Annotated in this window: 55 protein-coding genes (2 of these 55 running past the window's edge); 18 read left to right on the top strand and 37 right to left on the bottom strand. The window is 45.2% G+C overall.

The window, feature by feature from the left end; genetic code table 11:
- Positions 1–430, bottom strand: partial view of an N-acetyl-gamma-glutamyl-phosphate reductase gene (gene argC / locus FNC98_RS01035; RefSeq protein WP_143579518.1) — the start only. It extends 623 nt beyond the left edge of the window; the window shows 430 of its 1,053 coding nt (coding positions 1–430); its start codon is at positions 428–430; its stop codon lies off the left edge, out of view.
- Positions 431–802: 372 nt separating this feature from the next.
- On the opposite strand from argC, the gene argE reads away from it, so the two are divergent.
- Positions 803–1,951: an acetylornithine deacetylase gene (gene argE / locus FNC98_RS01030; RefSeq protein ID WP_143579517.1), complete on the top strand. Its 1,149-nt coding sequence runs from the start codon at positions 803–805 to the stop codon at positions 1,949–1,951.
- A 170-nt stretch (positions 1,952–2,121) separates the two neighbouring features.
- On the opposite strand, the gene metF is transcribed toward argE, so the two are convergent.
- From metF to metB, 3 genes are read right to left on the bottom strand one after another with little or no spacing between them, the layout of a single operon-like run.
- Positions 2,122–3,006: a methylenetetrahydrofolate reductase gene (gene metF, locus FNC98_RS01025; RefSeq protein WP_143579516.1), complete on the bottom strand. Its 885-nt coding sequence runs from the start codon at positions 3,004–3,006 to the stop codon at positions 2,122–2,124.
- Positions 3,006–5,501, bottom strand: a complete 2,496-nt coding sequence (metL, locus tag FNC98_RS01020; protein ID WP_143579515.1) for a bifunctional aspartate kinase/homoserine dehydrogenase II — start codon at positions 5,499–5,501, stop codon at positions 3,006–3,008. The genes metF and metL overlap by 1 nt, the downstream gene beginning before the upstream one ends.
- A gap of 7 nt (positions 5,502–5,508) precedes the next feature.
- A complete protein-coding gene (metB, locus tag FNC98_RS01015) occupies positions 5,509–6,675 on the bottom strand; it encodes a cystathionine gamma-synthase (protein ID WP_143579514.1) in 1,167 nt (388 codons plus the stop codon).
- 173 nt (positions 6,676–6,848) lie between these two features.
- Here metB and metJ point away from each other — a divergent pair, with 173 nt between their 5' ends.
- Entirely contained in the window at positions 6,849–7,136 is a 288-nt protein-coding gene (gene metJ / locus FNC98_RS01010) for a met regulon transcriptional regulator MetJ (protein WP_143579513.1), read from the top strand.
- A gap of 107 nt (positions 7,137–7,243) precedes the next feature.
- Here metJ and FNC98_RS01005 read toward each other — a convergent pair whose 3' ends face one another.
- The 15 genes from FNC98_RS01005 to FNC98_RS00935 form a co-directional block, all read right to left on the bottom strand.
- Positions 7,244–8,494: a malic enzyme-like NAD(P)-binding protein gene (locus tag FNC98_RS01005; RefSeq protein WP_143579512.1), complete on the bottom strand. Its 1,251-nt coding sequence runs from the start codon at positions 8,492–8,494 to the stop codon at positions 7,244–7,246.
- A 382-nt stretch (positions 8,495–8,876) separates the two neighbouring features.
- Entirely contained in the window at positions 8,877–9,332 is a 456-nt protein-coding gene (locus FNC98_RS01000) for a macro domain-containing protein (RefSeq protein ID WP_143579511.1), read from the bottom strand.
- A gap of 21 nt (positions 9,333–9,353) precedes the next feature.
- On the bottom strand, positions 9,354–9,794 hold the full coding sequence (locus FNC98_RS00995; RefSeq protein ID WP_143579510.1) for an NADAR family protein: 441 nt from the start codon (positions 9,792–9,794) through the stop codon (positions 9,354–9,356).
- Positions 9,795–9,819: 25 nt separating this feature from the next.
- Entirely contained in the window at positions 9,820–10,233 is a 414-nt protein-coding gene (locus FNC98_RS00990) for a hypothetical protein (RefSeq protein WP_143579509.1), read from the bottom strand.
- Positions 10,234–10,452: 219 nt separating this feature from the next.
- A complete protein-coding gene (locus FNC98_RS00985; protein ID WP_143579508.1) occupies positions 10,453–11,748 on the bottom strand; it encodes an adenylosuccinate synthase in 1,296 nt (431 codons plus the stop codon).
- A gap of 185 nt (positions 11,749–11,933) precedes the next feature.
- Complete coding sequence (locus FNC98_RS00980) at positions 11,934–12,122, bottom strand: DUF2065 domain-containing protein (RefSeq protein WP_143579507.1); 189 nt, start codon at positions 12,120–12,122, stop codon at positions 11,934–11,936.
- A gap of 69 nt (positions 12,123–12,191) precedes the next feature.
- Entirely contained in the window at positions 12,192–13,070 is an 879-nt protein-coding gene (gene hflC, locus FNC98_RS00975; protein ID WP_143579506.1) for a protease modulator HflC, read from the bottom strand.
- Positions 13,071–13,072: 2 nt separating this feature from the next.
- On the bottom strand, positions 13,073–14,221 hold the full coding sequence (gene hflK / locus FNC98_RS00970; RefSeq protein ID WP_143579505.1) for an FtsH protease activity modulator HflK: 1,149 nt from the start codon (positions 14,219–14,221) through the stop codon (positions 13,073–13,075).
- A gap of 59 nt (positions 14,222–14,280) precedes the next feature.
- On the bottom strand, positions 14,281–15,567 hold the full coding sequence (hflX, locus tag FNC98_RS00965; RefSeq protein WP_143579504.1) for a ribosome rescue GTPase HflX: 1,287 nt from the start codon (positions 15,565–15,567) through the stop codon (positions 14,281–14,283).
- A 31-nt stretch (positions 15,568–15,598) separates the two neighbouring features.
- Complete coding sequence (gene hfq / locus FNC98_RS00960; protein ID WP_143579503.1) at positions 15,599–15,844, bottom strand: RNA chaperone Hfq; 246 nt, start codon at positions 15,842–15,844, stop codon at positions 15,599–15,601.
- Positions 15,845–16,051: 207 nt separating this feature from the next.
- Entirely contained in the window at positions 16,052–17,002 is a 951-nt protein-coding gene (miaA, locus tag FNC98_RS00955) for a tRNA (adenosine(37)-N6)-dimethylallyltransferase MiaA (protein WP_143579502.1), read from the bottom strand.
- On the bottom strand, positions 17,003–18,883 hold the full coding sequence (mutL, locus tag FNC98_RS00950; RefSeq protein WP_143579501.1) for a DNA mismatch repair endonuclease MutL: 1,881 nt from the start codon (positions 18,881–18,883) through the stop codon (positions 17,003–17,005).
- A 6-nt stretch (positions 18,884–18,889) separates the two neighbouring features.
- Positions 18,890–20,197 carry an N-acetylmuramoyl-L-alanine amidase gene (locus FNC98_RS00945; protein ID WP_143579500.1) on the bottom strand — a complete coding sequence of 436 codons (1,308 nt, stop codon included), beginning with the start codon at positions 20,195–20,197 and terminating at the stop codon, positions 18,890–18,892.
- A gap of 16 nt (positions 20,198–20,213) precedes the next feature.
- Positions 20,214–20,684, bottom strand: a complete 471-nt coding sequence (gene tsaE, locus FNC98_RS00940) for a tRNA (adenosine(37)-N6)-threonylcarbamoyltransferase complex ATPase subunit type 1 TsaE (protein ID WP_143579499.1) — start codon at positions 20,682–20,684, stop codon at positions 20,214–20,216.
- Positions 20,685–20,754: 70 nt separating this feature from the next.
- Complete coding sequence (locus FNC98_RS00935; RefSeq protein WP_221932908.1) at positions 20,755–22,245, bottom strand: NAD(P)H-hydrate dehydratase; 1,491 nt, start codon at positions 22,243–22,245, stop codon at positions 20,755–20,757.
- A 10-nt stretch (positions 22,246–22,255) separates the two neighbouring features.
- Between FNC98_RS00935 and queG the strand changes: the two genes are divergently transcribed.
- On the top strand, positions 22,256–23,398 hold the full coding sequence (gene queG, locus FNC98_RS00930) for a tRNA epoxyqueuosine(34) reductase QueG (RefSeq protein WP_143579498.1): 1,143 nt from the start codon (positions 22,256–22,258) through the stop codon (positions 23,396–23,398).
- A 406-nt stretch (positions 23,399–23,804) separates the two neighbouring features.
- Here the strand turns inward: queG and FNC98_RS00925 are convergent, their stop codons facing one another.
- Both FNC98_RS00925 and orn read right to left on the bottom strand, forming a co-directional pair.
- Positions 23,805–25,544, bottom strand: a complete 1,740-nt coding sequence (locus FNC98_RS00925; protein ID WP_143579497.1) for a hypothetical protein — start codon at positions 25,542–25,544, stop codon at positions 23,805–23,807.
- Between the two features lie 164 nt (positions 25,545–25,708).
- The gene (gene orn, locus FNC98_RS00920) at positions 25,709–26,257 is read right to left on the bottom strand and encodes an oligoribonuclease (protein WP_143579496.1); all 549 of its coding nucleotides are present in this window, start codon (positions 26,255–26,257) and stop codon (positions 25,709–25,711) included.
- A 165-nt stretch (positions 26,258–26,422) separates the two neighbouring features.
- Here orn and rsgA point away from each other — a divergent pair, with 165 nt between their 5' ends.
- The 3 genes from rsgA to FNC98_RS00905 all read left to right on the top strand — a co-directional run bounded on the left by rsgA (position 26,423) and on the right by FNC98_RS00905 (position 29,155).
- Entirely contained in the window at positions 26,423–27,454 is a 1,032-nt protein-coding gene (gene rsgA / locus FNC98_RS00915) for a small ribosomal subunit biogenesis GTPase RsgA (protein WP_143579495.1), read from the top strand.
- A gap of 78 nt (positions 27,455–27,532) precedes the next feature.
- Positions 27,533–28,393, top strand: a complete 861-nt coding sequence (gene asd, locus FNC98_RS00910) for an archaetidylserine decarboxylase (RefSeq protein WP_144035406.1) — start codon at positions 27,533–27,535, stop codon at positions 28,391–28,393.
- A 12-nt stretch (positions 28,394–28,405) separates the two neighbouring features.
- Positions 28,406–29,155 carry a glycerophosphodiester phosphodiesterase gene (locus FNC98_RS00905; RefSeq protein ID WP_143579494.1) on the top strand — a complete coding sequence of 250 codons (750 nt, stop codon included), beginning with the start codon at positions 28,406–28,408 and terminating at the stop codon, positions 29,153–29,155.
- Here FNC98_RS00905 and FNC98_RS00900 read toward each other — a convergent pair.
- The 12 genes from FNC98_RS00900 to gspC are packed head-to-tail and all read right to left on the bottom strand — an operon-like array spanning position 29,152 to position 40,718.
- Positions 29,152–29,907: a type II secretion system protein N gene (locus FNC98_RS00900; protein ID WP_143579493.1), complete on the bottom strand. Its 756-nt coding sequence runs from the start codon at positions 29,905–29,907 to the stop codon at positions 29,152–29,154. The two genes, FNC98_RS00905 and FNC98_RS00900, sit on opposite strands and share 4 nt — an antisense overlap.
- Positions 29,907–30,377 carry a type II secretion system protein GspM gene (gspM, locus tag FNC98_RS00895; RefSeq protein ID WP_143579492.1) on the bottom strand — a complete coding sequence of 157 codons (471 nt, stop codon included), beginning with the start codon at positions 30,375–30,377 and terminating at the stop codon, positions 29,907–29,909. Before gspM ends, FNC98_RS00900 begins: the two co-directional genes overlap by 1 nt.
- Positions 30,374–31,621: a type II secretion system protein GspL gene (gene gspL, locus FNC98_RS00890; RefSeq protein WP_143579491.1), complete on the bottom strand. Its 1,248-nt coding sequence runs from the start codon at positions 31,619–31,621 to the stop codon at positions 30,374–30,376. The genes gspM and gspL overlap by 4 nt, the downstream gene beginning before the upstream one ends.
- A complete protein-coding gene (gspK, locus tag FNC98_RS00885) occupies positions 31,621–32,745 on the bottom strand; it encodes a type II secretion system minor pseudopilin GspK (protein ID WP_143579490.1) in 1,125 nt (374 codons plus the stop codon). The genes gspL and gspK overlap by 1 nt, the downstream gene beginning before the upstream one ends.
- On the bottom strand, positions 32,742–33,347 hold the full coding sequence (gspJ, locus tag FNC98_RS00880; protein WP_143579489.1) for a type II secretion system minor pseudopilin GspJ: 606 nt from the start codon (positions 33,345–33,347) through the stop codon (positions 32,742–32,744). Before gspJ ends, gspK begins: the two co-directional genes overlap by 4 nt.
- A complete protein-coding gene (gene gspI, locus FNC98_RS00875) occupies positions 33,344–33,727 on the bottom strand; it encodes a type II secretion system minor pseudopilin GspI (RefSeq protein WP_143579488.1) in 384 nt (127 codons plus the stop codon). Before gspI ends, gspJ begins: the two co-directional genes overlap by 4 nt.
- Entirely contained in the window at positions 33,714–34,289 is a 576-nt protein-coding gene (locus tag FNC98_RS00870) for a Tfp pilus assembly protein FimT/FimU (RefSeq protein WP_143579487.1), read from the bottom strand. Before FNC98_RS00870 ends, gspI begins: the two co-directional genes overlap by 14 nt.
- A 37-nt stretch (positions 34,290–34,326) precedes the next feature.
- On the bottom strand, positions 34,327–34,782 hold the full coding sequence (gene gspG, locus FNC98_RS00865) for a type II secretion system major pseudopilin GspG (protein WP_144035405.1): 456 nt from the start codon (positions 34,780–34,782) through the stop codon (positions 34,327–34,329).
- 27 nt (positions 34,783–34,809) lie between these two features.
- Complete coding sequence (gene gspF / locus FNC98_RS00860; RefSeq protein WP_143579486.1) at positions 34,810–36,024, bottom strand: type II secretion system inner membrane protein GspF; 1,215 nt, start codon at positions 36,022–36,024, stop codon at positions 34,810–34,812.
- 2 nt (positions 36,025–36,026) lie between these two features.
- A complete protein-coding gene (gene gspE / locus FNC98_RS00855; RefSeq protein WP_143579485.1) occupies positions 36,027–37,604 on the bottom strand; it encodes a type II secretion system ATPase GspE in 1,578 nt (525 codons plus the stop codon).
- A gap of 11 nt (positions 37,605–37,615) precedes the next feature.
- Positions 37,616–39,769 (bottom strand): type II secretion system secretin GspD, encoded by a 2,154-nt coding sequence (gene gspD, locus FNC98_RS00850; RefSeq protein WP_409574562.1) that lies wholly within the window; start codon positions 39,767–39,769, stop codon positions 37,616–37,618.
- 16 nt (positions 39,770–39,785) lie between these two features.
- The gene (gspC, locus tag FNC98_RS00845) at positions 39,786–40,718 is read right to left on the bottom strand and encodes a type II secretion system protein GspC (RefSeq protein WP_185968021.1); all 933 of its coding nucleotides are present in this window, start codon (positions 40,716–40,718) and stop codon (positions 39,786–39,788) included.
- A 557-nt stretch (positions 40,719–41,275) separates the two neighbouring features.
- Here gspC and hslR point away from each other — a divergent pair.
- From hslR to FNC98_RS00825, 4 genes are all read left to right on the top strand, one after another.
- Positions 41,276–41,689: a ribosome-associated heat shock protein Hsp15 gene (hslR, locus tag FNC98_RS00840; RefSeq protein ID WP_143579483.1), complete on the top strand. Its 414-nt coding sequence runs from the start codon at positions 41,276–41,278 to the stop codon at positions 41,687–41,689.
- 2 nt (positions 41,690–41,691) lie between these two features.
- Positions 41,692–42,561, top strand: coding sequence for an Hsp33 family molecular chaperone HslO (gene hslO / locus FNC98_RS00835; RefSeq protein ID WP_143579482.1), 870 nt, complete (start codon positions 41,692–41,694; stop codon positions 42,559–42,561).
- 165 nt (positions 42,562–42,726) lie between these two features.
- The gene (pckA, locus tag FNC98_RS00830; protein ID WP_143579481.1) at positions 42,727–44,346 is read left to right on the top strand and encodes a phosphoenolpyruvate carboxykinase (ATP); all 1,620 of its coding nucleotides are present in this window, start codon (positions 42,727–42,729) and stop codon (positions 44,344–44,346) included.
- Between the two features lie 257 nt (positions 44,347–44,603).
- Positions 44,604–44,942, top strand: a complete 339-nt coding sequence (locus FNC98_RS00825; RefSeq protein WP_143579480.1) for a hypothetical protein — start codon at positions 44,604–44,606, stop codon at positions 44,940–44,942.
- A 45-nt stretch (positions 44,943–44,987) separates the two neighbouring features.
- Here the strand turns inward: FNC98_RS00825 and envZ are convergent, their stop codons facing one another.
- The 3 genes from envZ to greB form a co-directional block, all read right to left on the bottom strand.
- Complete coding sequence (gene envZ / locus FNC98_RS00820; protein ID WP_143579479.1) at positions 44,988–46,283, bottom strand: two-component system sensor histidine kinase EnvZ; 1,296 nt, start codon at positions 46,281–46,283, stop codon at positions 44,988–44,990.
- A 9-nt stretch (positions 46,284–46,292) separates the two neighbouring features.
- Positions 46,293–47,018: a two-component system response regulator OmpR gene (gene ompR, locus FNC98_RS00815; RefSeq protein ID WP_143579478.1), complete on the bottom strand. Its 726-nt coding sequence runs from the start codon at positions 47,016–47,018 to the stop codon at positions 46,293–46,295.
- A gap of 162 nt (positions 47,019–47,180) precedes the next feature.
- A complete protein-coding gene (gene greB, locus FNC98_RS00810; protein ID WP_143579477.1) occupies positions 47,181–47,666 on the bottom strand; it encodes a transcription elongation factor GreB in 486 nt (161 codons plus the stop codon).
- A 153-nt stretch (positions 47,667–47,819) separates the two neighbouring features.
- Here greB and FNC98_RS00805 point away from each other — a divergent pair, with 153 nt between their 5' ends.
- From FNC98_RS00805 to FNC98_RS00785, 5 genes are all read left to right on the top strand, one after another.
- On the top strand, positions 47,820–50,147 hold the full coding sequence (locus FNC98_RS00805; RefSeq protein ID WP_143579476.1) for a Tex family protein: 2,328 nt from the start codon (positions 47,820–47,822) through the stop codon (positions 50,145–50,147).
- A 123-nt stretch (positions 50,148–50,270) separates the two neighbouring features.
- The gene (locus tag FNC98_RS00800; RefSeq protein ID WP_143579475.1) at positions 50,271–51,404 is read left to right on the top strand and encodes a glycerate kinase; all 1,134 of its coding nucleotides are present in this window, start codon (positions 50,271–50,273) and stop codon (positions 51,402–51,404) included.
- A gap of 74 nt (positions 51,405–51,478) precedes the next feature.
- The gene (locus FNC98_RS00795) at positions 51,479–52,054 is read left to right on the top strand and encodes an NADPH-dependent FMN reductase (protein WP_143579474.1); all 576 of its coding nucleotides are present in this window, start codon (positions 51,479–51,481) and stop codon (positions 52,052–52,054) included.
- Positions 52,055–52,158: 104 nt separating this feature from the next.
- Positions 52,159–52,563 (top strand): BlaI/MecI/CopY family transcriptional regulator, encoded by a 405-nt coding sequence (locus tag FNC98_RS00790; RefSeq protein WP_143579473.1) that lies wholly within the window; start codon positions 52,159–52,161, stop codon positions 52,561–52,563.
- 1 nt (position 52,564) lies between these two features.
- Positions 52,565–54,457: a M56 family metallopeptidase gene (locus tag FNC98_RS00785; protein ID WP_143579472.1), complete on the top strand. Its 1,893-nt coding sequence runs from the start codon at positions 52,565–52,567 to the stop codon at positions 54,455–54,457.
- A 132-nt stretch (positions 54,458–54,589) separates the two neighbouring features.
- Here FNC98_RS00785 and FNC98_RS00780 read toward each other — a convergent pair whose 3' ends face one another.
- Entirely contained in the window at positions 54,590–55,030 is a 441-nt protein-coding gene (locus FNC98_RS00780) for a Spy/CpxP family protein refolding chaperone (protein WP_221932906.1), read from the bottom strand.
- Positions 55,031–55,181: 151 nt separating this feature from the next.
- On the opposite strand from FNC98_RS00780, the gene FNC98_RS00775 reads away from it, so the two are divergent.
- The 3 genes in view from FNC98_RS00775 to FNC98_RS00765 are tightly spaced (at most 22 nt apart) and all read left to right on the top strand, a layout consistent with a single transcriptional unit that may run on beyond the window.
- Positions 55,182–55,889 (top strand): response regulator transcription factor, encoded by a 708-nt coding sequence (locus FNC98_RS00775; protein ID WP_143579470.1) that lies wholly within the window; start codon positions 55,182–55,184, stop codon positions 55,887–55,889.
- Complete coding sequence (locus FNC98_RS00770) at positions 55,886–57,313, top strand: ATP-binding protein (RefSeq protein WP_143579469.1); 1,428 nt, start codon at positions 55,886–55,888, stop codon at positions 57,311–57,313. The genes FNC98_RS00775 and FNC98_RS00770 overlap by 4 nt, the downstream gene beginning before the upstream one ends.
- 22 nt (positions 57,314–57,335) lie before the next feature.
- Positions 57,336–57,671 carry the start of an alpha/beta fold hydrolase gene (locus FNC98_RS00765; RefSeq protein WP_143579468.1) on the top strand. The gene runs 759 nt beyond the window's last position, so the window shows 336 of its 1,095 coding nt (coding positions 1–336); the start codon lies at positions 57,336–57,338; its stop codon lies off the right edge, out of view.

Here is a 57,671-nt window from a genome sequence, read left to right as displayed (position 1 = left end):
GATTAAATTCGGCAAGGCCATAAACGGCCTGCTCAAGCAATTTGGGATATTGGTGTTCAAAGCCATAATAGGTTGGATAATCTGTCGCCTGGTTTAAACGAAACGCACCGGACAAATCAAAGACTTTTACGCCCTGCTCTAAAAAGGCGCTAGCCCATTGCTGGGAATATTCATGAGGGGTTGCCATAAACACCGCATCAATTGATGCGCCATTTTTCGCTAGCCATTCACTGTTAAACGCCTGCAGGGCTTGTTCGGAAAATTTAGACGTATTCAGAAAGCGAGGATACAGCTGAGAAAATGCCACGCCTTTCGCGTCACTATTTTCCGACACCAATAAATGCATCTCCTCAATAAGAGGATGCTTGGCTAATATGGCTATCAATTCTGCGCCAACATAACCGCTGGCACCTACCACTGCTACTTTCACTTAACTGATTCCTATTTATCGTTTGTCTTTTGAATTAATTACACATTGCAGATATCAGGGCTTTAATCGCCGTTTTTCTGCTTTGCTACACTAGCTTTAGACGTTGTGACTTTTATGACAGGTTTATGTTGAGTAAATAGGCTTATGAATAATTAATCACTTTATGCATAACTATTCACTTTTACCTTCAACCCAAACGCATCCTGTATATAATTTCACCAACTCATTACAACCTAAAGCAATAATTAACAATATTTTAGACTATGGGCTATTCAAATAATGCTAGCCAGAACTTTTTCGGTTGTTTACACTGAGTGGCGAAAGATAACAACAAATGAGAATTTATGCAAGAAAACAGCATAAATATTATAAATGAATAAATTACCAGAATTTACACAGGCACTTAGTGAGATCATTAAGATGCCGTCAATCAGTTCCTGCGATCCTGGCTGGGACCAATCCAACCAACCTGTCATCGATCTTTTAGCCAGTTGGTTTAGCGATCTCGGTTTTAAAATCTCTATCCAGGCGGTGCCTGGCAGCCCAGGTAAATTTAACCTGCTCGCCCAACTTGGTGATGGCGAAGGCGGGCTTTTACTAAGTGGCCACAGTGATACCGTGCCATTTGACGAACAACGCTGGAACAGTGACCCTTTCTCAATTGTTGATAAAGACGATAAGTTTTACGGGTTAGGAACCTGTGATATGAAAGGCTTCTTCGCCTTTATTCTGCAGGTGTGTAAGACCTTAAGTCCAAAGTCGCTGAAAAAGCCTTTATACATTCTTGCCACCGCTGATGAAGAAACCACCATGGCTGGCGCTCGTTTTTTTATCGAGCAGCAGTTAATACGCCCGGATGTAGCGGTAATTGGTGAGCCTACCAGTCTTGAACCAGTAATCATGCATAAGGGGCATATGTCGCATCGCATCAAGGTTCAGGGGAAATCCGGACATTCGAGTCAGCCGGATAAAGGCGTAAACGCGATTGAAATTATCTACCACGTCATTGAAGTGTTAATGCTGTTAAAGCAAAACCTGCAACAGAACTATCGCAATGAAGCGTTCAGCGTGCCGCAACCAACCCTAAACTTCGGCGCAATTCGCGGCGGCGATAATGCCAACCGTATATGCGGCGATTGTTATCTGGATATCGATATTCGTTCTTTGCCAGGTATTAAAGATGAAGAGTTACTAAACTGGTTAGCCGATGCGTTAAAACCCGTTGCAAATCTTTACCCTGGAAGAGTGTTATTGGAAGAATTACATCCGAGTTCGCCAGCGTTTGCCGAAGATAGTGACAGTAGCCTGGTCACCAAAGTGGAAGCATTGACCGGGCATTGTTGCCGGGCGGTAAACTATGCGACGGAAGCGCCATTTATTCAGCAACTTGGCTGCCAGACCATCGTACTTGGTCCGGGCTCGATTGATCAGGCGCATCAACCGGATGAGTTTCTCGCCTTTGATCAGATCCCACCAACTTTGAATATACTTACCCGATTAATTAAAGATTATTGTATGTAACAGCTATGCCCCAAGGGGATTGCTGTTACAGTGCACAGACAACAGAACGCATACTTGTATGCTTGCAGAATTCAAACGCCATGAGCTACCACATACTTGTATGCTTGCAGAATTCAGATGCCTTAAGCTACCACATACTTGTATGCTTGCAGAATTCAGACGCCTGAAGCTTAAGGGCGAATACCTAGGGTGTGGCAAATGGCGTAAGTGAGTTCCGAGCGGTTTAACGTATAAAAGTGGAAATGCTCTACCCCTTCACTGCGAAGAATTTTCACCTGATCCATGGCAATACTGGCACCAACCAGATTACGAGTTGTCGGATCATCCTCTAAACCTTCGTACATGTTATACATCCAGTTTGGCACGTGAACATTAGTCAGACCGGCGAAGCGTTTCAGGGTATTAAAATTTGAAACCGGTAAAATGCCCGGGACGATTTCGACGTCAATACCTACGGATACACAACGATCGCGATAACGAAGATAAGAATCAATATCAAAGAAGAACTGGGTAATCGCCCGGTTCGCCCCGGCTTCCACTTTGCGCTTTAGGTTGAGCAAATCAAACTGCGCGTTAGGCGCTTCGGGATGGGTTTCCGGGTATGCAGCAACTGAAATTTCAAAATCTTCCACGTCTTTTAATAACGACACTAAATCAGACGCATACATATCCGGTTTTTTATCGGAATCTGGCAAGTCGCCGCGCAGTGCAACAATGTGACGGACACCAGACTGCCAATAATCTTTAGCAATTTGAACTAACTCTTCACGGCTGGCATCGATACAGGTTAAATGCGGTGCTGCTATTAAACCGGTATCTTGTTGGATGCGTTTGATCACCCCATGAGTCCGATCCCGAGTACCGCTTCCCGCACCGTATGTCACGGAAACAAAGTTTGGATTTAATGGTGCCAGGCGTTCAATAGAATTCCACAAGGTGGTTTCCATCTCAGGAGAGTTTGGCGGGAAAAACTCAAAAGATACCTGCAAATCGGCAGATAATTCACTCACCGTCCGGTTTAAAGAATCCAGCTGTCTGGCGGAACGATAATTCATTAGTTAATCCCCTTAATGTCGACGTCCTGATGTTTGCTATTTAGTTGTCTGCACAGATGAACGAGATCCGAATGCAAACCGGCGGCGGTAACTTCTCGTCCTGCGCCCGGTCCCTGGATAATCAAAGGGTTGTCCTGGTACCAATTTGTTTTTAATAAAAAGATATTATCGCACGGATTAAGATTCGCAAACGCATGATTATTATCAAGCGCCTCAATACCAACCCGAACGCGGATTTTTCCATCAATATAAGTCAGTTTGGCAACATAACGCAGACAGGCATTATTAGCTTGCGCTTCGGCCAACTGTTCTGAGAATGCCTTATCGAGTAAATGACTTTGTTGAAGAAATTCATTTTTACTCAAAGATTTCAGTGATTCTGGCACTAACGACATACAATCAATATCCTCAAGATCCAATTGAAATCCGGCCATACGGGCCAGGATCAAAAGTTTTCGCTGCACATCTAAACCCGATAAATCATCTCTTGGGTCGGGCTCAGACAGGCCAAGATCTAATGCATCTTTGACTAACTCTGAAAACGGCTTGCTACCATCGAAATTTGAGAATAACCAAGACAAGGTTCCCGAAAAAATGCCGCTGATTTCTTCAATTTGATGACCACTATCAATTAAATCTTTAAGCGCATAATTAATAGGAAGACCGGCACCTACTGTTGTGTTGCTTAACCATTGGCAATCGTTTTTATCGATACTTTGCTGTAGTAAACCCAAAGCTTCTCTGGCAAAGGTGTTAGCACATTTATTGGCAGAAATAACATGAATACCAGCGTCAAAAAACTGCTGATAATTGTTGGCAAACTGCTCGCTCGGTGTGATATCAACGATTATCACCTCATCAAAAGGGTGACGTTGCACCCAGGTTAACAAGCCTTCGATATCACAGGGTTGAGCGTTATTGCTAAATTCCGATGCAACCTTATCCGCAGATAAACCGTCAACATCAAACCAGCCTTTAGTGGAATTCATCACGCCAATAAGGTGCACTTGATTAAGTGCTTCCTGAGCTTGCTGCTGGGCGGAAAAGTTGCTTAAAAAGGTCTCACCAATATTGCCAGTGCCGGCCACAATAACACCGATATTTTTGTGCTCTCTCGTTAACCGATTATGAAGCTTATTCACCCATTCAATCTGGCAATCCTCATAAGAAAATGCCACCAGTGAATGTTCATTGACACTCACTTTTGCTACCGGATATGGTGACTTTTCAATGGTTTTTATAAACTCACGGTGCCAACGGCTATCGCGAATCGAATAACCTACCGCTGCCAACAACGACATCGAGTGGGTTGCAAAATCAACGCACTGTTCCTGCAAATAATGGCGCAAACCGTAAGCTTGCTCAGCGGAAATAATCACTCGCTTTTGCGCCGCATCAATATCTACTGTTGAAAATTCTTCGCTGATTACGGCCAAAAGCTTTTTATTAAAACGCTTCGATTGAAAGCCGATAAGCTGATTAGAGTGAGTAATGGAGACTTCCTGACGGGCAATTTCACCAAAGACTCCGACTTCCGATCCAAGCTGTTGTGGGTAGAAAGTGTTGTTGATGTGCAGGTGGATGCTTTTCTCTTTTAATGGCGACAGGGTTTTCGAATGCAAAACCGGATTGCCTAAGCGGCCCAGCTCACGGGCAACAGAAACCTCAATACGCTGCAATTTTTTGGCGCTTGGAACGATACGAGGATCGGCACTGTAAATACCATCAACGTCAGTCCAAAGGCTTACGTCTGTTGCCGCAATCAAATCTGCCGCGAGTGTCGCACTGTAATCACTCCCATTGCGACCTAAAGTATGGGTTTTGCCCTGACGGTCCACAGCAATAAACCCGGTGAGGATGTGCAACTGGCCTGGTTTTAGTTTGCTATGCAGATTTGTCGATGATAGCTGGCTATCCAGGGTCGTTTTTAACGGACAGTCGAGAACAAAACATTCGCGGGTATCAATAGCAACCGCAGCACGGCCACGCTGAGTTAATGCCGCGGCCAACAAACGACTCGACCATATCTCACCAAAGGCAAGAACATTATTACTGTTATCAATAAGTTGCTGTTGAAGATACCATTGTTGAATCTGGCGAATATCATCGTTTAGCTTGGCGACTAACTCGATTGCTGTTTCGCTATCGCCAGCAACTAATTCAGTGATGAGTTGCTTATGCTCAGCCTGTATTAACAACAATAAGTGCGTAAAAGCCTCATCCTCTGTTTCCTGACACAGGTTTACAAGATCAATAATTTCAACGAGCTTGTCGGTGGTTTTACCGTTCGCTGAAACAACCACTAAATCCTGATCAGAAATTCTTTGCTCGATAATTGCCAATACCGATTCAATAGACTGCACAGTACCCAGGCTGGAACCACCGAATTTATGGACGGTACGCTCTTCAAGGTTATTCGTTAGCAGTTGCTCAGATAGTAAGCCTGCCTTACTGATTGACGAGACATTGCTGTCAACCAAAGTTTGTTCTGACATGATTACACTACTCCTTGAATGCCAGACACTTGTCCAGGGCAGAGGTTAAATCGGAAATTAAATCGTCGGCATCTTCAATACCAACGGAAAGACGAACTAATCCAGGCTTAATGCCGGCAGTTAATTGCGCCTCTAGGTCCATGCCAGCATGGGTCATGGTTGATGGGTGTGAAATCAGGCTCTCTACGCCGCCCAATGATTGTGCAAGCGTAAATAACTCTAGGTTATCAAACAAACAGCGAACTGCATCGACACCGCCTTTAAGCTCGAGACTCAGCATACTGCCAAAACCTGATTGTTGTTTCGCCGCTAATTGATGGCCAGGATGATCGCCAAGACCCGGATAGTAAATAGCATCAATTGCCGGATGATTAGCTAATTGCTCAACGATTGCTTGTGCGTTGGCTTGATGTTGCTTGAGTCGTACCGGAAGCGTTTTTAAACCACGCAGGGTTAGGAAACTATCAAACGGACTACCGGTAATACCAATACAGTTTGCCCACCAGGCAAGTTCTTCTCCCAACTCGGTGTCTTTGGTGACAACGGCACCGGCGACAACGTCGCTATGGCCATTAACAAATTTTGTTGTTGAATGAACAACAATATCCGCACCCAAAGCCAGTGGTTTTTGCAGCAATGGCGTTAAGAAGGTGTTGTCTACCGCTGTTAAAGAGCCGGCTTGTTTTGCAAGTTCACAAATCTTCGTTATATCAACGATACGCAGCAGCGGATTACTTGGTGTTTCAATTAAGGTAAGGCGAGGCTTTTGCTTCATCACCTCAGCAACGTCATCCAGGTTGGTTTGATCAACAACCGCAAGTTTAAATAAACCACGTTTTTGCAAGTGAGTGAACAGGCGATAACTTCCGCCATAACAGTCATGAGGGATCACCAGTAGATCGTCTTTAGACAATAACTGACAAATCAGATGGATTGCTGCCATGCCCGTACTGGTGACGATACCAGTGCTACCACCTTCAAGATCGGCAATAGCTTTACCAAGGGATGAGCGGGTTGGGTTTCCGGAACGGGAATAATCGTAATCGCCTTTTTGGTTATATCCTTCAAGACGGTAGGTGGAAGAGAGATGAATAGGAGGCACAACAGCACTATGGTGTTGGTCGGTATTTATGCCGGCACGTACGGCTATGGTTGCAGCTTTATCCTGACTCATTCTCGCCTCTGAGATATTTAGATGTTTAGACGTCTATAAATCTATACGCATTATTTTATTGGGTCAAGAACTTTTAGACGTCTATACATCTTTGCATATAGATGTTATTGGTTGACTCAAAAGTCATACCTAGTACAATTTCACCTAGCAAAAATAGGTTCTGAGGAAACAACATGGCGAAATGGAACGGCGAATACATCAACCCATATGCGGAACATGGGAAAAAAAGTGAGCAGGTAAAGAAAATCACTGTCTCTATCCCATTAAATGTATTAAAGGTTTTAACCGATGAGCGCACCCGTCGTCAGGTAAACAATTTACGTCACGCCACCAATAGCGAATTGTTATGCGAAGCATTTTTACATGCCTTTACTGGTCAGCCGCTGCCAAGTGATGAAGATTTGTCAAAGGACAACGAAAAAGGTATTTCTGAAGATACGGATACCGAATCAAAAGATTAATTGCCTGATAAGCGATAATAAAAAAGGCCCGCTATGTAACATAGCGGGCCTTTTTTAATTACTCTGAAAGTTTTTCTAAAAGCTTACCTGAAGGCTTCTATAAAAATTTACGCAGCACGAATACGCGTATTTTTAGCTAACTGACCTTGTGCAACCCCTGAGTCAATTGCAGCTTGTGCTACTGCCGTTGCTACTTCCGTTAACAATCTAGGGTCCATAGGTTTTGGAATGATGTAGTCTTTACCAAAGGTTAACGCTTTCTCGCCACAAGCCTGCAATACCTCTGTCGGCACTGGCTGTTTAGCAATCTGACGAATCGCATGCACGGCAGCAACTTTCATCGCGTTATTGATTTCTTTAGCACGAACATCAAGCGCCCCGCGGAAAATAAACGGGAAGCACAATACGTTATTTACCTGATTCGGGTAATCAGAACGACCCGTTGCAACGATAACATCATCCCGGGTTTGCAAGGCAAGTTCCGGGGTAATTTCCGGGTCAGGGTTAGAGCAAGCAAACACAATTGGATTTTTTGCCATAAGTTTCAAATCATCTGCCGATAGTAAATTCGGGCCCGAAACACCAACAAAAACGTCCGCTTCAAATAACACATCCTGCAAGGTACGTTTGTCAGTATTGTTGGCGAACATTTGCTTGTATTCATTTAAATCATCTCGGCGGGTGTGAATCACGCCTTTACGGTCCAGCATGTAAATATTTTCGCGCTGGGCACCACAAGTGATAAGCAATTGCATACAGGCAATCGCAGCAGCACCAGCACCCAGGCAAACAATTTTCGCATGCGCTAAATCTTTACCCTGAATCTCCAGGGCGTTAAGCATTCCTGCTGCAGTTACAATGGCTGTACCGTGTTGATCATCATGGAAAACCGGAACCTTGCATCGTTCAATTAAAGCTTTTTCAATTTCAAAACACTCAGGCGCTTTAATATCTTCAAGATTAATACCGCCAAAACTATCGGCAATATTAGCAACGGTTTCGATAAAGGCTTTCGGATCTTCGTTATTCACTTCAATATCAAAGCTATCGATATTGGCAAATCGTTTAAATAGCAACGACTTACCTTCCATCACTGGCTTGGAAGCCATAGCGCCAAGATTACCAAGCCCAAGGATAGCAGTACCATTAGAGATCACCGCAACTGTATTCCCCTTATTGGTATATTTAAATACCGCTTCACTGTCTTCAGCTATCTCCCGAACTGGTTCCGCAACGCCAGGGCTATAGGCTAGAGCTAAATCTTCAATGGTTTCTGACGGCTTAGTGACCGTCATTGAAATTTTCCCAGGTTGCGGAAATGCGTGGTAATCGAGTGCTTGCTTGCGAAGATCAGACATGGAATGAAAGCCTTTTTGTAATTTTTTATGGAAACTTTTAACGGAGCTTTCTATATTACGCTTAATTCTGACAAATTGTTAAGAGAAAATCGCTATAAATTAGAACGGTCGAACCTCCTACCAGATTTTTCTGGCGGAGAATGTTTACGGAACGGGAGTTGAAGCGGTTTAGTGAGAGGACGTTGTCGGAGAGGATTGCATCGTAGAGGATTGCATCATAGAGGACTGCGTCGGTGAGGACGCTGTCGAAGTGTTAGTTTTGTCATTGCGGCGTCGGCCGTAATCTCGCTTCTAGAGGTAAAATTTCAAAGTGGCTAAATGACTCTAATGTGGTAATAGCTGCTCTTTAGTATCTGCTAATATATGCAAATTAAATACAACATTACTTTTCAAATCGAACCAGCGTATGACGTTCACCCATTAATTTGGAATCGATAATTTCAGATATAATATTCCAGTCGCCACCAGCTAAACCAGCTCCGATTAAAGGGTAACCTATCCGCTTACCGCAGAATTCAGTTTTGATATTAGAGAAAACTTCTTTGATAGCATTATAATCGGCTTTTACACCACGGCCTCGCCAATGAAACTGAGTGTATGCATTTAAAATAGTTATCTTGTGGTTACCTCTTTGCACGGTAACTTGAGAGTATTTGCCTAGTTTATCCTCTGACCCTTTTTCAGTTTCTAAGTCTGCTTGATAAGCTTCAGGAAACTCAAACTTAATAGCTTTTGCTAATCCTGCTCCCATAGTACAAAAGCAATTACAGCCGTGCACGATGACATCAAATTCACCATTCAATGCTAACTCTATTAAATCCCCTTCAACATCATTCAAAACTTGCCCTCGATATTCTATTTAGCTGAGCGTTGTCAGTTCTTCACGAACTCTAACCAATATTTTCCCTAATTTGTTCATGCCTGCACCTGTTTTTCCGCAACCCCAATAATAATCACCTGGTGCATTTTCTACGATATTTTGAGACCCCGTAGAAAGTAATTGCTCTTTTAACGAATCATGAGTTTGAAATTTTTTTAATACGGCCAAATACATTATTTCATCCTTTACCAATTCCCAATCTTTTCTTATCGGAAGTTTACAACTGCGCCCTAACTCAGCAGCTTGCTTTGAACTATGCGCTTTCCTTATCTGTTCTTGATAGGAGGTACACACAAATTTTTGCGCTTGAAAATAATGTTCTACAGTTGGCCACCAGAGGCCAACCATCTCTATTCCATGTTTTGAAAAGTTGGAAAAGTTTCCGTACTCATCAAGTTTTGTATAGAAATAAATTGTCATTTTTAATTAGAGGTAAATTAATGTGCTAAGAGATTTTCTTAGTATTTCTGATAAAAGAAAGTGTGGGTATGGTTAAATAGTATCCTGCATATAAATCGTTATTAAGATCTTTTTTATCTACAAACATATCAGAATGCTCTTCACTATCAATTGGGCTACATGCTATTACCAGAGGTTTTTCATCACAATGCTCTAAAACTCTAAGTCTAATCCCCTTAGGTATCTGAACATCATTGCCTCCAGTGAAAGGAGCACAAAATTGAATTAATACATTCCCTTCAATTAAAGAAAAGACTTCGTAAATAGAATCTTGATCAGGAATTTCTGTGTCATCAGGGATTAATGACTTCTCGTACGCTCGTGCTAGTTCGATTTCTTCTAAACTTACGTTTCGGTGATTCATTTCAGTGATTAGCTCACGAATTGTTTTTTGAGTCATTTCATTCCTTTGACATCTAGAATTGATAAACGCTTGTTAAGCGTGCAAAAGGCCGTTATTCGCTCATCTAGGCCGTTACCGGTGGATTAAATTACCGGATAAATCTGAGTCTTGCAATCTGGCAATCTGGCGTTACTGGCATACACTGTGGTGTTCAATCAATTCGTCAAAAAAAGCCCGCTGACGCGGGCTTTCTTAAATAAGTATGTATCGATTCGATTACTCGAATGGATTAACCAAGATGATGGTTTCGTTACGATCCGGACCGGTAGAGATGATATCTACAGGTACACCACAAACTTCTTCGATACGTTTGATGTAGGCTAACGCGTTTGCAGGAAGCTCTTCGCGCTTGGTTGCGCCAACGGTTTTCTCATCCCAGCCTGGCATAGTTTCATATACCGGTGTAATGTTCTCGTAACCTTCTGCAGCCATTGGTGGAACCGTTAAGATTTCACCAGACTCAGTTTTGTAACCGGTACAGATTTTTAGTTCTTTCAAACCATCTAAAACGTCAAGCTTAGTCAAACAGAAACCGCTTACTGAGTTAACCTGAACGGCACGGTGCATAGCTACGGCATCAAACCAACCACAACGGCGTTCACGACCCGTAGTAGCACCAAACTCGTGACCAACAGTACCTAAGTGATGACCAACTTCGTCGTTGAGCTCTGTAGGGAATGGACCAGATCCTACACGCGTTGTGTAAGCCTTAGTAATACCTAATACGTAGTCTAAGTGACGAGGACCAAAGCCACAGCCAGTCGCTACACCACCAACGGTAGTGTTAGACGAAGTTACATATGGGTATGTACCGTGGTCGATATCAAGCAAAGTACCCTGGGCACCTTCAAACATGATGGAATCGCCATTCAAACGCGCCTGGTCAAGCAGTTCGCTGATATCAGCCGTCATTGCTTTAATGATATCAGCAACAGCCATTGCATCTGCCAGTACTTTGTCAAAGTCTAGCGCTTCGGCTTTGTAGTAGTTGGTAAGTACGAAATTATGGTATTCCATAATCTCTTTTAATTTTGCTGCGAAACCTTCGGCATCGAATAAATCGCCAACCCGTAAACCGCGACGAGCAACTTTATCTTCGTAAGCCGGACCAATACCACGACCTGTAGTACCGATAGCTTTGTTGCCACGAGCTGCTTCACGCGCCATATCAAGCGAGATGTGATAAGGCATGATTAGTGGACAGGCATCAGAAATAAGCAGGCGATCGCGAACTGGAACACCACGCTCTTCAAGCATTTTGATTTCTTTCATCAAAGCTTCAGGGCTAAGTACAACCCCGTTACCGATTAGACATTTTACGTTGTCACGCAACACGCCCGATGGGATCAAATGCAGAACGGTTTTCTCACCGTCAATTACTAATGTATGACCGGCATTGTGCCCACCTTGATAACGAACAACATATTTTGCTTTATCCGTTAACAGGTCAACGACCTTACCTTTACCTTCGTCACCCCATTGGGTGCCTAATACAACGACGTTTTTGCCCATATCTATTGCAGTTTTTGAAAGAAAATTAGGCGGGGATTCTACCAAAAGATCGAGGTAAAGATCACCCGTTTTATCGACTTTTTTACGGTTCTCGGGTTAATTCTAATCGAACTTGACACAATTGCAGGAAAAATAGGGAAAAATGTCGTTGCAGTGGCCGTATTAGGCTGAAGGAAACTAAGCGTTTAAGAAAAAATTGCAATCATACCAAGACCGGTGATGATAAGAACCAAGCCAATCTGACGGATAACCCTGGCATTTTCAGCGGCGAGCTTGCCCATTAACGACTGCCATCGTTTAGGAAACAGGAATGGTCCCAGACCTTCAAGGATAAGCATTAAAGCAATGGCAATTAACAAAGTAGAGAACGTCATAGAGTTTGCGCACTCAGTAATTTAGGTGGTGGTAATAATAAAGCCCACATTAAGTGGGCTTTATATGATTTACTTTCCGGTTTCTTTCAAGTATTTGAAGAAATCGGAATCTGGTTTGATGACCAGGATGTCACCTTTGCTATTGAAGCTATTTTCATACGCTTGCAATGAGCGGAAGAAAGTGAAGAATTCAGGATCTTTTTGGTATGCATCGGCATAAACTTTCGCAGCCATTGCATCACCTTCACCGCGCAGGGTAAATGCTTGTTTCTTCGCATCTGCCAGCATAACAGTAACTTTCGCATCAACCGTCGCACGGATTACTTCCGCTTTCTCACGACCTTGAGAACGATGTTCTTCAGCTACTGCCTGACGATCAGCACGCATACGATCGAAAATTGAGTTTTGAACCTCTGAAGGCAAGTTGATACGTTTAACACGAACGTCTACAACTTCAATGCCTAAATCTTTGCGAGCCGTCTGAGCACTTAACTTCGCCTTTTCCATAACCGAGTCACGGTCGCCGGATACGATTTGACGAATAGTACGGGTACCAAACTCGGTACGCAGACCGTTATTCACCTTTTGTTTTAAAAGCGCTTGCGCGTTCTCAAGTGAACCGCCATTGGTACGAACATAGAAGGTCGAGAAATCTTCGACACGCCATTTAACGTAGGTATCAACCAGCAAATCTTTTTTCTCTGCGGTTACAAAACGATCTGGCGCTTCATCGAGCGTCTGAATACGCGCATCAATTTTACGGACACGCTCAATCAAAGGGATCTTGAAATGAATACCCGGTGGGTAAATTTTCATTTCACCACCGTCAGTACGTTTAATTTTCGAGAATTGGAACACGATACCGCGCTCAGCTTCATTGATAACGAATACCGAAGAAACTGTCAGCAGACCGAGTACCACTAGAATGATCACTAAAAAGTTTTTCATGATTAGTTATTCCCCCGGCTGAAACGGTCACTACGTCCCGGTGGCTTGTTGGGCGCCGAATTAGTTGTTTGAACAGGTGTTTGTTTGCTTCCAGGCAAGCTTTGGCTATAAGGCAAAGTTAACTGTGGCTGCTGCTGCATGATTTTATCAAGAGGCAAGTACATCATGTTATTTCCGCCTTCAACATCAACCATCACTTTAGACGTTTTGCTATAAACCTGTTCCATCGTCGCGATATACAAACGATCACGGGTAACTCTAGGCGCAGCTATGTACTGAGGGAGTAATTGATCAAACTTGGCAACTTCACCCTGTGAAGCAAGAACGATCTGCTGTTTATAAGCAAGTGCGTCCTGTTCCATGCGTTTAGCACGGCCACGAGCTTCTGGTTCTACCGAAAGAGCATACTTTTCCGCTTCCAAGACAAAACGTTCTTCATCTTCTCGAGCGGCGATGGCATCATCAAATGCATCTTTGACTTGCTCTGGTGGACGCGCGTCTTTAAAGTTGACGTCGGAAATCAGAATACCCATATTGTATGGCTCGATAATCTTTTCAAGCTCTTCCCAAACCGACTGACGTACCTGTTCACGACCGCTGGTTAACACCTCATCCATTTTAGAATGACCGATAACGTAACGAATTGCACTGTCGAAGGCATGTGCCAGGCTCTCGTTAGCATTAGTTACATTAAACAGGTAATTACGTGCGTCGATAATACGATACTGAACCTGCATCTCTACCATAACCATGTTCTCGTCTTCCGTTAGCATATCGCCACGGGCAGGCAAGTTATTAGTGGTTTGTACGTTTACAGGAATTACCCGCTGAATAAATGTCGGTTGCCAGTGGATACCCGGTTCTACTTCCCCTAAGTACTCACCAAACTGCAGCACAACACCGCGATCGGATTCTTTGATGGTATAAAAACCACTGATACCCCAAACGACAAGCGCAAGTATCAATACGATGGAAAGACCAATGCCGCTAAAGCTATTTTTGCTGTTGCGGTTTGGTTTATTACCGAAAATTCCACCGAATTTATTACCGAGATCTTTTAGTAGTTCGTCTAAATCAGGAGGACCCTGATCACGACCGCCTTTATTTTTCCAGGGATCCTTATCATTATTCCCCGGTTCATTCCAAGCCATTTCGCTCTCCGTTAGATTGCAATTCTTATTAAGGGCAACTGTATATTGTTAATATACTATCAGTGCAGGATAAAGTTCTGCAATTGTGAATTATCCTGTTTCAATAACTTTTTCCATTCTCGCAGAGGTAGTTTTACATCCAGTAAACTATTTCCCTGCTCATCAAACTGCTCATCTGATATACAGTTTAGTTCGTATAAAGTTCCCCGCAATTTTCCTGCGCTGGGAGGTATCTTCAATCGATACTGAACGATATCTTGTCCGAGCCGTTCAGTAAGCGCCTGAAATAAAAGGTCTAATCCTATATTAGCACGTGCTGAAAGCCAGACTCTGATAGGCTTTCCTTCCTCATCACGATCAATCTTCGGTGACACGTCATCGAGGTTATCGATTTTGTTGCAAATCAATAACTGGTCGATTTCGTCCGCTTCAATTTCTGCCAATACGGATTCGACCTGAGCAATATTATCAGACCGGCGTTCATCGGAAATGTCTACCACGTGCAACTGCAGATGGGCTTCCCGGGTTTCGGTCAAGGTTGCTTTAAAAGCAGCAACCAAGTCATGGGGCAAATGTCGGATAAACCCCACCGTATCGGCAAGAATCACCTTCCCCACTTCTTTTAAACTGATTTGTCTGAGGGTCGGATCCAATGTTGCAAACAATTGGTCAGCCGCATAAACCTCAGCATCGGTTATCTGGTTAAATAATGTCGACTTACCGGCATTGGTATAGCCCACCAGAGACACGGTTGGTATCTCTGCACGTTCCCGCAGACGTCGCCCCTGATGTCGTTGTTTTTCGACTTTTTCAAGGCGCTTCTGGATATTATGCATACGCTCCCTGAGTAACCGGCGATCAGTTTCTAACTGAGTTTCACCAGGGCCTCGCAGACCGATACCACCTTTTTGTCGCTCTAAGTGAGTCCAACCTCGGATCAAGCGACTGGATATATGGCGAAGCTGAGCGAGTTCTACCTGCAACTTACCTTCATGGGTACGAGCACGTTGCGCGAAGATATCCAGAATTAATGTGGTTCTATCAATTACCCGGCATTGGCACAATGCCTCAATATGCTTTTCCTGAGAAGGTGACAAAGCGTGATTAAAAAGGATGACGTCAGCCTGATAGAGCTTCACGGCTTCAGCTATTTCTTCAGCTTTACCACTGCCTACAAAATATTTTGGGTGAGGGGTTTCGCGTCGTCCGGAGACAACCGTCAAAGCATTGACGCCGGCGGAAGACACCAGCATTTCAAATTCTTGTAAATCTTCGCGTGCGTTTTCTTGCGGAAAATCGATGTGAACAAGTACTGCTTGCTCACCTGCTTGATGCCTATCAAACAAATGAGCAACTCCAATTCAAACTCATCAAATATTATTCCATCGGCTGATTATATTCAGTTGGATTACTGGTATTAACCGCCCGAGAAGGGACTACCGTAGAAATCGCATGCTTATATACCATTTGACTTACGGTGTTTTTAAGTAAAATCACAAATTGATCAAACGATTCAACCTGACCTTGTAGCTTGATCCCGTTGACAAGATAAATTGCCACAGGAATACGGTCACGTCTCAATGCGTTTAAAAACGGGTCTTGTAAAGATTGCCCTTTCGCCATTTTAAGGCCCCTCATTTTTTATTTTTTCTAATAATTTTGTTTCAAATTTAGCTAGTTACACAACGAGCCATTTAATTATACACAGAGATCTTAATCTTGTTTGACTTTTATCTAAAATTTTTTGTTGCTTCGGTAAAAACCAGAAACGGATTCAAAAATTTATCCAACAAATAATTTAAGATGCTGATTTACATAAGCTAATTAAGTTTATGTTGCAGTGCTTATAGAAATCCCGTCGAGAATCTTCTGCAGGTTTTGTGGATCATCGGTTGTTAGCCAGGTCAAATCCGGCCAGCTCCGAAGCCAGGTTAATTGTCGTTTTGCCAACTGTCTGGTGGCACAAATTCCCCGGAATTCCATTTCATCATAATCATACTCACCGTCGAGATACTCCCACATTTGTCGATAACCAACACAGCGGATAGACGGTAAGTTAGGATGCAAATCATCTCGCTGTTTAAGACGTTTTACTTCCTCTTCAAAACCCTGCTCCAACATAATCTTGTATCGTAACTCGATACGCTGGTGCAAGGTTGCACGTTGTTCGGTGCTTATCGCAAACTGCAATACTGGTCCTTCGACCGTCTCACCTTTATCTTCGGTTAATTCCGTCAACGATTTACCAGAGACCCGATAAACTTCCAGCGCTCGGGTTAATCGCTGAGGATCATTTGGATGAATTCGTTTTGCAGAAACCGGATCTACCGTTTCTAACTGCTGATGAATATATTCCCAGCCATGTTCTTTGGCCTGGGCTTCAATTTCACCACGAATCGCTTCATCAGCCTGCGGCAAAGGTGACAGACCTTGCAGTAGACTTTTAAAATACATCATAGTTCCGCCCACCAGCACCGGATATCGGCCAGCATCTCTGGCGCGTTTAATCGCGGCTTTTGCGTCACGGCAAAAATCTGCCGCAGAATAACTTTGGGCGGGATCGATTAAATCAATCAACTGATGTGGATAACTGGCCAATTCATCTGCCGTTGGTTTGGCAGTACCGATATCCATCCCTTTATAGACCAGTGCAGAATCCACTGAGATTAAATCGCAGGGAATTTCGTCTGCAAGCTGCATCGCCAGACTCGTTTTGCCGGAGGCAGTCGGGCCCATAATGCAGATAATCGGTAATAAAGATGCGGGATTATGATCGCTCATTCATTCGGTAAGCTTAAGTTGATGTATGTACGAAGTGAGGTCTAGTTTTAGACAATTCAAGTCAAACAAACTAAAAAAGTCGATATTGTTATCACCGCAGATATCATCAATCAGGCTTTGCAGTTGCTGGCTTGATACAAATTCAACGGTTGTCGGCTGAGCAAATGCTGACACCCAATCTAGCGGTTCATTTTTCTGCTCAGTTAAGTGATTGAGAATCATAGAAAAGCTAGATTGCACATCCTGATCGCGCAACATTGCCGGATACTGACGAATCACACATTTATTATTTGGCTTTAGCTGTAGGTGAATACCATGTTGGATAAATTGCTGTTGATGTTTAGCAATAAAATCTAATGTGGATGCATCAAAGGTCAAAGCGACAGGCAACAACAAAGGTTGCGAAACGATTTCTCCGGCAAATGCCCTTTGCAATTTTTGTCGCTGATATTGCTCAATAACCGGTTCAACATTAAGTAAATACAATTGCTGTTGGTACAAAATAACGGCGGTGTGTTCCGGTTCAATGGTTATCACCTGATAATCCGATTGAGCAGTTGCAGCGGTCGATGCGGCTTCAGGCGCCGATGTTGTTGCAACCGATTCATGCTGTGGTTGCGTTGTTGAGATTTCAATATCAGTGCTCAGCAACTTATCATAGTTGGTAAGCGCCTGCTTACCTGGCCTTTCAGAATAATGTTGTGCTCTGCCAGCATAACCGCTTTGATGATGGCTCGGCGCATTGTAATCCCGGCTATCAGAGCGCCCGGTGGACGGCGTATAGGTTTCGTTGCTTGGCCTTAGTGGCTGGATATAGTCGGAAGATTCAAATGTAACCGCAGGTTCTTCAATGTGTTGCTCCGCATCCGCTGAATCGCTCAACAGCTGTTGTTCAAGACTCTGACCGATAGCACTGACAATAAAATCATGAACAAGGCGTGCCTGGTGAAAACGCACTTCGTGTTTCGCCGGGTGAACATTGACATCGACCTGATCGAAGTCAAGGTTCAGGAATAGCACAAAAGCGGGATAGGCGTCATGAGGCATACGCTCGCCATACGCCTGCCGAATGGCATGGTTAATAAGTTTGTCACGCATCATCCGACCGTTGACATAGCTATAACACAAATCGTTCTGACTACGATTAAATGCAGGGCTTGCTACCCAACCATACAAATGCAGCCCCTGATGCTGAAAATCGATAGCAATGGCATTATCGACAAATGCTTGCGAGCAAATACTGGCTAAGCGCTTTTCAACCTGTTTATCGGTTTTTGCCGCCCGGTACTGGCGAATCGTTTTCCCGTTATGGTTTACGATAAAAGTAATATCGAGTTTGGATAAAGCAATGCGTCGAATAACTTCGTCAATATGAGAGAATTCGGTTTTATGAGTTCGTAAAAATTTACGTCGCGCCGGTGTATTAAAAAACAGGTCTTCGACATCTATGGTGGTGCCATCAGGGTGGGCTGCTGGTTGAATATCAACCGCCATTTCCCGCCCAGTGGCCGTCGCCTGCCACGCCTTATCCTGATCTGTAGGTTTGGATGTGAGTGTCAGGCGCGATACGGAGCTAATACTCGCCAACGCTTCACCGCGAAACCCAAGGGAAGAGATCGACTCTAAATCATCAAGGTCTTTTATTTTACTGGTTGCGTGACGGGAAAGTGCCAGAGATAACTGGTCTTGATAAATGCCTTTGCCATTATCACTGATGCGGATGCGTTTATGTCCACCCTGCTCCACATCAATGGTAATTTTTGTCGCGCCAGCATCAATGCTGTTTTCAACCAGCTCTTTGACAACAGAAGCTGGCCGCTCCACAACCTCGCCAGCAGCGATCTGATTAGCCAGACGAGGAGGTAAAATTGCTATGCTCATTGACGATTAATTCATTTGCGGAATTGTCAAAGTCTGACCGATTCGAACCACATCAGATTTAAGGTTGTTAGCAAGCTTCAATTCTCTTACCGAAACTTTATAACGTTGTGCAACCACAGATAGTGATTCACCAGCGCGGATCTTATGCTTGGTCGGGCGCTGGCTCGCCAATAGTGAACCTTCTGGTGGATATTGATGGAAATAACGCTTCATCCCCGAAAAGATCGCTTTCGCTAAATTACTTTGATGCGTCGGCGACGTCAGATTTTTGAAATCATAAGGGTTTGAGATAAAGCCAGTTTCTACCAGCATGGAGGGAATATCAGAAGCCCTGAGCACTGCCAGACTCGCATTTTGCGGCTGAGTTTTGTGCATACGGGTGATCTTGCGCATTTCTGAAATAACATTGCGCGCCATCATGTCAGAAATTTCCAGAGACTTATCCTTGGTTAAATCTGCCAGAAACACCGCCAGATTTTCATCATTGGTTTTCTTGATAAGTTCACCGCCACCGCCAAGTAATGCCGAGTTCTTTTCACGATTAACCAACCAACGAGACAGTTCAGAATCCGCTCTGCGGTCATTGACAATCCAGACAGAAGCTCCTCGTGGTTTGCTGGAGTGAAACGCGTCAGCATGAATTGAAACCAGAAAATCGACTTGCTTTTGACGAGCTATTTCGGTGCGACGATTTACGTGAATATAGTAATCACCGCTGCGAATCATTTCCGCCTTCATACCCGGCTCTTTATCGATAATCGCCTTTAACTTTTTGGCTATCTGCAGGGTGAGTTTTTTCTCATAGGTGCCGTTTTTGGAAATCGAGCCAGGATCTTCACCGCCGTGTCCGGCATCGATACCGATAATGATGTCGCGATTGGTTGCCTTAGGTTTGTTAACAACAACCTGCTTACGCTCTTTATCGAAAAGGTCAACGACCAGGCGGTTACCATAAGGGCCTGCGGGTTTTAGCGGGAAAATTTTGTCCTCAAAGCCACCGTTTAATTCAATAACAATACGGGTGCTTTGTTTACTTTTTGCGGTACTGGTTCGGATTAATTTAATGCGAGTGTCATTCGCAGCCAGATTTTCCAGACTAACCTGGTTTGTAGTGCCTGTGAAATCGATTACCAGACGCTCAGGATTCTTCAGGAAGAAATAACTGTAGTCCGGCGTATTGCTGAGGTCGAATACAACCCGGGTGTAATCCGGCGACGGCCAGACACGAACACCATCTATGGTGCTCTTAGCAAACACGGGGGCTGTTAACAGACCTAGCAGCAAGGTTATTATTTTTATCTGACCACGAAACATAGTGTGATGAGTAACCCTAAACTAGTTTATTTATTATTTGTTCACCATTAACGCTTTTTGCCACTAATGTGACACGGCGTTGTTGCTCAACATATTCAAGATCAATAATAAGATCTTCTGCGGGTAAAATGCCAGCGCCTTTTTCTGGCCATTCAATAAAACTGAAACAATGCGGCTGAAAATAATCGCGTATACCCATGTATTCGAGTTCTTCAGGATCGGCTAACCGATACAAATCAAAATGGAAAACCCGATATGGTTCAAGCTCATAAGGCTCTACTAAAGTATACGTCGGACTCTTAACATTGCCATTATGACCCATGCCCTGCACAAATCCTCGCGTCAATGTGGTTTTGCCGGCACCTAAATCACCATTAAGAAATACCACCATGGATTCAATCGGAATCTCAGTCACCAAACGGGCGAGCGTTTTGCCAAATTCAACGGTGGCTTGTTCATTTTCAAGATTAAACTGTAATCGCTTCATTGTTTCTCACAAGGCACTGGATAGCACCTTATCAATTTTTCTGATGCCTTTTTCGGTAAAAAGTTCATCGTTAATACTGGTTTACTAATTTACGAAGGATAGGAAGGAGGTCTGTGGCAAGCATGCCTTTTTCCCCTTCTTCTTGGGCAATATCTGCCGCCTTTCCATGGAGATATACTCCGGTGCAACAGGCATCGGCAATTGTCGTAGATTGTAAGCGTAATGAAGCCAGGATGCCAGTCAGGAGATCGCCCATACCGCCACTTGCCATCCCTGGATTACCAGATGTATTAATGAACACCCTTTCACCATCACTAACCAAAGTACCAGCACCTTTGAGAATACAAATGCCACCATATTTTAGGGCGATGGATTTCACCGCTTCAAAACGATCGCGCATGATTTCTGCAACCGAGGTGTTTAACAGGCGCGCTGCCTCTTTGGGATGCGGAGTTAGAACCCAGTTGCTTCTGGATTTAGGCTGTTTCGCCAGTAAGGTTAAGCCGTCACCATCGACGACCATGGGTTTATCACAAGCCAGTACTTTATCAAACAGTTCCTGAGCCCAGTCATCAAGCCCCAGGCCCGGCCCAAGTACTATGCTATCGACAGCGGATAATTGTTGGGTCAGTTGCTCTTTAAAATCGACCACCAACATTAGCTCGGGCCGCCCGGCAGCAAGACTAGTGGTGTTATTGGGATGACAGGCAACACTTACCAAGCCGGCACCACACCTTAATCCGGCTTCTGCAGCAATTTTAATGGCCCCGGGAGTCGCCAGGTTGCCGCCGGCAAAAAGTAACCGCCCGGTGTTTCCTTTATGACTGCTTCCCAATCGTCGCAATAAATGTGGCAAGGTATCATCAGCAATTACCGAAACCTTATCATCATAAGCCTGCTCAAATTCCTCGCGTATTCCCAATCCGGCAATGAAGATTTTTCCACAATGATCAACTGCCAAACCAGTTAACAACCCTTGTTTCATGGCAACAAAGGTTACCGTGGCATCCGCATTTATCGCGCACCCCATTGGCATGCCGGTATCGGCGTTAAGGCCTGAAGGAATATCCAGAGCAAGGATGGGTGGCGGTAACTGATTTACCAGTTCAATCACATAACGATAATTATCGCGAACATTACCCGTAAGTCCGGTACCCAACAATCCATCAACAATGACATCGATACGGCTTAAATCTATGTCATTAAATTTGTGAAACTGGCCACCCTGGTCGATAAACTGCTGACAGGCTTTTTGCGCATCTCCTTGATAACGTTCGGGGTTGCTGACGCTATGCACATATACATGCATGCTCTCTTCCAGCGCTAGCCTTGCGAGTACCAATCCATCACCGGCATTATTTCCACTTCCACAAACCACCAGAACCGTTTGCGCCTTGGGATAACGGCTTTTCAGTAAGTTAAATGCCGCTTCGCCGGCATATTGCATCAATTGCATCGATAACACATCTAGCTTAGCGGCTATCGATAATTCATGATCGCGAACGGTTTCGGCGCGAAAGGCCCGATGTGGTATGCTGTGGTTAATATTTACTGGCAACATGATTTCGTCCATGGAACAAAGTTCTGACGTTAACTATCCCGAACTGACAGAAAAAATCAAGCTTTGGGGAAAAGAGCTGGGTTTCGCAAAAGTAGGAATTTGCGAACCAGATTTAACTGGTGAAGAACCCGCTTTACAACAATGGTTAGACAACCACTACCACGGTGATATGGATTACATGGCTCGTCATGGCATGATGCGTGCCCGCGCCAACGAACTATTGCCGGGTACCTTGAGGGTCATCAGTGCCCGTATGGATTACCTGCCTGGTAATGCAAAATTCGCCAAGATATTAAAACAAAGGGATCATGCTTATGTCAGTCGCTATGCGCTAGGCCGGGATTACCACAAATTATTGAGACAAAGATTGAAGCAATTGGGAGAGCGCATCAAACAATACTGCGCTTCTCTTAATTTTCGGCCCTTCGTTGATTCAGCTCCGGTTCTGGAACGGCCTTTAGCGGCAAAAGCCGGCCTTGGCTGGATAGGAAAACACAGCCTGTTATTAGATCAGGATGCCGGATCCTGGTTTTTTCTCGGCGAATTGCTGGTCGACATTCCATTACCCATCGACGAGCCTCTACCAGAAAAATGCGGTAGCTGCGTTGCCTGCATCAAAATATGCCCTACGGATGCCATTGTCGCTCCTTATGTTGTCGATGCCAGACGCTGCATTTCCTATTTAACGATTGAATTAAGAACGGCAATTCCTCAAGAGTTTCGCTCATTAATGGGCAACCGTATCTATGGTTGTGACGATTGCCAGTTAATCTGTCCCTGGAATCGTTTCGCGAATCTCAGTGCGGAAGCCGATTTTCAGCCAAGGCAAAATTTAGATGAAATCACCTTGCTGGATTTGTTCAGTTGGGATGAAAATACCTTTGATAAAAACCTTCAGGGTTCTCCTATAAGGCGAATTGGTTATGAATGCTGGCAACGAAATTTAGCCGTTGCCTTAGGTAACGCTAAACCCAGTGACGAAATCATTAGCGCACTGGAAAACCGTTACCCCGATACAACGCCGATGGTACAAGAGCATATCGAGTGGGCCCTTAAACAGCAACGGGCAAGTGTTCAAGCGGTAGAAGTTGGATTACGAAATAAAGAGCGCCTGGTCAGAAGCATTGAAAAGGGATTACCAAGGGATGCTTGAGGGAAGCGGACAATTCGACTTAGGAGAGAGGACTGCGTCGAAGAAGACGCTGTCGGTGAGGACTGCGTCGAAGAGGACGCTGTCGAAATTCGTCATTGCGGCGACGGCCGTAATCTCGCTTTTGGGCTAAAAATTGAACTTGATTGAACGACTCTAAAGGCCAGCTAGCGTCATACGCTATCCCATTTATTTACTCCGTCTTCCCAGCATGTTATTGGCTGGGACCTCCTTTCGATTTCCTGAGACTTGTTTACTTAGCTGTTTGAAAAGTTGAAATAAATGAAACCACAGCACGCGACATGAGATCCCACTCAAAGACTTAGTGGGATGATGGCGCAAAACAGAAAGAAAGTGAGAGGTTCAACGACTCTAACCCGCCCTCTGCGACCCAAAAGAACAACGAATTCTACAAACTACGTTCAGCGTGGGCGTTAATTTCGTCCATCGCTTGTTCTATTGCCGGCATTAAGCTTTGCGCGTTATCGAACTCTTTCTCATGGCAATACTGGCGTAAGATTTGGCAAACACGAATCAACCTTGGTGCGAACAGGATTTTCGCGGTCTGCAAAATCGCTTCGTTGATTTTCGCAACTAACAACAGGTTATTTACCTCAAAGGCGGTCTGTAAACGCTGCAGGTTGGTGCGATTTCGCTCAAGGTAATCGTCAAGCATGGTCGCAGCCATTTCTGTAGTGGCGTGATAGTGATTGAATTTTTCCATATCCATAATCACTTGCGGGTTTCGCTCTGAACTCAATACCGGTTCAGGAATAGATTCCGGCTCAGGTTTAACTTCTGGTAGTGATCTTATTACCGCAGGTTCCGCACGGCTCTCAAGGGCTTGCGCATCATCCATCGCCTGTTGTTCAATCAGGGCAAGTTCATTGGCTAAAATTTCCGGCTTAGTTTCCATCGCCATCACCGAAGCCACTTTTTCTTTATCGAATATTGCCGAATCGCCACCGGACTGAGGTTGCAGTGAATTTTTCGCCATATCAAAACCGTGCTCGGCGCCCTGGAAATAACTGCGCTTCACCAATACCAACATGCGCCATGCCAGTAATGCACTCAAGGTAAGCAGAATTACCATCATTAAAAAGCCGGTTGGCAACATCATCGATTCACTAACGGTAATATTTACTAACGGAACGGTCAGCGAAAATTCAGGTAGATCGAAAAACTGTTTTGAAGATACCAATGTTGCCGTTTGCGTCAGAAATTTCTGATAATTACCCAAACGATTGGTCACTAGCTTACTGGCCTGAGCTTCATCACGCCATTTAGCAAACAGCTGACCAGAACCAATAAACTGGTTTATCAATTCTGCAATATCACCAGAAACCCGAGAAAAGGCTTTATCTTCTGGTCCTTTTTTCAAATGCTGGCTGATTAAACTGGCTCGTTGCGCGACATCGGCAGCGACATCATTAAAATTATTATCCCCTAAAGATGATGACAAGTTGCTCATGCGCACTTGTACTAACAATAATTGTTGATACAAGTATTGATAAAACTCGACTTCTTCAACGGCCTTTATTTGATCGTTAATTAACTGGGTATTTACCCGGTTATTTACAGAGACAAACGCCGTCGATTGTTTATCCAGAGCCAACTGTTGACGGTTTCGTAATTCTTCTACGCGATTAATAATATCGCTTAACGTTCGAATGTTAGCCTGATACTGGCCATTTCTCGCCTGGCGGACCAAAAGCAATTCATCTACAAGCAAAGAAAACTGATTATAATCGGCAACAAAGTTTTGAGATTGTCGTTGAATATCTCCGGCCTGATCTTTTCGTACCTGATCCTGCAGCCAAACCATATGGGACTTTGTCAGGGTAACAATATCTGACCATGAATCCCTCAGGTCGTCTAAAGGTTGATTAAATTGCTGATGGGCGATAGCCAGTTGTTGCTGACTCAGATGGTATTCGAGTTCGGTGAGCTTATTAAGAAGTTTGGCATTATTTTTAATAAATGGAATTTGCTGCTCTTGAAGGTACTCGGCTCGTTGTGCTAACTGTTGATATAACCAACTTGAGGTAGCGACAAAAAACACCAGGCAGGAAAGCAAAAGTGCCAGATAGATCCCTGCTCTGGAAAAAATGCCCGATGGCATGGTCACGGATTTTAACGGCTGAGTCATAACTTACATCCATTTATTGTTGTTATTTGCCATGTAAGCATGGCGTACTTTGAAACACCCTTAGCCTCGGGGTAACCACTAACCCGGGAACGCAATCAATATGGGACTAAGGATAATTGCTAGTCTATCCATAAACTGTTTAATGGTAAATGACTAATTATTGGTCATATTTTAAAAGCATGTTGGCGGTAAACTTTCAGCTCTTCGATGGACTCGCGAATATCATCAAGGGCCAGATGGGTACCGGTTTTACTGACTTTTTTCAGAATATCTGGTTGCCAGCGGCGAATTAACTCTTTGATTGAACTGACATCAAGGTTTCGATAATGAAAGTAATCTTCAAAATCCGGCATATAAGCATTTAAAAAACGACGGTCCTGGCCAATGCTATTTCCGCACATCGGTGATTTCCCGGCTGGAACATATTTAGACAAAAAGGCTTCCGTTTGCTGCCAGGCTTGTTCCAAGGTGACATTTGAATCAAGACAACGCTGGGTCAAGCCACTTTTACCATGTTGCTTGATACACCATTCGTTCATATTATCCATGGTTTCCTGGCTGTGGCCGATGGCAAACACAGGACCTTCGGCAAGAATTTCCAGCTCACTGTTAGTAACAATGGTCGCAATTTCCAATATCTGATCTTGTTTCGGATCTAACCCTGTCATTTCCAAATCCAACCAGATCAAATTGTTGTCGTCGATAAGACTCATTATTACTCCCATGTATTTTTCGAAATCGTCTATAGCCAAGCAAAGCGTTTACCATGCGCAGATGCATTCTGCCGTCGCTGGGGCTATAATACGCCAAATTTTTTATAATTAATATTTGTTCGGAACCACTCGATAACAGGATCGCCAATCAAATGAAACACTACCGTGGCTAAGCGCAAGAAACTGACCAAGGGTCAGAATCGACGTATCAAGGCAAACTTGTCCAGTAAGCTTAAGAATGAAAAAGTTAATTGGCAAGACGACGAGCTGGGCGCGCAGCAGGCTGGATTGGTAATATCTCGCTTTGGTCAGCATGCTGATGTCGAAGATCAACAGGGTAATATTTACCGCTGCAATATTCGCCGTACGGTAAAAAGCCTGGTTTGCGGCGATGAGGTGGTCTGGCGCTTAGGCAAGGAAACCCAACATTCAGTAAGTGGAGTGATTGAAGCGGTTCACGAACGTAAATCTGAACTATCCCGTCCTGATGTCTATGATGGACTAAAACCTATCGCGGCCAATATCGACCAGATTTTTATCGTCTCTTCAATTTTGCCGGTATTTAATCCGGATATTATCGATCGCTATCTGGTAGCGACCGAGTTAACTGGTATTAAACCTGTAATCGTCCTTAATAAAGTGGATTTAACCACAAGTGAAGACGAGCAACAGCTTATTGATGAGCAGCTTAAACTTTATCAGGATATTGGTTATCAGGTGATTCGGGTCAGTAGCAAAAGTGGCGATGGCATCGAGCAAATCCGCGAGCGACTAGTCCAGCGTACCAGCATCTTTGTCGGTCAATCCGGTGTCGGCAAGTCAACCTTAGTAAATACCTTAATGCCTGAGTTGGATCTATTGACCAAACAGGTGTCCGATAATTCAGGTCTGGGGCAACACACCACCACCGTTGCCCGTTTGTATCATCTTGAAAATTCAGGGTCTTTAATTGATTCGCCGGGCATCCGGGAATTCGGTTTATGGCATCTCACACCCGATCAGGTAGATGCCGGATTCATCGAATTCCAACCATTTTTTGGCCATTGCAAATTCCGAGATTGTAAACATCAAAGCGATCCCGGTTGCGCGTTAGTTGCAGCCGTTGACGAAGGCCAGATCAATCCTGTACGATTCGCCAGCTATCAGCGGATTTTAGCAAGCCTGGATGGTAATAAACTTACCTCACGGTTTCAGTGATAGCTTCTATAATTGCATTAGTCAGTATCGCCGGGTAACGACCGCGCGTTCACTACATAAAGGAAAGTTTTCGTGTCATTGGATAATTTAAAAATTGCCCTGCAGTATGCCATGCCTAAACATGGATTATCACGTTTGGTGGGTTATTTCGCCGCTGCAGAGGCTGGCGGTTTTACACGCTTTGCAATCAAACAATTCATCAAGGCCTATGGCATTGATATGAAAGAAGCAAAGTTGGAAAATGCCGAAGACTACAAAACCTTCAATGACTTTTTCACCCGGGAGCTAAAAGACGGTTTACGTCCTATCAATCCCGATGCACAGGAAATCTGTTACCCGGTGGACGGTGCAATCAGCCAGCAGGGTGATATCGTCGATGATCAGATTATCCAGGCAAAGGGCTTTAACTATTCTTTGCAAACTCTGCTAGGTGGTAAAGAAAGTACGGCAGAACCGTTCCAGCAAGGTAAGTTCTCTACCATTTATCTGGCACCAAAAGACTACCACCGTATCCATATGCCAATGGCAGGTACGTTAAGAGAAATGATTTATGTACCAGGTGAATTGTTTTCAGTGAACCCGCTGACAGCGCAAAACGTACCAAACCTATTCGCTCGTAATGAGCGCGTTGTGGCTATCTTCGATACCGCTATCGGACCGATGGCGATGGTTTTAGTTGGCGCCACCATTGTTGCCAGCATCGAGACCGTTTGGGCTGGTACGGTGACACCACCAGCTGGAAAAGACATCGTCAGCTGGCAATATCCAGCCGAAGGCGACGACGCTATCGTGCTTGAAAAAGGCGCGGAAATGGGACGTTTCAAACTCGGCTCTACCGTAGTTTGTGTATTCCCTAAAGACACGATTGATTTCACGCCTGACGCCGGTCCGGAAACGGTGACCCGACTTGGGCAACCTTACGCACAAATTGTGAAATAGTTGAGGTGAACTATGCTGGTATTCGCGCATCGGGGTGCCAGTGGTCATGAACCAGAAAATACTCTGTTAGCCATCGAACGAGCGTTAGCCATGCAGGTTGACGCTATCGAGGTGGACGTCCACCTATTGGCTGACGGCGAGCTAGTAGTCACCCATGACCGTTGGTTGAAGAACCAGCCAAAAGCCATCAAACGCATTCGCGATTTGTCTCTGGCGCAAATCAAATCTTTCGATGTCGGCAAAGGTCAGGCCATTCCCACCCTCAATGAAGTACTTGAATGTATCAACGGTCAGTGTCTGGTAAACATTGAGCTGAAGGCTGAACGTACCGTGATCCCATTAATGAAAATCATGGATGAGGCCTTTGATAAGTGGAATTTTCAGCCCAGTCAGTTTCTCTTATCCTCCTTTAACCATCATTTGCTGTTCGAGCTGAAAACCCTGAATAGCCATGTTAATACCGGCGCATTGACCGCCAGTTGCCCTCTCGATTATGCAGCTTTCGCCAAACGCCTGGACGCCTACAGCGTGCACATTGATATTGATTTTGTGAATCAGGAGTTTGTAAATGATGCCCACGAGCGGGGCTTGAAGGTTTTCGTTTATACCGTCGATAATGAAGAAGATATTGTCGAGATGCACCATCTGGGTGTCGATGGCATTTTTAGTAACTACCCTACCCGTTCGCTGGTAAAGATAGCGCACCTGCAGAGTCAGCAGGTGCCTGAGTTAAATCCAATGTTGGCGAATTCGAATATCTAGATGCGAATACGGTAACGGCCCTGGTTATCTTTCTTACCTAAAAAGCCCATGGTCAACAGCGGGCGAGCAGATTCTGGAAACTTTGGACCAGGTTTTAAATAACCCTGGGCTGCTATGCGGCCGCGCTGGCTGATATAAACCGATAACTCCAGACCGAGATCATTATCCGGGTCAAGGGTTATGGCCAGCGAATTATTTTCACAGCTGAGCTTACCTTTGAAATCGCCAAGCGCTACCTCTTCATCAAAGGCGTTAACACTAGCCTGCTGCCAGGTAATGTCACCTGCAACTTCGGTACAGATTTCCTTGCCAGTGATAAAGGTTTGCAAATCCACGGAAACCAGACCGCTTGCTGTCATATCAACAGGCAAGGTTACAAGATTAACAATCCTTCCCGCTTCAATTTTTATGTCGGCATCATGCAAGCCAACATAAGGGTGATCGTTACGTATGGTTAGATTACCGGTAGGGCCGATACGCGGAGAACGGCCGAAATTTACGTCGGCACTTGGTGACATGGTTAATAAAGACAAAGGGCTTAAAGACCAGTCAACATCTTTAATCTCATAATTGCTGGTCGACATGCTTTGCGCTTCTCCTGACCAGACGGTACCGTCAACACCATGAAGCACGACATCTTGCGGCAATTCAATTAATGCTACCAGTTTCTTCGCTGGCGCCATGGCGATAACGAACACCAGATAGACGGCCAGAAATCCCAGGCCGTAACCCATTCCTTTTTTAATGCTCATTACACCCGTCCTACCTGCAAACGTCTTACTTTCACCGTGCCCTGTTCATCACCTTTAACGATATCAATGGCTTGAATAACCAAGCCTTCGCGAAGCTGTAACTGTTCTAGCCAGTGTAATAAATCGTTAAAAGCTACTTCATCAACCCAGACCTGAAGGTTATCGCCCTGTGGCTGCATCCGGGCAATTTCGATTTTATTACGTCGCGCCGTCTGATTTACCACAGAAGACAAACTTCCGCTACTCGGGCGAGCCCCGCCTTTTTTCTCGAGTGCTTTATACTTTGCCAGGTTCTCATGAACCCAGTGCAACAATTCCTGTTGCTGGTCAGCCTTTACCTGCGAGCGCGCCAGGTTATCATTTAACGGCTGCCACAGACCAAACCAAAATAACGCCAATACCAATACCACAGAGCAGCCGGCGACCATTTTCTGTTCTCGTGGGTTTAAGCCCTGCCACCATTCGTTCATGATTTACTCCGGATATTAAAGGAACCCACGACCTGGTCCCCTTGATTGTTCTGCGCACCAGTAGTGACATCCATATCGGCTTTTTCCAGCTCGGACTTGAACTGTTCGAACGCTTGGTAGTTGTTGGCAACCACAGAAATTCGCAATTCCTGACGCTTATCATCGTACTTCATTGATTCCGGCTTCATGGTCGGTACTTTCACAAATGCCGGGCGCAGTTTTTCAAGCATGGTTAATAAATTATCGTCGCCTCCAGCGCCACCAAGTTCCGAGATTTTGCTACTGATCTGACGTTTTACCGTTGACATGCGAACCTTCTGGTTCTGACCAAAAGCCTGTTTGTACTCGGTTTCAATTTGCTCAGAGTACAATTCATATTTGCCATTGTTCTGATAGATTTCAATGCCTTTGACCAACATATTGATCAATAACGCAACAACGGCAACCGCTGCTACCTTCAGGTACATCTGTACCATCGGCGAGCGTTCTTCTTTAAATTGATATGGCCCTTGCAACAAGTTAAATCGAGACTGAGATGAATAATCCGCCAATAACTTCATTGGCAGTTCCTGAGGCATAGATTCAATATCGACACCGGATGGTAATGCTGCCGAATCAAAGTCATCGATTTGTGAAAAAGACTGGATATGAATGTCGGCTTCATCTTCATCACGGTTTTGCACATATTGTTGTAAGAACAAATCGACGTTGTCCTGATCAACCACAAAGCCCAGCCAGGCATCCGGACGCACTAACCATTGGTCATCAATGTTTAAGCACACCCAACTGTTTTCGTGATGTGGCAGCGCCAGTACATCCGGAACCATAGACTTACATTTGATATCGGCTTTATGTAACCAGGATATCCAAGTTTCTATCTGTTTGTGGGCAACAATGGCAACAAAGGTGTTGGCATCTCCCTGATATTCCGATGGCTTAGTGGCATACGCGAAGAACAGGTCTTCCACGTCCTCGACTAAATCTTCTTCGAGCATGTAAGGCGTTGCCTGACGAATAGCGCGGTCATTTTTCCCCGGCACGGTCAATGCTTTGAGGCGAACATCCGCGCTGTTAACCAGGACGTTAACATCGCGGGTTTCTGCTTTTTCTGTCAGTTCTGTGAGGTTGTCGGCCGTTGCCAGCACGCCAGAGGCAATTTCATCGGTCTGCCCCGGTGCGGTTATTAACCAGTAGACTGGGTCTTGTTCCTGACTTCCCAGCCTGATATGTAGCGTTTCTCTCATTAATGTGCTCCGATACTTCGGTTAACCACAACCAATTCGTCTTTTGTTACCATAAAAGTAGAGTTTAACGTAAAATAGCTGCCATTGAAGCTGGTTTTCGTGGTTAACTTAAAGTAATCGCTGTCGATAACAAATTGTTGTTTTAGTTGATTTATATTCTTAACGTTTGCCAGCTCAGGTAAACTACTGAACGCGCCTATGGTTTCGAAGCCTTCCTCAGGGCGAGCCGACAAAATATCCTGCGCAGTGCCTTCATCGGCACCACCTAACAAAGCCTGTAACAACTTAGTATCTTCAGGATCTAACGTATTGATATTAATTTTATGCATATCTGAGTTAGGTAACACACAGACATAAGGTTTCAGCGCAATAATCACTTGCGGGGTGAAATGCTCGATTATCCGCAGTTCATTCACTGAAGCTAACTTACTGTTGGCGGCAAGATAGGGGTATTCTTTTGATGCGTAGTCATCGTCTTCGGCACCGCCGGCACTGACAATGGAATTGTCTTCGTCAAGCCAGTCAACCAGAGCATCTACCATAGATTCGGCTTCGAAATTGCCGATGCCATCCACTTCCAATGAGATTATCAGTTCCTTTAAAGCGCCTTTTGCCAGTTCACTATTTTTTTTGCTTCCGCCAGTTCTTCGATCTGAATCAGCATCAGACGGCTCAGAGGCGCCTCCACCAGAGCCACCCGCGCTTTCATCCGCACCTTCCCTCGCTTCATCCTCAGGTTTAGCGCCGGGTGATTCGACAGAGCTGTTATTATTCGCCGTTTCTTCATTCCCAAGGGCATTAAGATTCAAACAGGCCTGGAGATCAAATATCTCACCGCTGATTTCACCCAGATCTACCGGAAAACGGGTTTCTCCAAGCGCCCAGCGCTGACCAAGATGAGTGACTTTTTTATTTTCCTGAAAATCGGCATACAACACACTTTTAGCAAACGCTTCAGCGCCCATCGCATACCAATAAGCCTGTTGGTTCGATTCCAGATTCTCGGTGCGTTGCTGTTGAAACATTAATGTGCCGCTCATTTGTGTGGCAATGATGGTAGTCATTGCAATCACCAAAAGAACAATAACCAGAGCAACCCCCTGTTGTTTGCTGAGCCTGATCATAATTGTCCCACTCCCGGCACTAAAAATTCCCGGCGGATCAAACCCAAATCCTGAAGTTCAATTTCAATGGCAACAGCTTTAGGTAACTCTTCACCATTTAATTCACTGACCCATTTGTCCTGATAGTAATATTCAAAATCAACCTGTTCCACGCCAGTGATTAATGGCCTTACTTTCGGCTCTTCACCAACGACGGAGTCTACGAATATCCGATGTAAGCGATTTAAAGTTTCTTCTTCCAGCTGATACGCCACGGCTTGTAAATCACTTCTGGGTAACAGCAATGCCGGGTTCGACCAGCCCTGGCGCACAAAGGCAATTCCGTGGGTGTTTCGCGAATACGTGGATTCATTGCTGTGCAAAAATCCTTGTAACGGTGCTTCACCTTCAATGCGAACCGTACGTTTGGTCATTTGCAAAAAGTCACGTTCCATCACCAAAAACGCCCGCTGCAATTCAACCAGCCGGGTATTTTTCTCATCCACCTTTTCCTGAGTGTTTAATATGGTTGAAAACATGGTGGCACTGGTTAGCCCTACCATGGCGAAAATAGCGATGGCGAGGATGACTTCCAGCAAGGTAAAACCACGTTGTTTTATCATTTTTTCACCTGACTGACATAGGTCATTAGCTGAGCTGACGGGTATTCAGCATCAGGATCTAATCTCACCTCAATGGTTATCGCCCGCATCGATTCGTCCTGAGTTTCTTCGACAATCCGGCGCCAGTGCCATTCTCGTTCCAATAACTCAACTTCACCGCGTTGGTTTTTCTTCGGCGGCCAGGTCTGATCGAGGGAAGCTTCGACCAATTGGTTAGCAGCCACCCATTGCGCAACCGTATTTTCTTCCATCCGTGAGGTGCCCAATAAACTGGAGCTGGCAACTTTGATTATCGCGGTTCCGGCGATCGCAAAGATGGCCATGGCAATCATGACTTCAATCAGGGTAAAACCACGGTGATGGGAATTAGGGCAAATCATCGAGAGGCCCCTCAACGGTTAGTGGTAAGGTGTAACTGGCATTAACGACAAAATAGATTGGTGCTTCAAAGCCATCGTCAAAGGTAAAGGTTAGCTGAAATGGGGTGATGTCACCGCCGGAGAGAATATAAACCTGAGGGAAAACTGGCTCTTCATCTTCATCAAGATAAAACTCTTCCTGACGCTCTTCGAAATCCTCGGTATCGATGCCCATTTGTGGTTCAATGGGTAAATCTTCGAGGTTCAGACTGATGCTGTAAGGGTCTTCGAACTCAACTCGCTCGAGTTTGTCCAGGTCTTCCATGGGTTGCCAACGCTGCCCATCGAAACCGTAAAACTCGTAGTAATTGTCTTCAACCAACAAGCCTAATTCAAGGTTGTTGAGAAGCGCGTACTCTGCGGCAAGCGTGAATAAAGAATCAAACCGCTTTGCGTGAACCTCGAGATCTTTACTAAAGTCCTGGCCACGCAGATTAGGGATTAGAAAGGCCGCCACCAATCCGATAACGAAAATTACCGCGATCAGCTCCAATAAGGTAAAGCCGCGAACGCTCCGGTGCACTCTCTAATCTCCTCAATTGCAAACGTGATGTTTTGGCTTAATCGTCCGAAGCTTTACCAGAACGCCACTCTTCAAGGTTCCAGTTACCGATATCATCGTCGGTACCTGCTTCACCATCTTCACCTGGGCTAAATACATCAAACTTACCAAACTCACCCGGGCTGATTAGCACGTATTCGTTACCCCAAGGGTCCTGCGGTAAACGGTTGATGTATCCACCAGGCTGGAATCGACGAGGAACCGGATCAATATCAGATTCTTCTACTAAAGCCTCTAATCCCTGGTCAGTCGTTGGATAGCGATAGTTGTCGGTTTTATACATGTTCAGGGCATTTTCCAGAGCGCTAACGTCAGAAATGGCTTTTTGAATGTTTGCCTTACCCAGATTCCCCATAATATTCGGAACCACTAATCCGGCCAGAATGCCAAGGATCACGATTACCACCATGATTTCGATTAGCGTAAAGCCCTTTACGCTGTTGATATTTCTCATACGTTTCATGTTACTACCTATTCCATTTTAAACGAGTGTATTCAATTGAATGATTGGCAGCATAATTGCCAGGACAATCAATAGTACCACGCCTGCCATCACGACCATAATCAGAGGTTCAAAGACCTTAAGTGCGATACTCACAATCGCGGTAAATTCACGATCCTGATTGTCGGCAGCACGCCCTAACATTTGTTCTAATTCACCACTTTTTTCACCACTGGCAATCATATGCAACATCATCGGCGGAAACAGTTTGGTTTGCTCTAAGGCCTTGCGCAGACTTGAACCTTCACGAACCAGCTCAGCGCTTTGCTGAACCTTTTCCTTGATATATACATTGGTTAACACATCACCAGCGATTTTCATACTGTCCAACAAAGGCACAGCACTCGCGGTTAATATACTTAAGGTTCGGGCAAAACGTGCGGTATTCAACCCGCGGATGATTTTTCCAATCATTGGCAAGCGTAAAGAATACTGATGCACCTTCATCCGAAATCCACTGCGCTTCATCATCTGCATAAAGACCAGATACAAAATAACCAAAGCGATAATGATAAAGACAATGTAATTCTGAAGAAATTCACTGGTGGCGATCAGAAACTGGGTGATCGCCGGTAGTTCCTGACCCATATGCTCAAATTGACTAACAATTTGCGGCACCACGTAAATCAGCAATGCGATGATAACGCCACTTGCCACCAGCACCATAACCAATGGATAAATCATTGCCTGGAGCATCTGACTGCGGGTTTGCTGTCGCTGTTCGGTATAATCGGCAAGGCGATTTAATACTTTATCCAGGTGTCCGGATTTTTCACCAGCCGCCACCATGGCGCGAAACAGGTCATCAAAAATCAACGGAAATTCGGCCATACTTTCGGCCAGCGAATAACCCTCGGTGACTTTCGAGCGAACCGACATGATCATACTTTTCAGTCGATCTTTATCGCATTGCTCACCCACAGCCATCAAAGCTTCTTCTAACGGTAATCCGGATTCAACCAAAGTCGCGAGTTGGCGGGTGATCAGCGCTAAATCGGTGGCTGAGATCTTGCGTGCGAAAATGGATGTTGATGAGCTTTGCTCTTTGGCCTTGGCAAGGCTGGGAGAAACTTCCAAAGGGATAAGTCCCTGATCACGCAACAAGGTGCGAACCTGGCGAGCATTGTCACCTTCGATCACACCTTTAACGTTTTTGCCGTTAGGATTAACGGCCTGGTAATCAAATGCCGCCATGATTAATCTTCCCGGGTAACTCGCATCACTTCTTCTAGGGTAGTAAAGCCGGCCAGCACTTTGCCGATACCATCTTCGCGAATACTTGGCGTATGGGAACGGACCGCCAATTCAATTGCCCGTTCGCCATTACCGTTTTGAATTAATTCACGCACGGTATCATCGACCACAATTAGCTCATGAATACCTGTACGACCGCGGTAACCACTGTAATTACAGCTCGAACAGCCTTTAGCGCGATAAATGGTTGGTTGGTCACCGTCTTCCAGATCCATGAGTACTCGCTCTTCCGGTGTCGGTACATGCACTTCTTTACATTCGTCACAAAGGGTACGAACAAGTCGCTGCGCTAACACGCCGAGTAACGACGAGGAAATCAGAAACGGCTCGATACCCATATCTTCTAATCGGGTAATGGCACCGGCAGCGGTATTGGTATGCAAAGTGGATAATACTAAGTGACCGGTCAAACTGGCTTGCACCGAGATTTGCGCGGTTTCCAAGTCACGGATCTCACCAACCATTACCACATCAGGATCCTGGCGCAATATCGCACGAAGCCCGCGAGCAAAAGTCATATCAACCTTGGTATTTACCTGAGTCTGACCAATCCCCTCGATATCAAATTCAATCGGGTCTTCAACGGTAAGGATATTGCGTTCGTTGTTGTCAATCTGGGTAAGACCCGCGTACAAGGTGGTACTTTTACCAGAACCTGTCGGACCGGTAACCAAAATAATGCCATGGGGTTTGGCGATAATTTCACTAAAGCGCACACGAGCGGCATCGGTCATCCCCAAATCCTGAAGATTCAGGCGCGCAGCATTTTTATCCAGTAAACGCAGCACTACGCGCTCGCCGTGACTCGATGGCATAGTCGATACCCGCACATCAACGGCGCGGCCACCGATACGCAAGGAAATCCGGCCATCCTGAGGAATACGCTTTTCGGCAATATCAAGCTTAGCCATAACCTTGATACGGGATACCAGCATTGATGCCAGCTTACGGTTAGGCTGCAACACCTCACGCAAAACACCATCAACACGAAAACGAACTTTTAAAACTTTTTCGAAGGTTTCAATATGAATATCCGAGGCGTTTTCTTTGATTGCTTCACTTAGCATCGCATTGATTAATTTAATAATCGGCGCATCGTCTTCATTATTAAGCAGGTCTTCGGCTTCATGGATTTCATCGGCAAGGGAGTACATATTCACTTCCTTACCAATGTCTTCCATCATCTGTTTCGCTTCAGACGAATCTCGTTGATAAGCCAGGGTCAGCAATTGCTCGAATTCATCGTCGCTGTGTTGTTCGACAACGAACGCCTGTCCCAAATAACGGCGCACCTCTAATAAAGCGTCGGTCGTTACTTCAGAGGTACAATGCAGTGCGAAACTGTCTTCGCGGTTTTCCAGCAATACTTTGTGACGATTGGCAAAACCAAACGGCAATTGCTGTGGCGTGCTGTCCTCGATCGCTTCGTGCTCTTGCTCAGCATCAGGCTCACCTTGGTGAACCTGCTCTTGTGCGAGCTCTTCTTCGCTCGAATGCTTGTAATGATCAAACTGACTCATAGCACTAATCCTTACGCGGGATCTCTGGGTTGAGGCGGCTGGGGATTATTTTCCGGTGGTTGCTCTTTACCTTCTTCAGATTCCAGCTCTTTCTGAATTTCACGTTGTTCCATGTAATCTTCAAACGTCGGTGGCAATGCCAGATTCTCATTCCAGTCCGGTAATAATGGCAGCGCCTCATCATCGAGTAGATACAGACCGTCTTCCTGCTTACGAATTTCCTGGGCGCGGATGAAGTTGTACTTCTCACGGGAAATCACATCCATGGCCTTACCTTCACGCACGATAGTTGGGCGCAAAAATACCATCAGGTTCCGTTTACGAACCGTATTACCGGTAGAGCTGAATAAGTGACCGACAATCGGAATATCACCCAGAAGTGGTACTTTTTGCTGGCTTTCCTGAACATCTTCGTCAATCAAACCACCTAGCACTATCGTAGCGCCGTTATCGGCCATTACCGTGGTTTTAATTTCGCGTTTGTTGATAGCGATATCCACTTCAGTGGCACCACTAACGCTGGAGACTTCCTGTTCAATGGTAAGTTGTACGCCAGAGCCTTCATTAACCTGAGGCGTGACACGTAACTTAATACCTACCTCTTTACGATCGACAGTCTGGAAAGGGTTATTGTTGTTCGAGCTTGACGTGGAACCGGTAATAATTGGTACTTCCTGACCAACGATAAAATAGGCTTCTTCGTTATCCAGAGTAGTAATGCTCGGCGTTGCCAGGATGTTGGAGTTTACGTCGGTCTGAACAGCCTGTACTACCGCGCCCCAGCCATCTTCAATAATACCGAACATCATGCCGTTTACACTGCCAAGCAATTGCGCAAGTAAGGTGTAATCATCTTGCTCATCAGGGTTGTTGGAGCGAGTAATCGAGCCATCAGGATTCACTATCTCGGTCTGCGCTGCTTCATCACCCTGACCTGCAGCGTAAGCTCCAGCAATTTGTGAAATAGGCACCACGCCGTTAGTAAACTGAGTAAAACCACCTTCTTCGCTGCCCCACTGCACACCTAATTGAGCACCATCACTCTCAAAGACTTCAACAATGATGGCTTCAATATGCACCTGCGCACGGCGAATATCGAGCTGACGGATAACAGACTCTAACGACCGCAACATATCTGGCTCTGCGGTAATTACCAAGGAATTAGTGTCGTTATGAGATTCAATAGTGACATTGCGGTTGCCAGTGCCGCTTCGGCGCGCTGCGGTATTACCGCCTGCGGCTTTTGACTGGTTTTCACGTTGCATAGTGTCGGAAACACTTTGTAAAACCGCAACTAAATCTTCGGCTTTGGCGTATTTCAGATAATAAACCCGGGTGTTGCCAGAGGTTTCTAATTCACTATCAAGGCGGCTGATTAAGCGAGAAATACGCTCGCGTGCCTGGCCTTCACCGGAAATAATCACTGAGTTAGTACGATCGTCGGCAACAATTTTTGGAATCAGGAATGCCGGCGTATCGGCTTTACCGGATGCCGGTTTATTGATGTTTTCGATAATGCGCACCATCTCGCTGGCAGAGGCATGCTCGAGCTTAACAATTTTTACGTCCTGGTCACCGGCGCGATCAACGCGGTCGATGATGGCCACAAGACGGTTAACCACCGCCGCAGTGCCGGTAAGCATGATTACGTTAGAGGGTTCATAGTGAACCACATTACCACCACCAGCCTGGTCACTCAACTGGCGTAACAATGGCGAAAGCTCACGTACCGACACATTTCTAACCGATACAACCCGGGTAACCATCTCATCACCCTGACCAGGCGCTTCGTCACCAACCACCGGAATTGCCGAGCTTTTCGCGTCTTTATTGGGGATGACTTTAAGGACATTGTTGTCCATTTCGACAACCGCAAAGCCATAGACTTCAAGGACGTTCAGGAAGAATTGATAATATTGTTGTTCACTTAATAAGTCGTAACTCCGAACGTTGATTTTACCACGCACCTTAGGGTCAACAATGATGGTTTTTTTCAGATTCTTACCAACAATGTTCACAAACTCGGTGATTTCTGTGCCTTTAAAATTAGGTGAGTACTGTGCGGCAAAACTGGAAGCCGTCCACATACTGCTAGACATTATCATGGCAGTGACACTAAAAAGTGCCGCACGCTTAAATTGTTTTGCGCTAGCAAAGAGGCGCATGGGTTTTCTCCAACTATTAGTTTTCTAAATCGAGGGAAATATCATGTATTTCCCCGCCTCGTTTGACCACGAGCGACAATTGTGTTGACTGACGTAATTCTTTCAGCGCTTGCTGCGCCTGACGTATATCAGTCAAATCATTGCCGTTAATCTCTAAAGCGATGTCGCCTGGTTTTAAACCAACATCACTGAAAAATTCTCGGTCTTTCCCCGGGGATAAACGATAGCCTTTTATCTGGCCGCGCTCCCTGTGTGGGGTTATTTTTATGTAATCGGTAAATTTCGCCGGATTGTCTTTTATATCCGCTTTCAACTGGGCAACCCGTTCTTTTATTTTCGCCTGATTAACCTGAGTCTGGTTATTGGTTAAGGTACGTCTGGTAGCGCTGGTGGTAGTTGCCGGTTTCGGATTGGGTTGCCCCGTTGCCGATGGGATTTTATTGGTATATTCAAAACCATCGAGCATCAGTGTTTCCAGACGGCCGGCACTTTCAATGATCACCCGGTCAATTTTAACTCGCTTCAAGATAGCTCGAGTTCCCTCTATCTTGTCGTCAATGCCGTAAGTTTCCTGTTTGCCCTGGGATTCAATAATGGCTGCAGCGACTCGCGCATCATCGGATGCTACCAACCCAGTCAAAGTAAGGTTTAAGCGGGTTTCCGGAGCTGACTCTTCTTGCTGTTGAGTCACGTCGGTATTTTCCTGCTTTTCGGTTTTAACCCCAAACAGGTTTAGTTTTTTAAATTCTGTGGTGTCGAAAGAGGCACTATTGGCTTGACTAGAGCCTGTCGATGAGCCTTGAATCGCGACGATTTCGGGATCGGGAAAAAACAGCCAGGTGCCCTTTGCCAACATATAGGCAATGTAAACCACCAGGATCACCCCTAAGGTCTGGCTAATGCCCTTTTGCGGGAGCTGTTGCCATATCCTGGTATATCTGTCTGTCATTTGAGGCAAATCCATAAATATTTGTTTAATTTATTATAATAGTCTAGAGGTTGTTTATGTTTGTTGTAATTTATTCAGCGAAATTGCTATGCGGTAAAGCAGTTAGCAGAACAAAGGATAGGACTGCCGAAGGCATATCGAGTTCCTCAGAAGTTGAATTTCAGAACTCAATTTCAGAAATTCTTTCGAACAAATATCGCAACAGACTCTGCAAATAGTTTGCCCGATAATACTTGACCAATTCAGAGTCAACAAGGTATTGGTGTTTTTTTTTCCGATTATTTACTTTAGTGCTGAAATAAGCGGCAACTGCATCTAGTTTCGGTTCTATGACTATGGTAGATTCGCCGGCGCTTTAAAATCTCAACTCTGACAATACCTTGCCCCTCAAACGAGAAACTTAAAGGTATTTATTCAGACGGAAAATTGTAGCCTTATTGATTAAAATTAATACCCATAATCGAGGTTGTTTTTTACCCAGCCGCCCCCATTTGGAAAGTCTGTGCGTCATTTTCAGAAAATCACTTTCCGAAATAATTGCGATAAGTGGAGTAAACATGGCTAAGAAAGCCGATAAATCAGACAGTTCAGACATCCAATATCGACTTGATAAGTGGTTATGGGCGGCACGCTTTTACAAAACAAGAGCCATTGCCAAGCAAATGATCGAAGGCGGTAAGGTGTTTTATAACGGCCAACGTAGCAAATCTGCAAAAATCGTGTCGATTGGCGACAAAATTCGAGTAAGGCAAGGTTTTGACGAAAAAGAAGTCATTATTACGGCCCTTGCTGATCGCCGTAAAGACGCGACCTTTGCGCAAACCCTGTATCAGGAAACCGAAGAAAGTATTAAACGCCGCGAAACCAATGCCCAAGCTCGCAAACAAGGGCTATTATTATCTCCGGGTACCGAGACAAAACCCGACAAGAAACAACGCCGGCAAATTCGACAATTTAAAGAAAGGATCTAATCGTGAGTGAAAACCTTGACGTCTTAAATCGTTACCTTTTTGAAGACCTGCATGTTCGCGGAGAAATCGTGCAGCTTAAACAAAGTTTTGCCGACATCATCGGCAGTCACAATTATCCCGAGCCGGTCACCCAGCTATTAGGGGAATTATTAGCTGCAACCAGTTTGCTGACTGCGACATTAAAGTTTGAAGGTGAAATTTCTGTGCAACTACAGGGCGACGGGCCTGTATCCTTTGCGGTAATTAATGGTAATCATCAACAGCAAATGCGCGGTGTAGCGCAGGTAAATGGTCCTATCGCTGGTAAAGATTTAAAGGCGCTGATGGGAAATAAAGCCAATATGGTTATCACTATCATGCCGAAACAAGGTGAACGCTATCAAGGTATTGTCGCACTGCAAGGTGATACGTTGAGTGAAAGCTTAGAGCACTATTTTGAAACTTCTGAGCAATTAACCACAAAGATTTGGTTAGATGTCGATGTTGCTAAGCTGCGAGCCGCCGGCATGCTGTTACAAGTGCTTCCTGATTCTCAAGACAAGCAACAGCAACATCAAGATTTTGACCACATTAGTCAGCTTACCGCGACCGTTAAAAGTGAAGAGCTACATACCTTAGATGCTGAACAGGTGCTTTATCGACTGTATCATCAGGAAAAAGTAAGAGTTTTTGAACCACAACCAGTAGTGTTCAAATGCAGTTGCTCTGAAGATAAATGTCTGGCGGCGATTACGAATCTTTCCAAGCAGGAGATTGAAGATCATATCGAAGAATACATGACCATAGATATGACCTGTGATTATTGTCAGAAAACTTACCATTTTGACAGACAAAAATTACAACCTATTCTCAACCCGCAAACTCAACATTAACACCTGTTAACGCTCACTTATAAGCAATTCTGAAAGTTTATTTGAAAACTTTCAGAATTGGCTTTCACTGTTCCTGGTTTTTCGTTACTATTTGCCCGTATTTCATCGGGCGATTTGCCCTATTTGTTATAGCAACAATAACACGCACTCAGGAGCACAGCTAAAATGACCGCCGCCAAGTCACTTGATCTAACCCAATACGGCATTGAAAATACTGCGGAAATTATCCATAACCCTTCTTATGAGCAACTCTTCATTGAGGAAACTAAGCCCGGTCTGGAAGGCTATGAAAGCGGTGTCGTCACTAAGTCTGGCGCAGTCGCAGTAGATACTGGCATTTTTACTGGTCGCTCTCCAAAAGATAAATATATTGTTCGTGATGATCTGACTCGCGATACCGTTTGGTGGTCAGATCAAGGTAAAAACGACAACAAACCTATGTCTCAGGAAACCTGGACATCGCTAAAAGGTCTGGTCACCAAGCAATTATCCGAAAAGCGTTTGTTTGTAATGGATACCTTCTGTGGCGCAAATCCGGACACACGCTTGAAAGTTCGCTTTATCACCGAAGTAGCATGGCAGGCTCATTTTGTGAAAAACATGTTTATTCGTCCAAGCGATGAAGAGCTTGCCGATTACGAGCCAGACTTTGTGGTGATGAATGGTGCGAAGACCAACAACCCTGACTGGCAACAACAAGAATTAAATTCGGAAAACTTTATTGCTTTTAACCTGACCGAGCGCATCCAGCTTATCGGCGGTACCTGGTACGGCGGCGAAATGAAAAAAGGTATGTTCTCGATGATGAACTACCTGCTACCACTTCAAGGCATTGCCTCGATGCATTGCAGCGCCAACGTTTGTGAAAAAGGCGACGTAGCCATTTTCTTTGGCCTTTCAGGAACCGGTAAGACTACCCTGTCTACCGATCCAAAACGTCAGCTTATCGGTGATGATGAGCATGGTTGGGACGACAATGGCGTTTTCAACTTCGAAGGTGGATGTTATGCGAAAACCATTAACCTGAGTCAGGAAAACGAACCAGACATTTATCAAGCTATCCGTCGCGATGCCCTGTTAGAAAATGTTGTAGTAGACGATCAAGGTAATATCGATTATGACGACGGTTCAAAAACCGAAAATACCCGAGTTTCGTACCCGATTTATCACATCGATAATATCGTTAAGCCAGTTTCAAAAGCTGGCCACGCCACCAAAGTAATCTTTTTGACCGCCGATGCGTTCGGTGTACTACCACCAGTAGCAAAACTCGATGAAAAGCAGACTGAGTACTACTTCCTTTCTGGTTTTACAGCTAAGTTAGCAGGTACTGAGCGAGGTATTACTGAACCTACGCCAACCTTCTCAAGCTGTTTTGGTGCGGCGTTCCTTAGCCTGCATCCTACCCAATATGCCGCGGTTCTGCGCAAACGTATGCAGGCATCGGGCGCTGAAGCTTACTTAGTGAATACTGGTTGGAATGGTACTGGCAAGCGTATTTCCATTAAGGATACCCGAGCTATCATCGATGCGATTTTAGACGGCTCTATCGAAAGCGCACCAAACAAAACTTTGCCAGTGTTTAATCTCAATGTTCCTACCAGCTTACCAGGTGTTAACGATGGTATTCTTGATCCTCGTGATACCTATGAAGATTCGCAAAGCTGGAATGAAAAAGCAGAAAATCTGGCTGAACTGTTTGTTCAAAACTTCGAAAAGTTCACCGATACCATCCATGGTGAAAATCTGGTTGTTGCCGGTCCACAAGTTAAAGTTAAGGCCTAGTACGGAGTCCCGTTCAGGCGCTTAATGATCATTTTGGATTGTAGCGTCTAACATCAATCCAACTAGGTTCCCGACCTTAAAGCCACTTGCTAATGCAGTAAGTGGCTTTTTTTTAGTTTCCCATCTAACTTTAATTATCTAACCGAATGTTTTGTCTCCGGATATGTATAGTCGAGGCATCAGGTGAATCGTTTTATAAAACCCGTAAAGCAGTAACAGGAATAAATAACAACAGCCACTGAAAGCATAAAACCAACATGATAATTCTTGATCAAGAAGTCCCTCTCAAAGAGAACTTGTTGTACGCACTGCAAACCCACAAAGTCTTGTGGGGCCTTCTCATCGTTTCCGCAATCTTTGATTTTCTGACCACTTATCGATTTATGACCCAGGGCAGCATAGATTTAGAAGCAAACCTGGTTATCAGATATTTAGCCCATTCCTTAGGTATTATTGTTGGCGTTGGTTTAGGTAAATTTTTACAGATTGGCGCGGCAATGGCTTTTTGCGCCTTAAATAAAGAAATGTCCAGGGGCGTGTTGCTGATTATTCTAGCGTTAAACTGCTTCGCGATAACCGTCAATATCATTTACTAGGCAAGCGACTCGATTGCCGAAAAGGATCCTGAGGGAAAATGCTACCTATTTGAGCGGTAATTCGACGATCGCCAGCAGCCCGCCCTGGCGGCGATTTTTCAGGCGAACATGACCACCATGGCCATCAACAATTCGCTTAATAATCGCTAACCCCAGACCACTGCCTTTAGTCCCTCGGGCGGTATCTCCCTGAGTGAACGGCTCAAACAAACGCTCAATATCTTCATCACGAATACCGGGCCCATTATCGGCAACCTGGATACAGGCTACGTTTCGACGACGATCTACCTCGGTAGTGATCTCGATAGCATCATCACTGTACTTCAAGGCGTTTTGCAATAGATTTGCCAATACCCGCTTCATCGCTACGTGTACCATAGGAATCTCTACCGACTCACCATAATTGACCACGAACTGCCTGTCCTCGACCGCTTCTTGCTCGAGCACGTCTTCAACCAGCTGATTAACATTGACCTGCTGGGTATTTTCTTGCATGTCCTGGCGAATATAGTCGATGAACTGATCGATGATGGCGTTCATATCATCGATATCCTTTTCAATGCCTTCTTTAAGGTAATCTTCATTTTCCGACATCATCTCGCTGGCAAGGCGAATACGGGTTAGAGGCGTTCGCAGGTCATGGGAAATACCCGCCATTAACAAGCTGCGATCGGACTCTAACTGCTTGATGCCCTTAGACATATGATTAAAAGCCCGGGTCACCGCCATGACTTCGGTAGAGCCCTGCTCTTTCAATGGTTCAGGAAACTTACCACGGCCAACATCTTCAGCTGCTCGCTGTAAGGCCTTTAACGGGCGATTCAACTGGCGGACAAACAACCAGCCGCCGGCGACACTGAGAATACCAATCAACACCAGGAACGAGATAAGTGGTGAAAAGCTGCCCTGCTCTTCCACTCCCTCAAGCGGGATTTTTACCCATAAACTCGGCGCCTGTGGTGGGCGAATCCAGAACAGATACTCTTCTCCCTGGGACACCCGAACTTCCGCTTCCCCGTCGAGTAACTCACTCATTTGCTGAGATAAATAGGGATAGTAAACGGCTTGAGATAAACCTGACATTTGTGCATCGCGCTCGCGATAAACACCAATACCGGTTTCCTGATGAAATGCTTCCGCCAATGCCGGACTAAATTTAGCATCACCGCCGTCAATAAAAACGACTTTAACCTGCTTTGCCAGCAGTTGATTGATTTGTTGCAGATTCGGGTTAATGACATAAACCGCGACAGAGACATAAGATACGACCTGGTTGATGAGTAACAAAAAGCCTATCAATAAAACGGTCTGGCCGAATGCGCTGCGCGGCAATAATCTCATAAATAAAGATTAACCTGCTGCCGAGCCATCTGGCACGAATACATAGCCCAGGCCCCAGACGGTCTGGATATAGCGAGGGTTGGCAGGATCCTGCTCTAGCATCCGGCGCAGACGAGACACCTGAACATCAATGCTACGCTCAAGCGCTGAATAATCACGACCACGAGCCAGATTCATTAATTTATCCCGGGATAATGGTTCACGAGGGTGGGTGATAAGCGCTTTCAATACCGCAAATTCACCACTGGTTAGCGGCATACTGATATCGCCTTTGCGCATCTCACGGGTACCAAGATTTAGGGCAAACTCTCCAAATTCAATGACATCTTCGGCCATCGATGGCGCTCCGGGTGCTTCCTGAGTTTTGCGTCGCAATACGGCTTTTACCCTTGCCAGGAGTTCGCGAGGGTTAAACGGTTTCGGCATGTAATCATCGGCACCCAACTCAAGGCCGATGATACGATCCACTTCATCACCTTTAGCAGTCAGCATAATGATAGGAATTTCATTTTCGTTTTGACGTAAACGACGACAAATTGATAAACCGTCTTCACCGGGAAGCATTAAGTCTAATACCAACAAATGAAAGTTCTCTCGCTCTAGCAAGCGATCCATTTGTTCCGCATTAGCAGCGCTTCGCACTACAAACCCCTGCTCGACCAAATAGCGCTCTAATAACGCACGAAGGCGCATATCATCATCTACGACTAGTATTTTTGGGGTTTCCTGTCCCATGGTTTGTCTCGCTTATTGTTTATCAATGTTGAACCGTTTTGTGTCTACTTAGCACTATAAGCTATTCCCTTTTTATGTCAAAAACCCTAATTGCAAATAAACTTCTGCTTTTGTTACAAATTATGACTAAGAATAAAGGCGCTATCAGTCCTGTTAGCGTTTCTAAAAGGTGCTGAAATCATAGTCAATGCTAATAACTTCCAGATACCTTTCGCCCTGAGGGGTCTTTACCATGACTTCGTCACCGACTTGTTTTGAGAGCAAAGCCCTGGCGATTGGCGAATCAATACTGATTTTTCCTTCACTGACATTAAATTCATCGGGACCAACAAGTTGATAGTTTACCTGTTGATCATCTTCATCAATTAAACCGACTTTAGCGCCAAAGAAAATTTTTCCGGCTTGCTGACGCTGCGGATAAACAATCGTCAATTCGTCGAGACGTTTCATTAAAAAACGCACTCGTCTATCAATTTCACGCAAACGCTTTTTACCATAAATGTATTCGGCATTTTCACTGCGATCCCCCAAAGCTGCAGCTTCAGATACCGCTTGGGTGACTTTAGGTCGTTCCTGTTTCCACAAAAACTTAAGCTCATCATCAAGGACTTGCCAGCCCTGACGGGTAATGTAATTTGATCGCTTCATTAACTTTCTTTAGGTAAAATGTTGTAAACATTGTCGCCGGCAACGACGGTTTCGTCGAAAAGTACTGGATTATATGATTTATTCCTAGTATACAACTGTCAATTCAATATTCGCAGCACTGCGAAGCATTAAACTGCATCAGGATATGGTTTTATGATTAACATTTCCCAGCAAATTGCTCAGGAACTCTCCGTCAACTCTTCTCAGGTCCAGGCCGCCATCAATCTTCTTGATGAAGGTGCCACCGTGCCTTTTATTGCCCGTTACCGTAAAGAGGTCACCCAGGGTCTCGATGATAACCATCTGCGTCATCTTGAACAGCGACTTACCTATCTTCGGGAATTACAGGAACGCAAAGACCTGGTCCTGAAGAATATTAATGAACAAGGCAAGCTAACCGTTGAACTTCGCCAGGCGATTGAGCAAGCGGACAATAAAACCAGCCTGGAAGATTTGTACCTGCCGTATCGGCCAAAACGTCGCACCAAAGGACAAATTGCCATCGAAGCCGGAATCGAGCCATTAGCCGACGCACTGCTGGCAGATTGGAACCTTGATCCTGAACAGCAGGCACAGGCTTACATTGATAGCGACGCCGGTTTTGCGACAAGCAAAGACGTGTTAGATGGTGCCGCGTATATTTTGATGGAACGATTTAGTGAAGATGCGCAGCTTATTCAAAAGTTACGTCGACATTTATTAAAACAAGCGCATATTACCGCGAAAGTTAGCGATGAATCAGCACAGGGCGCTCATAAATATAAAGATTATTTTCAATTTAGTGAAAAGTTAAGCACCATACCCTCGCATCGGGCACTGGCTATTTTGCGTGGCCGCAACGAGGGTATTTTACAGCTTAGCCTGGATGTTGATCCGAACAGTGAGTTAACCGAATCATCAGCAGAAGTGATGATCCGCGACCATTATCAGCTGCACTTAAATCAGCAAAATGTCGCGAACTGGCTCAACCGTGTCGTGCGTCTTACCTGGAAAGTGAAATTAGGCCTTTCTCTGGAAACCGAATTAATCTCGAGTATGCGCGAGGCCGCTGAACTGGAAGCTATTGATGTATTTGCCCGCAACCTCAAGGCCTTGTTGATGGCAGCACCGGGTGGCCCGAAAGTCACCATGGGCATAGACCCTGGTATTCGCACCGGTTGTAAGATAGCCGTTGTCGATGCTACCGGTAAGTTATTACACACCACGACCATCTTCCCGCATGAGCCGCAAAATCACTGGCAAAAATCGATGCGCACCTTGTCGCATCTGATTAATGAACACAAGATCGAGTTGGTTGCCATCGGTAACGGTACCGCGTCCCGTGAAACCGATACCTTAGTCGCGGAAGCGCTGGCAGAATTGAGCGGTAATAAGCCCGCGAAATTGATTGTCTCTGAAGCAGGCGCCAGTGTTTATTCAGCCTCGGAAACCGCTGCTAAAGAATTCCCAGAGCTTGATGTCTCCTTACGTGGTGCCGTATCGATTGCCCGACGATTGCAGGATCCGTTAGCAGAATTGGTAAAAATTGAACCGAAAGCGATTGGCGTTGGCCAATACCAACACGATGTTAGTCAAAGCCAGTTAAGTAAAAGCCTTGATGCTGTTGTAGAAGATTGTGTAAACGCCGTTGGCGTAGATGCGAACTCAGCATCGATTCCATTATTAGCCAGGGTAGCCGGTCTTACCCGCACCATGGCACAAAACATCGTAGCTTACCGAGACGAGAATGGCGCCTTTAACAACCGCCAGCAATTGTTAAAAGTCGCTCGCTTGGGACCAAAAGCCTTTGAGCAGGCAGCCGGTTTTATTCGCATCAACCAAGGTGATAATCCGCTTGACGCTTCTGGTGTGCATCCAGAAAGCTATCAGCTGGTCAATCGCATGGCGAGTGAATCAGGATTAGCGGTCGAGCAACTGATAGGCGAGCAACAGCACATTAAACAGCTTGACGCGAAAAACTTTGTTACTGAGCAATTTGGTTTACCGACCATTAAAGACATTTTAAGCGAGCTGGAAAAACCGGGTCGCGATCCTCGCGGTGAATTTAAAACCGCGAAATTTAAAGAAGGGGTAAACAAACTTACCGACCTTACCGAAAACCTGATTCTTGAAGGGGTTGTCAGTAATGTCACTAAATTTGGTGCCTTTGTTGATATCGGTGTGCATCAGGATGGCCTGGTTCACATCTCGTCGTTAACCGACAAGTTTGTCAGCGACCCCCATGACGTGGTTAAAGCCGGCGATATTGTTAAAGTAAAAGTGTTGGAAGTGGACGTAAAGCGCAAACGTATTTCATTGACTATGCGCCTGAATGAAACCGCTAATGCTGGTAAATCCGACAATCGCAGTAAGAGTAATTCTAGCAACAAAGCCGCTAAGCAAGGGCAGCGTAGTTCGCAAAATCGCCAACGCGATAAACAACCTGCCAATAGCATGATGGGTAATGCGTTCGCCGAAGCCTTTGCCAAAGCGAAAAAATAAACCGCATTGCAAGATAATTCCCCCTAATTAACCTCTTCACTCGAAGAGGTTAATTTTTTTCCATTGTCCAAGCCCCTATTTTTGCCTTAAGCTCAAGTTAATGTTTTGTTAACAGTGATTAACATGAAGATACTTGTAGCACCAGACTCATTTAAAGAAAGCCTGTCGGCTACGGATGTAGCGAAAGCCATCGCCGAGGGTTTATCCGAATCCATTTCTGATGTTGACATACGTTGTTTGCCGCTTGCCGATGGTGGCGAAGGTACTGTTGAAGCCCTTACCAGCGCCATGGGTGGCAGCCTGGAAACCGTTGATGTTAAAGACCCGCTGGGAAGGAGCATTCAAAGCCAGTGGGGCAAAATCGACAATCTGGCAATCATCGAAATGGCCGCCGCATCGGGCCTTGAGTTACTTTCCGCTAATGAGCGGAACCCACTGGTAGCCGACAGTTTTGGCACTGGCCAAGTTATTATCGAGGCAATTAACCAGGGCGCGAATAAAATCATTCTCGGACTTGGTGGCAGCGCCACTAATGATGGTGGTGCCGGTTTACTGCGAGCCTTAGGAGTCAGACTGTTGAATGCACAAGGGCAAGACATTGGTCCCGGTGGTGGCGCCCTGAACAAGCTCAGCCATATCGATTTCAAAAATTTACATCCAAAGGTTAAAGATATTGAATTCGCCATTGCCTGCGATGTTACCAACCCACTTTGTGGGGATAATGGTGCCAGCGCCATATTTGGCCCGCAAAAAGGTGCCAATGACACCATGGTTGAACAATTGGACAATAATCTCAGGCATTTTGCCTCTTTACTGCAATCGAGATGTGATATTGATTTGCTTAAAGAGCCGGGAATGGGCGCTGCCGGTGGCTTGTCACTTGGGCTTGAAGCGGTAGCCAAAACCAAACGCTCTTCAGGCTTTTCGCTGATCAGTAGCACCACGGGTTTAACAGAGCATTTACAGTGGGCAGATCTGGTCATTACCGGCGAAGGAAAAACCGATCATCAATCGCTTGCCGGTAAAACCTGCTTTGGCGTTGCGAAACAGGCACGACAACAGCAAACTCCTTGCATCATCATCAGTGGCTCGCTTGGAGCAGGTTACGAGCAACTCTACCAACACGGTGTGACGGCATGTTTTAGTGCCGCACCCGGACCTATGACACTGGAGAATGCCATGCAAAATGCCTATAGCTACCTGCAACAGACAGCACGTTCCATAGGCCGAATGCTGACCATAAATCTGCAAAGATAATCAACACTGGCAAAATTTTTTTTTTGCCTCTATGGTATAAAAAAGAACAACTTACTACAGACAATTCGCTAATTATGGCAAAGATTCTAGCATTTTCGGGAAGCGCTCGGCGTGACTCTTATAATCAACAACTGGTGAAACTGGCGGCACGCGGTGCTCAGGAAGCAGGCAGTAAAGTAACGGTAATTAATCTGGCTGATTACCCTATGCCAATATTTTGCCAGGATATTGAACAAGAATCAGGAATGCCCGAACACGCCGATGCCTTTAAGAACTTACTGCTGGATCATCAGGGAATTCTGATTGCCTCTCCGGAATACAACAGTGCCTACAGCCCGTTATTAAAAAATGCGCTCGACTGGGCCTCCAGGGCAACCAGCAAAGATGAGGTGCCCCTTAGCGCATACAAAGATAAGGTTGCCTGTATCATGGCGGCTTCACCTGGCGCGCTTGGTGGTATCCGCGGCTTGTCCTGTTTACGCCTGCTTCTGAGCAATATGGGAGTGACAGTTTTACCGCAACAAGTTGCGATTAATCGTGCCTATTCAAGCTTTGCTCAAGGTCGCTTGGTGGAGGAAGATAAATCTAATCAAGTCATAAGGTTAGGGAAACAATTAGCAACAATTTTGCAGCGCCATTACGAAGATTGACCTAGTTTTTTAAACGAAGCCTGTTTTCTGCTCACAAAATAGTTGCCCCCGCTGAAAAGTCAGGCTAGTCTAGGTTTTAAGATAAAAACAAAAAAGAGGTGAGTATGGCCAGCCCCAACAGAAAACCAACAGAAGCGGAATTGTCTTTATTAACCATTTTATGGGAGATAGGTCCGGCGACGGTTCGCCAGGTACACCAAGCACATAACGATAGCCTTCCTGAAGATCAACACATCGGTTACACCACAGTATTGAAGATCTTGCAAATCATGCATGAAAAGAAATTGGTATTGCGTGATGAAAGACAGCGTGCTCATATCTACGCGCCGTCAGAAAGCGCTGTGCAAACGCAAAGTTCACTGGTTAAAGATTTAGTGCAAAAAGCCTTTAATGGTTCACTATCACAACTGGTGATGCGAGCGATTGGTAATTCCAACAATGCTGAGGAAATCAGCGATATTCGTTCAATGCTGGATGAATTAGATAGCCAACAGGAAACGGTGCAATAGTTTGTCACCTGACTGGTTAAATATCTTACAACAACTGTCATATACACTAGGTCACTTTCTCTGGCAGGGACTGGTGATTGCGCTAGTGCTGAAGATAAGTCTGGTGTTTATCGACAAACGATATGCGCAACTGAGATATTTAAGTGCCGTCAGCGCCTTAATCGCCTGTCTGATAGCGCCAGTTTATACCTTTTCACAATTAATCCAATCCAGTCCAGGCGCTATGGTCGGTCAGTCATTGCCCTGGGTGCAAGACTTCGTTCAGTCAACGCAAAATATCATATTAAGCCAGGGATTCACCAAGACACTGCAGATCAGTCATCTGTTTGCTATTGGTTGGCTACTAATCGTCAGTATTCTGCTGATAAAATTTGCAATCGAGTTTAGCTGGGCGCAAGCCGTTCGGCGTCAGCAGGTCTTAGCACCGACGAATGAGCTGCAACAGCAGTTTTCAAGGTTGGTTGAACAGTTAAAGATGACGCGTCGGGCGCAGCTGTTGTTATCCTTCCATATTAGCTCGCCAATGACACTGGGATTCTTAAAGCCTGTAATCCTGTTACCTGCACAGCTTGTTACTGGGTTGAGCAAAGAGCAGCTGGAATTGGTTTTACTGCATGAATTAGTGCATATCAAACGCTATGATTATGCGGTTAATCTGGCACAGGCGCTGATCGAACTCTTGTTATTTTTCCATCCAGCTGTGCATTGGATCGGTCGTCAGATTCGTCTGGAAAGAGAATGTATTTGCGATCAACAGGTACTGAAACATAAAAACGACACCTTGAGTTATGCGCGGTTAATGACAGATTTAGCCGACTACCATCAATCGACATCGGATTTAGCAATTGCGGCAAACGGTGGCGAGCTGACCCAACGGGTACAACGTATGTTGGATAACAGTAATCAGCCAGCTCGTTGGAATACGTTAATACCGGTTACGTTTGTGGCGGTATTATTTGCGGGTCTATGCGGCCTTTCTGCCAATTCTCTGTGGAAGACGATTCTCGGTAGCTCTAACGCCGCAAACTTTACAAGTAACCAAGCCGACAAGCAGAGCAATGTTGCCCAGGCCAGTATCGCCCATTGGTTACTCAACCCTATGGAGCGTGATTCACAGCAAGCGATAGCTGATAGTGACGGTTTGCCGCTGCTTGAAAGCGAGGTAAGCCTCACTGACTTCTCACCGGAAAATTCGGTGCAGGCCATTATCGCGAAATTATCCACTGATATGGTCAATGCCAGTTATGATGATGCTTCGGCGCTCATTGACAACATCAAACCCGTTGCTATGAATCAGCCTGAACAAAGCCAACCTAGTATTCAGCTAGCTGCCGACGATACAAGCACAATTGCTGACAACCGCCTCGCTAACACAGCCGTCGATGATGCGAATGTAGAGCCAATTGAAGTTGCTATCGAGCCAGTAATCGATGCTTTGGTTACTGCTGAACCGTTAAATCCGTTAGTAAACAACCAAATGACAGTGTTTGCAAATAAGGCTGCAAAAGCGTTAGTGTTGCCAGTGATGGAGCTGCAGGATGATTTATCCGGTCAGGCGCAGTTGCTAGATAGTAGCCAGTTGATCGCCACCACCTATCCAAATCTACAACAGCAAGCTGAGCTGATTGAAGCTCAGGTGTTAAAAACCTACGCGCCTAAATACCCTAAACTCGCAGCACGCAGAAAATTGAGCAAAGCCGTTCAGGTATCATTCGTGATTGATGTTGCAGGCCGTGTGACTCAGCTGGACTTCGAAGAAGACTACCAGGTTCGTTATTTTAAAGGCTCCATCTCTGAAGCGATGAAAAAATGGCGCTTCAAACCTGCTACTTTAAACGGTAAACCGGTTGAAAGTTCGATGACTAAAATTTTCGATTTTAACCTCGAAGGCTAGTGGCTTCTTGCATTCCCAGAAAATTATCTCTTCTGCTTTTGCCATAGCCGTGCCGATTCTAATCTGAAATATAGAAACCATAGAAAAACGCCCTCAGCTGAGGGCGTTTGTCGTTAACGAAAACTCGTTATATCAGTTTCGTTGTTTGCGCTTTTGCTGCATTTTTTCAAACTTTGCTTGTTGGTCTGCATCCAGAACGTGATAAATCTGATGCATGGTTTTGGCTCGGATGAGGCCGGCTTGCTGACGTTTTTGTGCCGTTTCATTTTGTAGCGCAAGGAAGGCATTTTCATCAAAAGAATCTGCCTTAATGATCGCCTGCAGCTCCTGACGATGCTCCTTTTTCTCCGGTGCCAAGGCTTCTAACTGCTGTTTGCTGTTACTACGAATTTCTTTGATTTGAGCTCTTTGCGCATCACTTAAATCTAAGGCACGAAGCATTTTTTCCATGCGATAACCTTGCTTGCCGTGCTCGCCTTTATGTTTGTGCATATCAAAGGCCATGCTCGAAAATGCTAAACTTGATAACAACACCAGAACTGCCGATGTCTTTAGTGCATTTGTACGTTTCATCATCTCGCTCCTGTATTCGCGTTAAGTACGGTTGTTATCTTAGCCAGAGTTATTGCAAAATAGTGCAAAGGCTGTGTAAATTTTGAGTAAAGGTAGAATCCACTATCAAAAATCGGGGTAAATTTACTATCACAAGCCCGGCTAAATGGTGATGAGCGTGCAACATAAACCTATCCTATTGATTGATGATGACCAGTCTCTGGCAGAACTGCTATCGGAATACTTAGCAACCGAAGATATAACGATTGAAGCTTGTCATGATGGTCTAAGTGGCTTGCAAAAAGCGAGAAATCAGGATTATTCATTAATCTTACTCGATGTGATGATGCCGGGCCTTACCGGATTTGAAGTCTTGCAGGCTCTCGGTGGCCATCATCACACACCGATTATTATGCTTACTGCCAAAGGCGACGAAGCCGATCGGGTTCTGGGACTTACTCTTGGCGCTGATGACTACTTGCCGAAGCCGTTCAATCCTGCAGAATTATTAGCGCGAATTCAGGCTATTTTTCGTCGTATCGATATTGTTGCCCAGCAAAAAGCTCAACAACCCATTTCCTGTAATCAGATTACCCTGACACCGGCAACCCGACAGGTGGAATACGCTCAACAATCGATTGAATTAACCGGAACTGAATTTGAAATGCTGCATCTGTTGATGCAACAACCGGATCAGGTAATAAGTAAAGAAACTCTATCAGAATCGGTTTTGAACCGGCCATTGGCAAAATTTGATCGTGGTATCGATATGCATATTTCCAATATCCGCAGAAAGCTGCAACAGCAGGGAAAAATTGATTGTATCAATACCGTGCGCGGTGTCGGTTATATCTTCAACTCCGCGACGGGGGATTCGTGAGCTTAATTTCACGACGCTGGTATTCGTCACTTTTTGTTAAAATGTTTCTCGGCTTTTGGTTAGTCGCCCTGGTTTCTATTCTGGTTACCCGCTGGGTTAGCCTCAATCTGCTGACACCGCCGGAGGCGGCGCCATTAAACTTTCAACAACAAAAAATTTTGCAACGAGCCAGTAAGCAAATTCAACAGTCTTTGGATCAGATGCCCAACTCCGGATTTCGCAAACTCGAACCCTGGTTGAAAAGAAACGGCCGCCTGCCGCGGGAGCTGTGGCTGTACGATCGCGATGAAGACCGCCTCTATACCAATGCCCGTTATCCGAAACCCGTGGTCCATGATCGATTGGCGCAACTAAACTTCCCGCAGCCGGTGAAACATTCCTTACCCGGATACAATCTGATTGGCCCAAAATTGCTGGAATTACAACAAGGTAATTTGCAGTTGTATATTGGTATTCGTAAAGATCCCAAGAACGCAAAGGGCTTTTTTAATCGCCTTCCTGACTGGTTAAGGCTGTTGTCGATGTTCATGGTATCAGCACTGGTATGCGGCATACTGACCTGGTTACTGATTAAACCGGTTAAACGCCTTACCTCAGCCAGTCGACAATTCGGCCTTGGCGACCTCGATGTGCGAGTCCCAGAATTTGAGCGCCGCCATGATGAACTTGGTGAACTTGGACAAGCTTTTAACCGCATGGCCGAGCAACTGAACCAACATATCAGTGCTCATAAGCGCTTGCTGGGCGATGTATCCCATGAGCTACGCTCCCCCCTAACCCGCCTGCAATTATTGATTAGTTTGATTGAGAAACAAAGCCAGGATATGCCGCAGCTGAAGGAAAACCTGGATCGCAGTCGCAATGAAATCGAACAACTGGACGATATGGTGGGTAAAGCGTTGGCGTTATCAAGACTGGAAAACCAGATAAAACCCATAGACCGTAAGCCTGTGGATATGGTTCAGCTCTGTCAGCAAATCTGCGAAGAACAACAGATACAGGCTCAGACTAAAAACATTCAGTTAATATTTAATCCCGGTAACTCTCAAGCCCTCGCTCAGTATTGGGGCGATCGCGAGCTTTTACAGAGCGCCATTTCGAATGTATTGAATAACGCTATCAAGTATTCACCAAGCGATAGCACCGTGAGTCTTGAGATTAAAGCCTCGGAACCAGGGTTATCGATAATCATCAGCGATGCAGGACAAGGAGTGAAAGAAGAAGATTTGCAGCGGATCTTTAAACCTTTTTATCGCGAAGATAACTCCAGAACCCGTAAAACCGGTGGTACTGGATTAGGCCTGGCAATCGCCAAAGATGCAGTGAAACGCCATGGTGGCACAATCAAAGCCCGGGCGACAAATCCAACAGCGGCACAACCGGGACTTTCGGTGATAATGGAATTACCTTATGATATTGCTTAATAATCTCAATTAAGAATCGGTAATGACGAAATTTTCCATCTCAACTTTATTGATTCTCAGTCTATTTTCGGGAGCCGTTGCGGCCATGCCAAGCCCTTATTCCTTTTCCCAGGAACAACAACTAACGAGCAATATTTCCGGGGCCATCGCAGAGCGATTTGCTCGAGGTACACAAGCGGTTATCAGCCGAGATTCTGAGCCAGACATCCATTACTACCTGCAAATTGAAAATCCAGAAAATCCCTGTGTGGTAATATCACCTGGCCGTGCTGAAGGTTATCTAAAGTACCAGGAAGTGGTTTTTGACCTGACTAATAATGGCTTTAATGTTGCCATCGTTGATCACCGCGGTCAGGGG

The organism is Thalassotalea sp. PS06 (assembly GCF_007197775.1).
Taxonomy (GTDB): Bacteria; Pseudomonadota; Gammaproteobacteria; order Enterobacterales; family Alteromonadaceae; genus Thalassotalea_A.
The sequence above is the reverse complement of the archived record's forward strand: the minus strand, read 5'-3'. Positions and strand labels throughout refer to the sequence as shown.

Bases quoted from the DNA above. Each gene is read 5' to 3' on its own strand.
- pckA (WP_143579481.1), top strand. From the start codon at position 42,727: ATGACCGCCGCCAAGTCACTTGATCTAACCCAATACGGCATTGAAAAT.
- metB (WP_143579514.1), bottom strand. From the start codon at position 6,675: ATGAGTCAGGATAAAGCTGCAACCATAGCCGTACGTGCCGGCATAAAT.
- metF (WP_143579516.1), bottom strand. From the start codon at position 3,006: ATGAATTATCGTTCCGCCAGACAGCTGGATTCTTTAAACCGGACGGTG.
- metL (WP_143579515.1), bottom strand. From the start codon at position 5,501: ATGTCAGAACAAACTTTGGTTGACAGCAATGTCTCGTCAATCAGTAAG.
- tsaE (WP_143579499.1), bottom strand. From the start codon at position 20,684: ATGAAGCGATTACAGTTTAATCTTGAAAATGAACAAGCCACCGTTGAA.
- FNC98_RS00790 (WP_143579473.1), top strand. From the start codon at position 52,159: ATGGCCAGCCCCAACAGAAAACCAACAGAAGCGGAATTGTCTTTATTA.
- FNC98_RS00800 (WP_143579475.1), top strand. From the start codon at position 50,271: ATGAAGATACTTGTAGCACCAGACTCATTTAAAGAAAGCCTGTCGGCT.
- FNC98_RS00775 (WP_143579470.1), top strand. From the start codon at position 55,182: ATGAGCGTGCAACATAAACCTATCCTATTGATTGATGATGACCAGTCT.
- hfq (WP_143579503.1), bottom strand. From the start codon at position 15,844: ATGGCGAAAGGGCAATCTTTACAAGACCCGTTTTTAAACGCATTGAGA.
- miaA (WP_143579502.1), bottom strand. From the start codon at position 17,002: ATGAGCGATCATAATCCCGCATCTTTATTACCGATTATCTGCATTATG.
- FNC98_RS00995 (WP_143579510.1), bottom strand. From the start codon at position 9,794: ATGACAATTTATTTCTATACAAAACTTGATGAGTACGGAAACTTTTCC.
- gspE (WP_143579485.1), bottom strand. From the start codon at position 37,604: ATGAGTCAGTTTGATCATTACAAGCATTCGAGCGAAGAAGAGCTCGCA.
- FNC98_RS01005 (WP_143579512.1), bottom strand. From the start codon at position 8,494: ATGTCTGATCTTCGCAAGCAAGCACTCGATTACCACGCATTTCCGCAA.
- gspK (WP_143579490.1), bottom strand. From the start codon at position 32,745: ATGATCAGGCTCAGCAAACAACAGGGGGTTGCTCTGGTTATTGTTCTT.
- FNC98_RS00805 (WP_143579476.1), top strand. From the start codon at position 47,820: ATGATTAACATTTCCCAGCAAATTGCTCAGGAACTCTCCGTCAACTCT.
- metJ (WP_143579513.1), top strand. From the start codon at position 6,849: ATGGCGAAATGGAACGGCGAATACATCAACCCATATGCGGAACATGGG.
- FNC98_RS00900 (WP_143579493.1), bottom strand. From the start codon at position 29,907: ATGAGCATTAAAAAAGGAATGGGTTACGGCCTGGGATTTCTGGCCGTC.
- FNC98_RS00780 (WP_221932906.1), bottom strand. From the start codon at position 55,030: ATGAAACGTACAAATGCACTAAAGACATCGGCAGTTCTGGTGTTGTTA.
- gspI (WP_143579488.1), bottom strand. From the start codon at position 33,727: ATGATTTGCCCTAATTCCCATCACCGTGGTTTTACCCTGATTGAAGTC.
- gspC (WP_185968021.1), bottom strand. From the start codon at position 40,718: ATGACAGACAGATATACCAGGATATGGCAACAGCTCCCGCAAAAGGGC.
- FNC98_RS00990 (WP_143579509.1), bottom strand. From the start codon at position 10,233: ATGACTCAAAAAACAATTCGTGAGCTAATCACTGAAATGAATCACCGA.
- ompR (WP_143579478.1), bottom strand. From the start codon at position 47,018: ATGGGACAGGAAACCCCAAAAATACTAGTCGTAGATGATGATATGCGC.
- gspG (WP_144035405.1), bottom strand. From the start codon at position 34,782: ATGAGAAATATCAACAGCGTAAAGGGCTTTACGCTAATCGAAATCATG.
- mutL (WP_143579501.1), bottom strand. From the start codon at position 18,883: ATGAGCATAGCAATTTTACCTCCTCGTCTGGCTAATCAGATCGCTGCT.
- FNC98_RS00980 (WP_143579507.1), bottom strand. From the start codon at position 12,122: ATGACGTTCTCTACTTTGTTAATTGCCATTGCTTTAATGCTTATCCTT.
- gspJ (WP_143579489.1), bottom strand. From the start codon at position 33,347: ATGATAAAACAACGTGGTTTTACCTTGCTGGAAGTCATCCTCGCCATC.
- FNC98_RS00795 (WP_143579474.1), top strand. From the start codon at position 51,479: ATGGCAAAGATTCTAGCATTTTCGGGAAGCGCTCGGCGTGACTCTTAT.
- orn (WP_143579496.1), bottom strand. From the start codon at position 26,257: ATGAGTCTTATCGACGACAACAATTTGATCTGGTTGGATTTGGAAATG.
- hflC (WP_143579506.1), bottom strand. From the start codon at position 13,070: ATGAAAAACTTTTTAGTGATCATTCTAGTGGTACTCGGTCTGCTGACA.
- FNC98_RS00935 (WP_221932908.1), bottom strand. From the start codon at position 22,245: ATGTTGCCAGTAAATATTAACCACAGCATACCACATCGGGCCTTTCGC.
- gspD (WP_409574562.1), bottom strand. From the start codon at position 39,769: ATGCGCCTCTTTGCTAGCGCAAAACAATTTAAGCGTGCGGCACTTTTT.
- envZ (WP_143579479.1), bottom strand. From the start codon at position 46,283: ATGAGATTATTGCCGCGCAGCGCATTCGGCCAGACCGTTTTATTGATA.
- argE (WP_143579517.1), top strand. From the start codon at position 803: ATGAATAAATTACCAGAATTTACACAGGCACTTAGTGAGATCATTAAG.
- FNC98_RS00825 (WP_143579480.1), top strand. From the start codon at position 44,604: ATGATAATTCTTGATCAAGAAGTCCCTCTCAAAGAGAACTTGTTGTAC.
- FNC98_RS00905 (WP_143579494.1), top strand. From the start codon at position 28,406: ATGCTGGTATTCGCGCATCGGGGTGCCAGTGGTCATGAACCAGAAAAT.
- FNC98_RS00945 (WP_143579500.1), bottom strand. From the start codon at position 20,197: ATGTTTCGTGGTCAGATAAAAATAATAACCTTGCTGCTAGGTCTGTTA.
- greB (WP_143579477.1), bottom strand. From the start codon at position 47,666: ATGAAGCGATCAAATTACATTACCCGTCAGGGCTGGCAAGTCCTTGAT.
- hslR (WP_143579483.1), top strand. From the start codon at position 41,276: ATGGCTAAGAAAGCCGATAAATCAGACAGTTCAGACATCCAATATCGA.
- FNC98_RS00985 (WP_143579508.1), bottom strand. From the start codon at position 11,748: ATGGGCAAAAACGTCGTTGTATTAGGCACCCAATGGGGTGACGAAGGT.
- gspL (WP_143579491.1), bottom strand. From the start codon at position 31,621: ATGAGAGAAACGCTACATATCAGGCTGGGAAGTCAGGAACAAGACCCA.
- gspM (WP_143579492.1), bottom strand. From the start codon at position 30,377: ATGAACGAATGGTGGCAGGGCTTAAACCCACGAGAACAGAAAATGGTC.
- gspF (WP_143579486.1), bottom strand. From the start codon at position 36,024: ATGGCGGCATTTGATTACCAGGCCGTTAATCCTAACGGCAAAAACGTT.
- FNC98_RS00925 (WP_143579497.1), bottom strand. From the start codon at position 25,544: ATGACTCAGCCGTTAAAATCCGTGACCATGCCATCGGGCATTTTTTCC.
- hflK (WP_143579505.1), bottom strand. From the start codon at position 14,221: ATGGCTTGGAATGAACCGGGGAATAATGATAAGGATCCCTGGAAAAAT.
- queG (WP_143579498.1), top strand. From the start codon at position 22,256: ATGGAACAAAGTTCTGACGTTAACTATCCCGAACTGACAGAAAAAATC.